Here is a 41,332-nt window from a genome sequence, read left to right as displayed (position 1 = left end):
CCAACAGGAAGTGTATGTGTATTTTGGAATGTTGACAAGTGGTTTTTTAATTTGTGCAGGGCCTACGGCCCTATTGCACAAATTTAATGCCATACCCTACATTTTTATGATGCCATAAACACCCATATATATATATTGTATCGTATTTGTTCTAGACACTCTCAAACTTACAAAATAGCTGTTATTTGCGCTTCTGTTAAAAGAGGAAGATTCTTTATCTAAAATGTATAATAAGTGTTCTAAAGGGATTTTCTGCCCTCTAATATAATCCTTTTAGTTTACCAGTTTATAATATCAAGTATGATTTTTTTAATACCTTCTGCGTCCACTTTAAAGCATATAATTTCTTGATTCCCTAAAATAAATCTAATGTTTCCATTTTTTTTCATTGTATAATCCCATCCACGTTTTTTTAGTATTTTAATTAAATCTTCAAATCTATTCATAAAACTTTTCCTCCGTTTTTCTTATCAATATTAAATGAAGCATCATTAAATATTTTCATTAAGAAACCACTACTATTGATAATAGTAGTGGTTTCTCCCTTTTCCTTATTGGAAGTTATTGAATAACCTAACGATGTTCACATTCTTAACATTTATATTTAAAATATGAAACATACTATAGTTGACCTTGATAATTCTCTTTGCATGGTCCTCATTAGCAGCCAAAATATCTGTAGTTATATATCTTTCTTGCTCATTAAATTTAAGTAGAACCGACACGAGAAAATGTTTCTTAATTGTTTTTTGGCCATGATAAATTTCTGATGAATTATCAACGAATAATACATCTTCTGTTTTTATTATTTTTGGTATATTGCCTTTTTGAGATATTTTAATAAAAGCGGGTTCATCTTTTATAAGATGATATACAGAAATATTGCCCTTTTCTTCTATTTTTCCGTCAATCAATAATATATTTTCACGAATTTGATAGAAATGTTTACTAGTATAAAAATCAACCATTATGCTAATTCCTCCTCAAATGAAAAAAGATCGTAAGTGGTTGGAATAATATATTCAACCAATTCTTCGATCCTTTTTAACCCGCTTATTAATTTTAAGCTTGTATTCTTTTTACTTCTCAATTGGAACACTACAGTATTATTAGTAACAATTATATTTATACTGTTTTTTTGATAGAAACCCCTTGTGTCAATAGTAATTATAGAGGGACTATTATCTAAAAGTGATAGCCAATCATTAGAGTTTTTCCCTTCCTCCCTTAACATATACTCAATACAGGTAATTGTAGTATTTAAAGTTCCTAATGAAAGGTCAAACATATAAGAAAAGCTCATAGTATTTTTACCATTAAAATACACTCTATATCCCTTTTCTCTTTGATTAGAATGTCCTTTAAATGGTTCAATACGAAAAACTATATCTTCAAAATACCATTCCAATCCATCTTTTTTACTTGAAAATCCTATACCCTTTAATAAGCTTTCTAACTTTGTAGGTTCTAGAGAACAAAAGCATGTGATTTTATACATATGCAATCCTCCTACAGACATTAGAATCAAATAATTTAGTCGTCGTCAAAACCTTTCCCTCCTAGTATTTTGTTTCATTTCTATTAATTTTCTTTTTTGTCATTTACTTTTTTCATAAAAAAAAGCCTTCAGGACAGTTAATAGCACAGCTGCTATTAAAACTGAACCCAAAGGCTCTACATTTACTAAGTAAAAGAAAAATCCAAAATAGAAAAATAATCTGATTTAAGTTTAACTTTTTATCCTATTATTTTCAATAGTTTCAGAAGTTATCAAAAAAGTGAAATATACTATCTTATACTTGAAGGTACTTCACAGTCATAAATTCCATATCTATAATCTTTTACAAAGTTCTATTGGCTTTATTCATTGCTTCAACTAAATTATCTTTAAAAAACAATGGTGCTGTAGGATGGTTTCCATAATTTCCAGATACAAAAGTCATAACTAACTTTCCAGCAGCATCTATTTTAAATTTCGACTCTAAAATCATTTTATTCGAATTAGATCTAAACTTGAACACTAATTCACTGTCGTCAATAAATGCTTTCACACCTTTATAAGTATTTGTTGCTATCTCATTGAGCGTGCTCTCTTTAAGGCCACCAAACGATTTCTCTTCATTAAGTACTGTATCAGAAGCAACTTTAGATAGGTCAACTATCTTAGATGAAATAAAAGGAATTTTCCCCTTCTTTGCACCATAGCCAATAATTATCGTTGCAGCTGCTGTAACAAGAGACCAACCTATCTTTGAAAATTTCATATTGTTCTTTCTCCAATTCTGATTTAAGTAGTTTTCCTTATCTAATTAGGATATTGGTAATTATATCAAAAATCTGAATTCTTTGTTTCACCTATTACAAATGAGAAGAAGTTTAAAAATATTTAGATTCGCTAACATCCGCTCCAAATTTCAGGGGATTACATTGATTAACACTACTACTTGTCAGAAGAAATTGAGTGGTGGTTTATTATAAAAAACATTTCTCTACTAAGAAAATTATTGATATAATTACCATTAATTACAAATGAGAGTGTTTTAAAAATTATAATATTTTATAGGAGCATTGACATTTGCTATAGAAAGTACTCGGAATGGCTTCTATAATGTTGATCTCCATAATTAGTACTTTTTATAATTGAATATACCAGCAAGGAGGTCAATTCATTGAATACACTAGTTAATGAATTTAAAAAAAATAAAACTAAATTTGGTACATTGCAAAAATGTGAAATACACTTACATACTCCTGCTTCCCATGATTATAAACTCACCAAAGGAAAAACGTATAAAGAATTAGAAGTTGAAGATATCTTAGAGATATGCGAAAGGGAATTATTATTTAATAAGGAACAAATACAAACTTTTTCAGAACAAATAACAAAAGGAAATTTTGAGGGTAATGGATACTATAAGTTACTTGAAGAAAAGAACATACCCTATGAAAACTTTAAAGAGTATCTAACCTACATGTTAATTGCACATAAATTATATAGTGAAAACATTCAATTAGTTGTGATTACAGATCACAACACAATCGGAGGATATGATAAACTCAAATTTGCCTTAAATGAGTATTTTAAAACAAGAATAAAATCAAGTGCAACATACCGGAAATCAATTTTCTTACTGTTAGGGTTAGAAATATCCTGTTCTGATAAAAACCATGTAGTAGGAATATTTGATGAAAGTAGCATTTCTGAAGTACAGAAGTTAGTAAATAACCATATTTACTCTACTGTAGATGGAACAATAGATACTAGCCTAACTATTATTAAAAAAATTCAAAAGATTGGTGGAATAGGTTATATAGCCCACATTAACTCTTCTGATTTCTTAGGTACTGGTTTATATAAAAAGGAACTCTTTGCTACTAGTCATCTTTTAGGATTTACAAGTTTAAATAATATAGATAACCTGTTTGAAAAAAAAATTTTACAATACTCAAACAAAAGAAAAGAAGACTTCTGTATAATATATGAAGGTGATTCTCACTATCTAGAAGATATAGGTATAAGAAATACATGGATTAAGATAAACGAATTATCTTTCAACAGTTTTAGAAAAGCATTAACTGATTATAAGTTTTCTATTTACACTGAGAAACCACAAGTAACTGATAAATTCATTAAAAATATCCATGTAAAACCCTCTGATAAGGGTTTTTTAGGGAATATAAGTATTGGTGATAACGGTTTCTATGTAGATTTTTCAAAAGATTTGAATTGTATTATTGGTGGCAGAGGTACTGGAAAGTCTACATTACTAAATTTAATAGATACTATTTTTTCACGTACATCTGCTAATCAGCAACAGCTTAAGTTTCTCGCAGAACATAGAGTTATAGAAATTGAGTTTACCTATAATAACGATGACTATATGCTAAAATTTATTTCACAGCTAGACCCCCACAAGGAGTATTATACTTCTGAATTTTTCTTAGAAAAGGCATTTAAGGAAGAAAGAAATGATATGCATAAATTAATTTTAGCAGATCACTGGATAGATTTATATAAGATTAGCGGTGAGCAAATTGGACCAGTAACTGGATATCTCAAGAATGATATCTTAAATAATGTTTTTCGCCAAAGCTATTCTATAAATAATATTGTACATAGAATAGAAAAAGGTGAGATTGGTGACTTTGTAAAAGAGGTTATTTTCGACGGTATAAGGTTTGATGAAATAGATTCTTTTCTTATGGAGCTTCGAAATACTAATAGGAATACAGAAAATATTTAAAAGAACAAATACCTTCTTTAAAGATTTCTATGAATGAACGAAAAAAGATAGTATCAGAAAAAATAAGCAGCTTTAATGAAAATAATAAAAAAATTTTGCAAATATACTATGGTCACGGTAATAAACCACAACATGATTTCTTAGAAGAGCTACTATTTAATATAAATAGAGAACGTCATATAAAAGGTTTGTTATTAACCTGGGGAGATGTTGAAAGATATCTATACCAAATCATAGAAAAAATTGATTTTTTAGATTTTCTTGAATTACTACTTTGGCAAAGATTCAGTAAGTTAGAAGCGATAGTTAGCTTATCTAGTGTTATGAAAAGTAATGCTAACAAGTCTTTATACGATGTAAATGAAGGTTACGAAGCAATTACAGGTCAAAATTTAAACTCAATTTATAGAGAAATAATTAAAGGATTATTTATAAATCAAAATAATATTGATGCATGTCTAAGAAAGTATTTTGCTGCTAAAGATGATTTTGATATTTATTTTAATATTAATTCTAAAGAATCCACTAAATCACAAGGAGTTTTATTACTTCCAATTGAAACTTTATCTCTTGGACAAAAAGTCGCTGCAATTCTCACATTTATTTTTAATTTTGGCCTACATACCAACGATAATACACCACTTCTTATCGATCAGCCGGAAGATAATTTGGATAGCCAATATATATATAAAAATTTAGTTGAAAGTTTAAAAAAAATAAAAAACAAAAGGCAAGTAATTATAGTTACTCATAACCCCAGCATAGTAACTAATGCAGGTGCAGAGCAAGTTATTGTCCTAGCTTCAAATAATGGAAAAGGGTGGGTTGAAGCTCAAGGATATCATGGCAATGCCAAGATAACTAAACATATATTGCAATATCTTGAAGGTGGTGAAGAATCTTTTCTCCACAAGATGGAGACATATAAAACAATATTAGGTTTAGGTAACTAATTTAAATCTTACGATAGAATTTATATTAAAGAGATGAGCGGAAGTTTCATTTATTAATTTGACTTCAAAGAAAAAAGCGTATTCATCTTTAATAGATTAATTAGCATTCGTTTGGAAAATAAACAAAATGACTTCACCTTTTTTCGTAGACCTAGGTATAATTCAGCAAAAATATATAGTGAAATAGTTAAAGCTTCGCAACTTTCTTTATTTATGTATGGCGACATATTTTTACTAATTGGTTAATTCATCAACAAATTTGCTGAATTAAGCTAGGTGAATTGTTTTTTGGAGAATTAACATCACTTGAAACTTCAAAAGCTTCCATTTGTTCAAAGTCAAAGGGAACAAGTAATTTACTTAACGAGTTAGTATCTGTATTTGTTGGATTTAGCCAGAATTGTTCATCTTCAGGTTTTAATATTACTGGCATTCTATCATGTATTTCAGTCATTAACTTATTTGGTTGAGTGGTAATTACAGAACAAGAATATATCATTTCTCCTTCTGGGGATTTCCAAGATTCCCATAAACCAGCCATACCAAATGGTTGATCATTTTTCAGTTTAATACGCATAGGAATTTTACGTTCATCTGTACGTTTCCATTCATAGAACGAATCAGCAAGGATTAAACAGCGTTTCTTTTTATAGGCATTTCGAAAACTTGGTTTTTCGGCAATTGTTTCTGAACGAGCGTTAATCATTTTATAACCGATTTTCATATCTTTAGACCAGGGAGGAATCAATCCCCAACGTAAATATCCAAGACGATTCTTTTCCCCATCATTAATCACAGAAAGTACGGATTGAGAGGGAGCTACATTATAATTTGGATTATAAAGGGATTCTTCAATTGCTGAGTCGATATTAAAGCGGTCAATAATTGTTCCAAAGTCAGTAAATAAAGTAAAGCGACCACACATGCTATCACCTGCTTTTTAGGTTAAGTGTAGCAAAGTAGAATACGGAAAACAAACGAGTAGTAACTTATCGTCAAGTACGATAACTACTACTACTTATTATTATATTATTAATAATACGAAATCAGCCTTAAAAAAAATAACGCGCTACCTTCAGGCTGCGCGTTTATAAATATAACTACTATCCCTACTATTTTTCTCTTTATATTTTTTTCTTGTTCCCTTTTAATAACTAAACGCAATTAAAAATTTCTACCCGACTTTTTTGAAATAACTTTAAATTTTTCTTTCAGTCTTCTATTTGATAACCTATGAGATATTTTTTGATAACGGCAGTTCTTTTATATTTGACCATAAAACTTCAATTGTTTTTTTTCCATTAGCAGCATTAAAGGTGATTTTATTTATATAAGTAAGTTTAACTAGATGCTTCTCAGTATAAAAGGTAGATGTTTTGTAAACAAGAGAGTGTTTATTATTTTTAGATTTTTTTATTAGCAAAATTATCATCCTTTATTTTTTTCTTAATTTTATTAAGAAAAGTGAGGTTGAAATGATAATTTTGACAATGAATTTTTCATTTTCTTTTTCTCCAATTGTATAGAGATAATAAATACGTTTTTTTGACATAAAAAACAAGAACCATCCTACGATATATTGTAGGATGGATTATTTAAAGTTGTTAATTTTGTATCACTATAATTATTCTTATCTTCGAATTTGATAATAAAGTTGTTTGATTTTTAATTAACTAACGCCCCCTATTGTTTAAGTGTTATTTTTCACAAACTTATTCACTAGGTACTTTATTATTTATTATTGGAATGCAACCCCGTTTGGACTTCATAAAATATTTTATGAAATTCCTTTGTTTTCTAACATATACATCATTTTTAGAAAACTGACCTAGGATATTTGTTTTTTATTCTATTGAAGATGATAAAGGGCTTCTCTGTATCTACCCTTGCTTATATTTTTGATTTGTTCCTTGTTAAAAAAAGGCATTCCTGCTAAAAACAGGAATGCCACCTAATAAAGTTATTAATTCTTTACCTTTAATAACCTTAAACTATTTAATGTTACCAAAAGGGTTGCTCCCATATCAGCAAATATGGCTATCCATAATGTTAACCAGCCAGGAATTACTAAGACTAAAGCTAATAATTTTATAGCCAAAGAGAAAGTAATGTTTTGCTTGATAATGGTTAAAGCTTTGCGGCTTAATTTAATCGTATACGGTAATTTACTTAAATCATCAGACATTAGAGCAATATCTGCTGTTTCTAGTGCTGTATCAGTTCCAGCACCTCCCATAGCCACACCTACTGTTGAAGCTGCTAGTGCTGGCGCATCGTTTACACCGTCTCCAACCATTGCAACACTTTGATGTTTGCCACGAAGTTCTTTAATATAATTTAGTTTATCCTCTGGAAGCAAATCAGCTTTAATATCCGAAACACCAACTTGTTTTCCAATGGCTAACGCAGTCCTTTCATTATCACCAGTTAGCATAACTGTTTCAATTCCGTATTTGTTTAACTTGTCTATTACTTCTCTGGAAGATTCTCTAATTTCATCAGCTACAGCAATTAATGAAAGGATCTCTTGATTTGTTCCTAGAACCATAACAGTTTTACCCTCAGTTTGCATACGGGTAATATGTTCTTCAGTGGAACTTTCAATCTTGCCATGTAATTCTTGGAATAGGTTAGGGCTTCCAACATAGTACATTTCATTACTAACTCTTGCTTTTACACCCTTACCTGTAATGGATTGAAAATCTTCTACAATCACTTCATTTATATTCAATCCTGTTTCTTCTGCTTTTCTTAAAATGGCGGAAGCAAGGGGATGCTGTGAACCTTTTTCAATAGCTGCTGTAACTTTTAATAATTGTTCTTTATTTCCGTTAAAAGTAACTAAATCCGTAACAGCTGGAACACCTTTAGTTAAAGTTCCTGTTTTATCAAATGCAATTGCTTTTAAGTGTCCTGTTTCTTCTAAATGAATTCCACCTTTTATTAGAACGCCATTTTTTGCAGCATTCCCTATAGCAGTTACGATGGAAACAGGAGTAGAAACAACTAATGCACAAGGACAACCGACAACTAGTACAGCCAAACCTTGATAAATCCATTCACTCCAATCACCACCAAACAACGGAGGAATTACTGCTATTAAAACTGCCAGAATAACAATTGCAGGTGTATAGTATTTGGCAAATTTATCAACAAACGCTTGAGAAGGTGCTCGTTCAGCTTGTGCTTCTTCAACAAGGTGAATAATTTTAGATAATGTCGTGTCTTCTACTCGTTTCGTTACTCTTACTTCAAGTAGTCCTTCTTCATTTAATGTTCCTGCAAAAACCTCATCGTCAATAGTTTTTGTCACAGGAACACTTTCACCTGTAATGGCTGCCTGATTCAGTGTAGATGTTCCTTTGACAACTGTCCCATCCATCGCTAGTTTTTGTCCAGGCTTAACAATCATGATGTCTCCAACTTGTATATCATTTACATGAATTATCATCTCTTCATTTCCACGACGAATTAACGCTTCTTTTGGAGCGATATCCATTAGTGATTCAATAGATTGACGTGCTTTATCCATTGAATAGCGCTCTAATGCTTCACTAATTGCAAATAAAATAACAACTGTTGCGCCTTCACCCCATTCACCAATAATAGCAGCACCTATTATCGCAATGGTCATCAGTGTATTCATATCAAAATTTAGCCGAACAAGATTTTTTAGCCCTTTTAAGAATAAAGAATATCCTCCAATAACAATAGATGCTGCATAGCCAATATTCGTAAGAATATGTTCTTCTCCAAATTGCTCTCCTATAAACCAACTTATAACTAGTAATATGGCGGAAATATACACTTTAATGTTTTCTTTTTGTTTCCAAAAGGGTTCTCGTTCCACTTGTTGTTCTTTTTCATCACGAATTTTTAGATTCTCAAAAGCTCCGGCTTTTTCTAATTCTTCAATGGTTGTGTTTCCTTGAACATAAACCTTAGATGCTCCAAAATTTACTTTTGCATCCTGTACTCCAGAAAGATTTTTAACATTGTTTTCAAATTTGGCTGCACAGTTCGTACAAGTGAATCCTTGAACACGATATGCTTTCATTTCTTGTTCGGATAGTTTTCCTTGCTGATCAGACATTTACTTTCACCTCATTAATATTAGTTAGAGCAATCATCATTATTTGCCGAATATGTTCATTACCTAAGGAGTAAAACGCTAATTTCCCTTCCTTCCTATAGTTAACAATACCTTGCTTATGAAGAGTTCTTAAATGATGAGAAGCATTAGCAACGCTTGCACCAATAATATTAGCCACATCACAAACGCATAATTCTTCATCTTGGCACAAGGCATAGGTAATCTTTGCTCTATTTTCATCAGCAATGGATTTTAACAATTGGGACAAACTAGAGAAATCAACCTTGTTCAAATCTCCTTGTATTCGATTGACTTTTTCTTCGTCATAACAATAAATTTCACATATATCCTTTTTAATCATTTCTTTCCCCCTATACTCGTTCATTCAAATATACATTTGAATATAGTATACCCCTTACTCATCTTTTTATTCAAGTCAATATTTGAATAAAGAACAAACAAAATGAGAAGCCAACTAATCAAAATATTTATAAATGGATAATAATCCTAACTATTCAATTTTAAAAATAGTAATCTAGTATAAATTGTCTTTTAGTTGGCTATTCTTTTTTATAAGGGGAGTTGAAAAAAATGAAAAAATCCATATTAATTTTATTATGTCTTTTACTACTAGTAACTATTACAACCAAGGAAACTAAAGCTTTTTATGCAGATAATGAGTTAAGTCAGATTACAAAAATAGCTAATAAAAACAATATAAAGGTAACTACATGGAGTATGTATATAAAAGAACCAATTGGACAATTTACTAAAATGAGAGATCTTGATCAAGCAATTTCCACTTTCATGAGAACGGAAAAAGATTATACTTGGTCTAAAAAACAAGCTGAGAAAGATCATTATAAAATTGAAGGGAATAAAAAGTCTTCCAATTTAGAAATGGAAGAGAAAATCTTAATCATTATTTATTCTCAAAAAGGTAAATATAATTTAAGTATTACTTATGATGTAAAAGGTGATTGGAATGAAAGCAAATGGCCAAGAATTTTCAATATGTATAAACAAAAAATAGAGAACTATTCTACATTTTATACGGTTCAAGGAACTACAGATATAGAACAACCTTTGTATACAGAAGCATCCGAATTATTGGTTAGTTTTTCGGGAGAAGAATTACAAAGTCTTAATGAAGATAATTTTATTTCGCTATCTGCATATACAAAACGTTTGGAAACTAAACTTCCTCTTGGTGATAATCAATATATGAACCTTCATATCGCATACAGATTGACTAATGAATCGGCGGATCAGGTAAAAGTAACGATTGGTACCCCTATTATTACGTCAGAGTATTAACACAAAAAACGAGATGTCGTTATTAGACATCTCGTTTTACAGTTTTACTTTTCATTCGTAGTAACATAATGCATTTAAAATAACGGTTAAAGCTGGCCCTGTATCACTTATGAGCTAGCCTTTTCTTCAGACTTCGGAGACAACAATCACTTACTACTTTCGCTGCATCCTTAGTAGAATCTTTACTACAACATCCGCTTCTGTATAATCCATGGCTAAAGGCCAAATGATTAAATGTTTTTTACTCTTAATATTCTCATTGCATTCAGAACAGCAAGTAAGGTAACACCTACATCTGAAAATACTGCTTCCCACATCGTAGCAATTCCAAAAGCTCCAAGTAATAAGAAGATCGCTTTTACTCCTAGTGCGAATATGATATTTTGCCAAACAATACTTCTAGTCCGCTTAGCAAGTTTTATTGCTGTTGCTATTTTAGATGGTTCATCAGTCATTATTACAATGTCTGCAGCTTCAATTGCTGCATCTGATCCTAATCCACCCATTGCCATACCAACATCTGCTCTAGCTAATACAGGTGTATCGTTTATCCCATCACCAACAAACAAAATCTTATCTTTAGAATTCTTGGCAGCATCTAATTTTTCAATCTCTTCCACTTTATTTTGAGGAAGAAGTTCTGAATGTACCTCATCGATTCCAAGGATATTTCCAACTTGCTCGCCAACTGATTTTGCATCTCCAGTTAGCATTACTGTCTTTTTAATCCCTTGTTGTTTTAATGATTGAATTGCCTCAGGAGAATCTTCTTTAATCTTATCCGAAATGACAATAGATCCGATAAAATTCTTATCATAAGCTACATAGACAATCGTACCAATTTCACTATAGTTGTGATACTTTATATTCTCTTTCATCATTAGTTTATGGTTTCCAGCTAATATTTCTTTACCGTCCATTATGACTGAAATTCCATGGCCTGGTATTTCATTATAACTTTTAATACTGTCATCCTGTATTTCTTTCCCATAAGCCTTTTTAATGGATTCTGCTATTGGATGATTAGAATATGCTTCTGCGTAAGCAGCATATTTTATTATTTCAGCTTCTGTAAACCCGTTAGCCGGATGAATAGAAACAACCTCAAATACACCTTTAGTTAAAGTACCAGTCTTATCAAATACCACATACTTCACATCATTTAAAGCCTCTAAATAGTTACTTCCTTTTACTAAGATACCCTTTTTTGAAGCTGCGCCTATTCCGCCAAAGAAACCTAAAGGTATAGAGACAACTAAAGCACAAGGACAAGAAATAACTAAAAAGATTAACGCTCTATATAACCACTCGGAAAATGTAGCACTAGGCATTAATATCGGAGGTACTACAGCTAATAAAACAGCTATTATTACAACCACCGGAGTATAGTACCTAGCGAATTTCGTAATAAAGTTCTCTGTTGGAGCTTTACGACTGCTTGCATTTTGTACTAACTCTAAGATTTTAGAAACGGTGGATTCACTAAACTCTTTTGTAACTTTTACAGTTAAAAATCCATTTTTATTAATGAATCCGCTTAGTACATCATTACCACTTTCAATATCTCTAGGGACTGACTCCCCTGTTAACGCTGACGTATCGACACTAGATGTACCCTCTAAGACCACGCCATCTAAGGGCACTCTTTCGCCAGGTTTTATTACAATAATGTCCCCAATAGAAACTTCCTCAGGGTCGACTTTTTTTATTTCTGAACCTATTTTAATATTTGCATAGTCAGGACGAATCTCCATTAAACTGCTAATTGATTTCCTAGAACGATTAACAGCGATACTTTGGAATAACTCACCAACTTGATAAAATAACATTACTGCTACACCTTCTGGATACTCTTGAATCGCAAAAGCTCCAATAGTTGCTAAAGCCATTAAAAAGTGTTCATCAAACACCTGTCCTCTAGTTATATTCTTTATAGCTCGAAGAACAATATCTCCACCCACTATTAGATAAGCAATTAAGAATGTTACCAATTCTAAAGTCCCGCTTAATGGAGCAAAGATACCCAATCCAAAAATAATGCCTCCTATAATTAACCTGCTAATCATTTTCTTTAGATCATTACTTCCATGTTCATGGGTATGCCCATGAGCATGTGAGTGCCCGTGGTCGTGATCATGATTATGATTATGATCATGGACATGTTCATGGGTATGTTCACCTGAGTGTGATTGAGCTTTTTTCTTCTGCCTTTTTTGTTTCTCTAAAAGTTTAACATGGGGTTCTAGACGAGTAATTGTTTTTTCTGCTTTCGTTAATATCTCTACCTCTTGCTCTTTATCGTATTGCAAAGATATAGTCTGGGTTGCAAAATTAACATTACATTCTTTAACCCCGTTTATAGAAGAAACACCTCTCTCAATCTTCATGGCACAATTTGCACAATCTAAACCTTCTAAGGTAAATTCCCTTTTTAATTGATGTTTTCCTTCTCCCATAGATGTACCCCTCCTATATAGATATACCCCAATTTCCGAATTGTAAATATATGAACAGATATACATATAATCATATATAAATTATATGTACACAATTGCATTTGTGTCAATATCAATTTATATTTTATCCTTAGATGAAGATGGGGAAGGAAAAATCCCCATCCTTCAAATTGAATAACACATTCCTTTATGGAATTGTTAATGTTGGGCATGATCTATCATTTGATTTAAAACACTCATAACATGTTCATCATCACATGAATAAATAATGGTCGTTCCTTCTCTTCTATATTTTACAAGGCGAAGATTTTTCAAAAAACTTAATTGATGTGAAACTGTAGATTGCAGCATTTGTAACTTTTCAGCAATTTCGTTTACTGAGTGTGGTTTATCTGAAAGTAGATGTAATATCTTAATCCTTGTTGGTTCAGAAAGAGCCTTGAAAGTTTGAGAAACGATAAAAAGAGTTTCTTCATCTAATTTATTATTATAGTAATCCGTTGTAGAACCATTATAATCTTTATCTTCACCTAAATGTTCCATAAATTCTTACTCCTTGGTAATAATTTCTTACTATTATAGCATATTTTTTCAAACACCCTTCTTTAGATGCTCTAAATGTTATTAACCAACTATAGTATAGATTAACTCCCTTTAGTAACAATTATAATTACATTAAAACTAAATTATATTCACATTAAAAAGGCGGAGTATATAATTAACAGCAAAATTAAAAATTAAAAATTAAAAAAATTGTACCAAATTTTTCAAACTATAACTCAAAAACTCTAGAGTTACATGGTAAATGAAATCTTTGAATGTATATTTTAATACCTAACAGAAAAAAATAACGTCTGTAGTGAATTTTAAAAATGGAGGTATGAATTATGAGTCACTTTACTGATCATCATCACTCAGGGGAAACTGTAAAAGAATCTGGCCAGTATATAGATGCAGGCGGAGCAAAACAGGAACTAATTCAAGGAGATACTTTTCCGAATTGCCCCAATACAGGAAAGGAAACAACTTGGACACATGCTAGTCACACTCATCAAACAGGAGATACTGTTATGGAGTCTGGACATTATATAGATGCGGATGGCGAACATGTGGTGCTACAGCAAGGAGACAAGTTTCCATCATGTCCTAAAACTGGTCAATCAGTTACTTGGACACATGAACAATAATTATATTTGTTCAATAAAGTAAAAGATAATTATTTTTTAATTAAAACACAAAAGGCATGGTATTAACCATGCCTTTTGTATTTTTATCATTATTGATCTAAAAGTTGTTAAATTTTATAAAATGGAACGGGTTAGAGTAAAGTAGTACTCTTTTTTAATAATATCCCCATATTAAAGCGAGCAGTGTTCCGAAAACAGTTACAATCGCAATAAATAGACCATAATATATACTAGTGTATATGACTTTTTTGTCTTTTGATTCACCTGCATGCATGAAAATTACTAGTTGTACCAAAGCCTGAATAAAAGCTGTTATTAACAGTATGGTAGAACCCATAGCAAATGAAAGGTCAAAAAAATAAACAGTCAATGCTATGGCGGTAAGTATTAAAGAAGAGAGAAAGCCCATAACATGTTTTTTAGGAAATAATTCACTCATATTTACATCATCCCTTTCAAGAATACAAAACTATAAAGGAATATCCAGACAACATCTATAAAGTGCCAGTAAAGAGAGAAAATAAATGCTTTATTGGCTGTCCTTTCATTTATCCCATCTCTTTTTATTTGTAGTATGATTAATGTACCCCATAAAATACCGAACGCTACGTGAGCTCCATGCGTTCCTAAAAGAGTGAATAGGATTGCAGTAAAGCCACTAGTTTGTAAAGTTGCTCCCTCATGAATGTAGACAACAAAATCGTAAATTTCCACTCCTAAAAATGCTAAACCAAGTACAAGAGTTGCCGCAAAAAATGCAAGCATAGCTTTTTGTTTCTTCAGTCTCATCGCATTTATAGCTAATCCTATTGTAAAACTACTTCCTAATAACAATATTGTCTCAATAACAACAGGTGTAATTTCAAATATTTCTGCACCAGTTGGCCCGCTTCCTGTCCGATCTACAAGTGTAAAATACGAGGCAAAAAGCGTTCCAAATAGTGCTATTTCTGCACCAAGGAATATCCAAAAACCAAGAATGTTTAAGCGATTTTGTTGGGTACTATATTCAAGAGGCAATGAATTATCAATCTTCATTATTTTGGACCTCCCAACGAGTCTTCAATTTTTTCTACTGTTTCCTTAGAGATATACCTTCCATTGTCTTTTTCAGTGGAACGCAATGCTAAACAAATAAATATAGCTACTGTTGCTAGGATTAAAAGTATCCAAAGTGCGAATACAAATGCAAAGCCCCAAATAAAAAATAGGAATCCAAAAATAAATGGCATGCCACTATTATTTGGCATGTGAATCTTTTCAATATTACCTCTAAATAGTTTGTATCCCTTTTTCTTGGAATCCCAGAAGGCCTCGGTTGAATCAACTGTCGGAGTGATTGCAAAATTATACTCTGGTACAGGTGATTTAGTTGCCCACTCTAACGAGCGAGCGTCCCATGGATCTGACGAAATATTTCTTGGTGAATTTTTGTAACTGTATAAAATATTGTAAACTATTAAAACAAATCCTACTAAAAGACCTAGAGCTCCTATAAAGGAAATCATATTCCAGATACCGAAACCAGTTGACTCAGAGTAAGTGTACATTCTTCTAGCTTGTCCATCTAAACCTGATATGAACATTGGGAAAAAGGCTACACAAACACTTATCGAAATAAACCAGAACGCCCATTTTCCAATTCTCTCGTTTAGCATGTATCCAAACATCTTTGGCCACCAATAAGTAAGACCAGCAAGCATTGCGAATACAACCCCAGGAATTATAACTAAGTGAAAGTGAGCTACTAAAAACATGGTATTGTGGTATTGATAGTCAGCACTGGCCATTCCAAGCATTACTCCTGTTACCCCACCAATTGTGAAAATAGGAATAAATCCTAAAGAATAAAGCATAGGAACTGTAAATTCAATTTTCCCTTTTCTAAGCGTAAACAGCCAGTTAAATATTTTGATACCGGTTGGTACAGCAATAGCCATAGTTGTGATAGAGAAAATACTATTAACCAAAGCGCCTTGTCCCATAGTGAAGAAGTGATGAACCCAAACTAAAAAGGACAGAACAGATATAGCCACTATGGAAATTACCATTGACTTATAACCATATAGATTTCTTCTTGCGAATGTTGGTATTATTTCACTGTATATTCCGAACGCTGGTAATATGAGGATATATACTTCAGGATGTCCCCAAACCCAGAATAGGTTTGCCCAAAGCATATCCATCCCACCATCAGTGGTTGTGAAGAAGTTAGTACCAAAAAGTCTATCCATTGTCCCCATAATTAACGCTATTGTTAAAATGGGAAAGGCAAAAACAATAATTAAGTTTGTAATCAATGCTGACCAAGTAAACATCGGCATTTTCATAAGAGTCATTCCTGGAGCTCTCATTTTTAGTATAGTAGTAACAAAGTTAATACCTGTTATCAATGTACCAATCCCAGAAATTTGTAAAGCAATCATGTAATAATTGGTACCTACTGACTTACTAAAATCTGTACCCGCTAGTGGAAAATAAGAAGACCATCCTGCATCTGGAGACCCCCCTACAACGAAAGATATGTTAAATAACATAGCTCCAAAGAAATATAACCAGAAACTAACGGCATTGAGCCTAGGAAAGGCTACATCTCTTGCGCCAATTTGTAATGGTACAACAAAGTTCATAAGTGCCATTATAAAAGCCATCGCCATAAATATAATCATAACTACACCGTGTGTAGTAAATACTTCATTATATTCCTGAGCATTCAATAAATTATTATCAGGAACAGCTGTTTGTGCCCGCATCATAATGGCATCTGCTCCACCACGGAAGAGCATTAGTAATGCGGAGATTAAATACATAATCCCTATTCTTTTATGGTCTACAGTTGTAAGCCACTCTCTCCATAGATATCCCCATTTCTTTGTATACGTAATAAATACTAGGATGCCTATCATGGTAAGGACTATAGCAACCATTGAAGCATAGATTGTTGGCCCAGGATTGGGAACAGCAAACCTATCAAAAAAATCCATGTAATAGTACTCCTTTCAAGAAAAAATAATTTTATTTGAAGAATATATAATTAATGGTCCATTCCTTCCATATCCATATCCTCCATGTCCATATCTTTTGTATTTTCTGTGTCTTCGTTTTTCTCTTCGCTAGTAGATTTTTTCATATCATGAGGTGGTGGTGAAAAGCCTAAATGAGTACCATTGAAAGTCAACTGACCTAAGTGTCCAGGATTTAAAAGCTCCTCAAATTTATCTTCTGTTAGCGTGTCAGCAGTATCCTTTACTTCTGATATCCACTTTTCATATTCTTCCTTTGACATTGCTTGAACATTAAAGGTTTGTTGAGCAAATCCTTCACCAGTAAAATTTGCGTTACGTCCCATATATTCTCCAGGAACATCGGCTGCTAAATTTAATGTGTTTAGCATATCTGCCATTGCGTACTTTTGCCCACCTAGCTGCGGTATCCAAAAGCTTGATATCGGGCCATAAGAATATAACTTAAACTGAATCGGGCGATCTGTAGGAATGAACAAATAATTAACGGTTTCTATATTTTCTTCTGGATAACTAAAATGCCACTTCCAGTTGGAAGATGAAGCGTAAATTACTAACGGCTCTTCCTTGTATCCTTTAGGTACATTTTCTACCTCATAGGTTGACTTAATGGTTATAAAAGATAGGAATGCCACTATCAGAATGGGAATAGCAGTCCATATAATTTCTAATTTAATACTTCCCTCGATATGAGGTGGTTCATAGTCCTTGGATTGTTTAGAAGCTTTATATTTCCAAAGCATATAAAAATATAAAGACAAAACTACTATAACTACGATTGCCATTGTCCAAATGGAAATTTTAATGACATCTGCAGTTATTCGACCTTGCGGTCCCTTTGGATCTAAAACCATTAAGGGCTCACATGCCGTTAAAACAACAAGACTAAGTAAGGTTGCAAAATATAAGATTTTTTTTAATTTCATATTTATTTTCCTTTCCTTGTAAAATTAAAGTTGATTTCTCCTTTCTGAATAATGCATACATGAACATTTAAGCATATTTAAATAAAAACATATGCGCAATTATTCATTTTAGTGTTAACTATACCTTTTAAGTTAGATTACACTACTCTCATAATGTTAACACAATAAAAATCATAGGAATGTGACAAAATATTGAAGGAAATTTATTCCATAACAGTTTGGTTATTACTATAATTTTTTGTTTCTATACTCTATAATTATATATGTTCATGTAAGCATGTTTAGATAAAGCTTATAATTACTTGAAACATTTTTTAATATTAATATTTCTTAAATTAGGTGGTGTAAAAATGAGGGTCTCCTCTATAAAAGAAACAAGAGTAGAGATAAGTTTTTTATTTTTCTATCTCTTATCAGTTTTCTTTCTTTGGATAAAAACGTATCTGGTCCAGTTCACTCAGTTTGACTTAGGAATTTCCAACTTAATGCAGCAATTTTTATTACTATTAAATCCACTCGGTTCAGCATTATTCTTTTTAGGTATTTCAATGTTATTTAAAGCTAAAAAGAAGTACTTAATCTTAATTTCCATGTATCTATTTTTATCTTTGTTACTCTTTGTAAATGTTCTCTATTACCGATTTTTCAACGATTTTATTACTTTGCCCACATTAACCCAAACTCAAAATTTTGGAGATGTAAGTGGTAGTATATTATCATTATTAAAACCTTATGATGTTCTGTTTTTTCTAGATTTATTAATTCTTATTCTTTTCCTAGTCTTTCGGTTAGTTAAAATAGATATGAAAGAACCTAGAAGAAGAACTAAACTAGGTATTTTTACAGTTACTATGATTTTTTCTATTTTAAACCTCGTTTTAGCTGAAGTTGACAGACCACAATTGTTAACAAGGGGATTCGATCGAAATTACATTGTAAAATATCTGGGGTTATATAACTACACTATTTATGATGGCATACAGAGTTCAAAAGCATCTGCCCAAAGGGTCATGGCATCAAGTGATGAAATGACGGAAGTAATAAATTATACTAAATCAAATTATGCAAAACCTAATCCAGAATATTATGGTATTGGCAAAGGCATGAATGTAATTTACTTTCATTTAGAATCGATTCAAAACTTTGTTATTAACTACAAATTAAATGGAGAAGAAGTTACTCCATTTTTAAACTCATTAACGAAGGAAAAAAATACTTTATATTTTAAAAATTTTTTCCATCAAACTGCACAAGGAAAAACATCTGATGCAGAATTCATGGTAGAAAATTCTCTATATGGCTTACCTAGTGGTTCAGCCTTTACCATGAAAAGTGGGAACACCTACCAAGCAGCACCGGGTATTCTAGGGCAGAAAGGCTATACTTCAGCAGTATTCCACGGAAATGCAGGCAGTTTTTGGAACAGGAATGAGATGTATAAATCATTAGGTTATAACAACTTTTTTGATGAAAGCTATTATAGTGGCATTAACGAGGAACAGATGACTGATTATGGAATTATGGACAAGCCCTTTTTTAATAAATCCATTCCATTGCTTAATTCTTTGAAACAACCTTTCTACGCAAAATTTATATCTGTTTCTAATCACTATCCTTATTCCATAAATCAAGAAGAAACTACTATCCAAGCAAATAATACAGGTGATAAGTCAGTAGATGATTATTTTCAAACTGCCCGCTATGCAGATGAAGCACTTGAAAATTTCTTTGATTACCTAAAGGATTCTGGTCTATACCATAATTCCATTATAATTATGTACGGGGATCATTACGGTATCTCCCAAAACCATAACTCAGCAATGGAAAAGGTTATAGGGAAAAAAATAACTCCATTTGAATCAGCTGGCTTGCAGCGTGTACCACTATTTATCCGTGTACCTGGACAAGAAGGTGGAATTAAAGAAGAGTACGGGGGTCAGATAGATTTATTGCCTACTCTTCTACACCTTCTTGGTATGGATACAAAAGAGTATATTCAATTTGGTTCAGACTTACTGTCAGAAGAACATAATCAACTTGTACCTTTTAGAAACGGTGAATTTGTTAGCCCAACCATTTCCTCAGTTGATGACAATTTTTATAACTCGGAGACAGGAGAGTTATTAGAAGCTGATAAAATTGAAGAAGCCATTGAAACTCAAAAAAAGGTTGCTAACATCCTATCCCTTTCAGACCAAGTGGTTAATGGTGATTTATTAAGATTTTATACACCTAAGAACTTTACCCCTATCGATCCTTCTCAATACATTTATAAAAAATTTGAGAACGATGAGTAATTAATAAAGAAACCTGATAGTCCACTGGGATTATCAGGTTTCTTTATATTTTTTATTTATTTTAATAGCAACCTTTTTAACAAGATTGCTCTAAAAGTCGATTAATGGTAACAATTAATTTCTCATCGTCATGCCTATAAAAGTTCTCTGTACCTTTTTTGCACTCGATATAATTTATATTTTTCAAGTAGTTTATCTGGTTAGAAACCATTGAGTTAGACATTTTAAGTCGATCGGAAATTTGGTTAACCGTTAAGTCCTTTTTGTAAATTAAAGATAAGATTTTTATTCTTGTTGGATTGGTTAACACCTTGCATAGTTGAGAAACTCCTTTTATATTCTCATCCGATAACAAAGAGAGAACTTCTTTCCTCATCACTTCCCCCACCTTCTTTTCCTATACATAAATATATTCTTACATGAACAGATATGCATATATAAAGGATATCTGAAAAACATTTTCTTTGTCAATTAATTTATTTTTTATTGAGGACTCTACCCACTTTATCTTATACAAGTAAAGTCCATCCTCTTCCCTTAAACAACTTTTCTATTTTATTTTTGCAACTATATATTCTGCATCGTATCCAACTCCTTGAAGTAAAGCAGAACCACGTCTATGCTGCCACGGTAAACCTATAAAATATAGACCTTTAATATTGGTAACGCCTCGTTGATGAATTAGTTTTCCATCCTTATTGTATAAATCATCTATGTTCAGCCAAGGTAATGAATTTGTAAAACCAGTAGCCCAAATAATATTGTTAACTTCTAGTGATGATAAATCTTTAAATATTACTTTATCGCGATTTATAACCATTACTCTTTCTTTTAATTTCACCTTATTTCGTTTAATGGCATCTCTCAGTTCGAATCCAAATATAGGATCACCCTTTTTTTGGATGAACCCTCCCAATAAAGAATTCTTACTTGCACTTAAAATTCCCAATTTATCAAACCACCAGAAAATGCTTTTTTGTTTAAAAATTAATGGCAAGAATACTAATTTATTACTATGTGCCAAGTATGTTTCTTTTTCTTCGGATAGTTCAACTGCTATTTGAGCACCGCTATTTCCACCGCCTACAACTAAGACATTCCCATCCTTTAACTGCTGTGGATTTTTATACTGAGAAGAATGCACTTGATAAATCTCATTAGATAAATCACTGGAGAATGACGGTATCATAGGTGTTTGAAAGGGACCTGTGGCAATAACTAGATTACGTGTCGTGTACGTATCTCTATTTGTACATACTACAAATTCCTCTTCTTGTTTTGTTATACTTGTTACTACTGTTTGAAATTTAATAGGTAGTTCAAACTTTTTAACATATTGTTTCAAATAAGAAGCTACCTCATCTTTTGTAGGGAACCCATGCTTATCTCCTTCCATTGCAAAACCAGGTAGAGAACTATATATTCTAGGAGTAAATAAAATCAAGGAATCATATCTGGACTTCCAACTCTCCCCTATTTCTTTTCCTTTATCTAAAATAAGAAAATTCATACCCGTTTCTTTTAAATAATAACCCATGGAAATACCAGCCTGGCCCGCTCCAATAACTAGTGTGTCCAACATTGTATTTATCCCCCTTAATATATAACAAGAGGCTGGGACATAACTAGCCTCTAAAAAAGAGAAAAGTGAATTTGAGGTACTCAAATTCACTTTTCTCTTTTTTTTCGTGTTAATTCTTCTATTATCTTAGTTAATGGCAGTGAATTTTCTTAAATTCACTGCCATTAATGCGAGGCCCATTTCGTTTTCCACCTTCGATTTTCCTCGTACAGAAAATCGAGTGAAACGCAAATTAGCCTTCAAGAATCCAAAAACTGGTTCCACATCGGTTTTGCGTTTTCGATAGATGGCACTCGTTTTCTCTTCTGAAAGCTTCGCTCTCACATATTCTTTTTGCTGTTCCCATTTTTTGTTCACCATTAGTTTTCGATTGTTTCCTTCTTTTGCCTTGGTACATGATGAACGGAATGGGCATCCTGAACAGTCTTCGCACTCGTAGATTTTGAAACTCCTTTGGAAACCTGTAGCGTCGGTTCGGACAGAATGATATTGAAATTCTAAACGTTTCTGATTAGGGCACGTATATGTATCGGTTTCTTGATCATATACCCAGTTATCAGGATTAAATGTATTTTGTTTGTACTTTTTCTTTTGTTCCTTCAAAAACATGTTATATGTTATCAGTGCTTCTCGGTTTCTGTTTGAGAGAATATCACTAAAGTTTTGTTCACTACCATAACCTGCATCTGCAACAATATGTTTCGGTAACTCGAAATAATGTTGCTCTATCTCATCTAAAAATGGAATTAACGTACGTGTATCTGTTGGGTTTGGAAATAAACTATAAGCAAGCGCATATTGACCTTCCGTTGCGATTTGTACATTGTAACCAGCTTTCAATTGCCCGTTTTTCATATAATCATCTTTCATTCGCATAAATGTCGCATCTAGATCTGTTTTAGAATAGCTATTACGTGGTCCAAAGATTGTAAAATCCTGTTGGTACTTCCGTTTTCTCAAGACAAAATCAATCAACTGTTTACGCACTTGTTTCGGGTATTTTCGTTCACTTCGTAAGGCTTTTCGTTCAGTAACGTCTGAAGATTCTTCAATTTGTTTATCATATTCGGTCACTACTTCGTCTACTTTTTGAACCATTTGAGTGAGCTCTCCAAATGATAGCTGTTCATCACTTTCCCGTTCAATTTGGGGTATGATTTCGTTCTCAAGCAACTCATTGTACAACTGGTTTGACTTATCAATTAAACTCTGATGAAATTTCTCAATCGCTTTCTTCCAGACAAACGTAAATTTATTCGCATTCGCTTCAATCTTTGTACCATCGATAAATATCGCTTCTTGATCGATCAGTTTTTCTTCGATCAATTGGCAGCGAAATTGGATGAAACATTGACGAATTAAATCTTTTACTTCTGGTTGAACGCGAAATCGGTTAATTGTACGATAGCTTGGTTCATACCCTTGAGCTAACCACATCATACGGATACTGTCTTTTAATAGGGCCTCCATTTTACGCCCTGAAAAGACAGATTGAGTGTAGGCACATAGAATAATTTTAAGCATCATGCGTGGATGATAGGCAGGACAACCTTCATTTCGAAGAAATGGTTCAAACGCTTCTTGAGGGATACTTTCCACTAAATGATGGACATGGAAGGCAATATCATTATTTTGTAATTTTACTTCTAAATCTAAAGGTAAAACGATTTGATTCATGGTATAATCTTTAAACATAAGGATCCTTCTTTCTGATTAGATTTTGTTGTGGTGACTTTATTTTATCAGAAGTGATCCTTATTTTTCTTCAAAAAAGTAAATCAAAGCCTGTGAAATTTTACTATGAGTAAAATTTCACAGGCTTTTTCATTTCAGAGGAGGGTTATGTCCCAGCCTCTTCTTTTCTAATTAATGATGATGATGATCATGGGCTGGTTCACCTTTTGCTTCACAAAGGATTGAATTTTCATGGTTATGTGCTAAAGTTTCCATTTGGATGGTTACATGAGTAATCCCCTTGTGTTCAAGTGCATGTTCTATTTTCCGAAGAATATTTTCACCTTCGGCGATAGTTAATTGCTTATCAACGACAGCATGGCAAGACATTGCATTCAAACCACTTGTGATGGACCATATGTGTAGGTCGTGAATAGAGTGTATTCCTGGTGTTTTACTAACTGTGGTAATAATGTCCTCTACGTCTACATTTGAAGGAGTTCCTTCCATAAGAACGTGAATAGCATCTTTGGTTACATAGTAACCACTTCTTAAAATAAGAGCAGCTACTAATACACTTGCCAATGGATCTGCCCAACCCCATCCAAAAAACATGATAAGCAATGCAGCTATTATGGCACCAACTGAACCAAGCATATCACTAATAACATGTAAAAAGGCACCACGCATATTTAAATTGTTTTCTGTATCTCCATTTCGCATCATAATCCAAGCTACCAATATGTTAACAAGTAAACCAATAATACTAATATAAAGCATACCTGTTGTTGCTACCTCTGGTGGATTGGCAAAACGGTTAATTGCCTCATAAAAGATATAAAGAGAAATAAGTATTAGAGTAACTCCATTTATAACAGCTGCTATTATTTCAAAACGTTTATACCCAAAGGTTTTACTATGACTAGCTGCTCGCTCCCCTAATTTAAATGCTATGAGTGCAATCAACAATGAAATGGAATCACTTAACATATGTCCTGCATCGGATAGAAGCGCAAGACTATTTGTAACAACTCCTCCTATTGCTTCAATTACCATGTAACTCGTAATAATAATAAAAGAAATGAAAAGCACCTTTTTGTTTGATCCACCTGTATGATTATGACTATGACTATGATCATGCCCCATTATAATAATACCTCCTTAATAAAACATCTGATTATATACTACCCCAATAAAATAAATGAATGTATTTTAGCGCACACTCTTGAAACTAAAAGATGTTATATATTCTTCTTATTACAATATATGAACATATATTCATATAATTATTATATACTCGTCTTTATTAAAAGTCAAAAAAATTCTATAATATGTAAAATCTAAATTAAAAAAGGGAAATAATCCATAAGATAAAAAAGATCAATTCATTAATTGAATTGATCGAAGGAAATAGGAACTTTTCTTCCAATTAAGTTTTTATTCCATGCTAAGCATTAATGAAATATACAAACTAATAACGGACAGGAGACACATACAGAACGATAAAATCACATGCCTTTTATTTATAAAGGAAAGTACTAATAAAACCAAAAAAAGTAAAGCAAATATTAACAGTATGATACTGTTTAAATGAATGCTTATTTGCACCTGTATATCAGGTACAACATCTCCTCTAAAAAAGAGTGAAGTCATTTTGGAAATAGTTTCATTTGTAATAGCTGTTTCTTTTGGCGGTGATTGTTGACCTAATGCCGCTGTTGCAGAAAAAATCAACAATATAACAATACTTTCTACCTTTACCCATGACCTCGGCTTAAATTTTATATCTTTTTTTAATTTGTTTCTAATAAGAACTCCATTGATCATTGCATAGACAAGTAAAGGAATAATCAAAAGATGTTTCAATAATAATGCTTGCCCATAAGGTATCATCCATGAATTAAAGTAGCTTTCATAGTCAACAACAAGGTCCATTAATAAAAAACCAGATATTATTGTCAAACCTAAACAAAAGATAGCAGTTGGTGTAAACCAACTTAAAAATGGAAGCCAATTAGATTCGCCTTTGGAAAACCAACTAACTACAAGAATTACACCAACCCAAACACTGACTGCTGTAAAATGGACAGTATCACTAAAAAATCCTTTAATCGGACTTATTGAACTAGCATGACTTGACCAACCCATGGAACATATTAAGATAAAGGTAAGCAATATCCCTATAAAGTTGTGCGACTTCTTTTCATTATCAGAATGTAACAAAAAGAAGAAGAATATAATAGAGACAATAAAACAAAAGAACCAGGATTTCCCTGTTTCAAAAGTTAATAAAACCAAAGGTAAAGCCTCTAAGAACCCACGTAATGAACTTAAGTACAAGATGAGTTGCAAAACGGGTATAAATGAAAATATTACTATCCCCCCGAGGGAGAATAGTAATATTTTTTTAGGTACATGCACCACTGGTCGGTGCTTATTAGGTACAAGATCGAGAATAAAGCTCCCCATTAGCATGGCATAACAAACATATAACAAAGCTTGAGTAAGAGTACCTATAATCACCATTTTTTATTTCTTCCTTTTTATAATGAAGGCCGCAGCTATGATAAGAAGGATAATTCCTACTAAGATTATTATTGCAGGAATTAAAACAGTGGAAGGGTCTGAATTTCTCTTTTCATAAGCAGCATGTTCCTCAGGAGTCATGGAGGAATGATCCACTTCTTCCTGTGATTCGTCTTGTGTGGATTCCTCCGTTACAGATTCATCTGTTGCTTTTTCCTCCGTTACACCAGTATTTTCTTCTTCTGTAACAGGCGAATCAACTATAAATGAATATTCCCCTTCTATAACATGCCCGTCTACTCCAATAATTTGCCATGTTACATCATAGTTATCATTCTCCAAAGGTGAAGACAACCTTCCAGTCATTTGGTCATCAGATAACTCAATATTTTGAACGGAAATTTCCTTTCCGGCTGAATTCACAAGAGTAAATGTACTTCCCTGTTCAATTTTCGTCTCAAATGTGAGTGTTAATTGATTAAATTCTTCCTTTACTGTCTCCCCATTTTCTGGTGAAGAACTTTTTAAACCTGTATGTGCAAAAGCATTATTTGCATTTAGAAAAAACAATCCTACTAAAAGTAAAGAAATGACTTTCTTCATCGTAACCCCCTATGAATTTATATTATATTTGTAGAAAAAACATTAACACTATTTTAGTAGTGCTATCATTATTATACATAAATTAAAATTTATTAAATGTGTCTATTTATTGAAGTTTTATTTTTACATATGAATTATATACGGACATACGTTTTACGAGCCTGAAAAATTCGAATCATTCTTATTATGATACACTAGTAGATCACCACTTGATGCCTCACCCTTCGGGTCCTTAAATACAATAAAGAAATAATGAAAGTTATATGTAAATAAGGATGCAGGTAAAAAAGGGAACTTCTGACTGGACAGAAGTTCCCTTTTTTACCTGCATCTTCTATATAAACACATAACATACTTTAACTTTTGATTTAATTCTTTATATTGAAAAGTAAGTAATTTAAGTACTGACAAAAACCAATATTTAAAGTGCGTTTTGTTAAAGTTCTTTCCTTATTAACCATATAACCACAATTGCAAAGATAAGAAATAGCCCCATTAATGTTACTAAGATGTTTTTGTCATCTGTATTTTCACTTATACCATCATTATTATTTTGGACTTGGCTTTTTTCCTCTTCATTAGTGATTTGCTGAGTTGTATTTTTTTCTCCCTCTTTTTGTTCTATTTGTACAAGAAAGTTAATTTCACCTCTTATTGGATGACCATCTTTCCCGACAATATACCATTCAATCTTATACGAGCCATTGTCTAAAGGTTCTGTTAAGGTTCCAATCATTTTTTTGCTTTTAACTTCAATATCAATAAACGAAATTTCGGTTCCATCCTTCAAAAGTTTCATTGTGCTTATTTCGTTTATAGTTGTATTAAAATAAAGGTTAATTTGATTGAATTCCTCGGTTAATATTTCTCCTTCTTTTGGATTAGATGATACAATGCCTGAATGAGCACTAACAATTGAAGGTGATATCATTAATATACATAAAACGAAAAACAGAAATTTTTTCACGATATATATTCTCCTTTCTGCATTCTTAATATGTTCATATGTATTATCTAAGGAAATGTGACAAATACATTAACTAATGAAACCCAATCATTATATTTTTTATTTTGTGGAAGTATACCCAGATCCAAAAAGTAAAGTAGCTGCTATTCGTAGGTTTGTGAAGAAATTCACTTAAACTATCCTGCCCCTATAGCGACAAAAGAAGCATCTTATTTATTATAGGAATGTAGCACGATCTTTCTAAAGAATTTTTCATTAGGTTTTATTGATAAATGTTAAAAACACCACTAGAGCAAAAATAATAAACTTAGGGAAACACTATTTAGGACTTGCTACTCAAGATTTATTCTAAGAATGGTTTAATTAATTCCTGAATTTCGTCGTCATCCAATCTCTCGGACATTTCTTCGAAGAACTCTCCAACCGGTAATAATTCCACTGAAAAATCCTTATATAGCTCTTTAGAAACATGCTTTAAAACTTTATAGTACTCTGCAGCTAGTTGATATAAATCATTCTCTTTGGTATCCCTTTCTGGTAGTAACCTATTAAATATATATAACCTTTCAATAGTCATCTCATAGTTATTTAGCAGGGCAGTTATTGGGTCTGGAATTGAAAGTGTTTTTATTTCAGTCATGTATATCCTCCTTCGCATATATCTACATAATTTCTAAAAAGCGAAATTTTCATTATAAATCTGATTTACTAGCCATATGGATTACATCATCTTCTGTTAAATTTAGTAAGTTCATTCAAATATTCACCAAAAAATATGTAAATCCTTCTTTAACTCTCCTGCCCCGTTAGTTCTAGAAGAACTGGCAAGATTACGATGAATACTATTCGTTTTTAAATAACTTTATTGTTTATTAAACAACTATATAGTTGTTTAAAGGGACATTATTATTCGTGAACACCAATATAAATAAAAAAACCAGTATTAACAATAGTTTGTTAATACTGGTATTATGACAAGCCATACTATAATTGACCACATTAATTAAAATTTGCGATGATATCTAGATGAGTTAAATGCGTTATCAATTATATTTATTTTAACGGTATCCTTTTTAATTACTCCATTCTTATACTTTACTTCAAATTCAAATTTAGCTTCTCCTACTTTCAACATAGTTGGATAGTACTGATGTTTTTCTTCATAAAGCGAACCATTATACAATATATTAGTTACTTTATTTAAATCAACAGGAGAGGTAGTATTTTTGTTATCCATTTGAACCGCGGATAAAGTACTCTTTACATAAATAGTTTCATAAGGTGAAGTATCTGCTTCAAGTAAAAACTTTTCACCACTAAAAAATTTATCTAGTGTATTTCCAAGTTTCTCATGCTTTTTCTTCCAATCGGCTGTATGATTTACATGTCCTTTTATGATTAGTGGTTTAGCATAAAAGGATATATCTACAGTCGTTTTATCATGGCCATCATCCACTTCGGTAGTAAAATCATAATTCCCTACGTCTGGAACAAAAACATAACAAACCTCTTCACCAGAGTTAATATTTGATTTTGTTAAAACGGTTTGTTTATTCCCATAATCCTTTTCTAAAAATAATTTAACTGTCATTGGTTGTTTATCTAAATCAATTACTTTTATACAAACATTTACGGTATCACCTTCATATACATCCTTTGGTGTATATGTAAGAGTAACTTGTGGTGGTCTATTGGTAATCTTTAGAGTTTTCTCTTTTGTACCTGTAGCTCCATCATCATCTGTAACAGTTAATTTTATTTTATAATCTCCCACCTTAGTGAAAATATTTTTAGGATTTTTTTCAGTCGAGAATTTGGTCCAAGTCGTTTTATTTGGTTCCTGATATTCCCATATATTTGTTAATGGATCACCGTCTGTATCAAATGACTTGTTAGTGAAAGAGACAGTGGTATCATTATAAATGGTTGTTGGGTTCCAAGTAAAATCCGCAACAGGAGCTCGATTTTTAACAGTAACATTTTTAGTCACGTTGTGACTAGCTTCTCCGTCTGAAACCGTTAATCGGACTTTCCAAACCCCTTTCTTATTTAAAGTGTAAGAAGGGTCCTTAGAAGTAGAAATAGTACTCCAGGTAGATTCATTTGGCTTCTGAGCTTCCCACTTATACGTTAAAGAATCTTTATCAGCATCGGTAGACTTATTAGTAAAAGAAACGGACGTATCATTATAGATGGTACTAGGATTCCAAGTGAAATCTGCTACAGGTATCCTGTTTTGAACAGTAATGTTTTTAATCACATTATGACTAGCTTCTCCGTCTGAAACTGTTAATCGGACTTTCCAAACCCCTTTCTTATTTAAAGTGTAAGAAGGGTCCTTAGAAGTAGAAATAGTACTCCAGGTAGATTCATTTGGCTTCTGAGCTTCCCATTTAAACGTTAGAGAATCTTTATCAGCATCCGTAGATTTATTAGTAAAAGAAACGGACGTATCATTATAGATAGTACTAGGACTCCAAGTGAAATCTGCTACAGGTATCCTGTTTTGAACGGTAATGTTTTTAGTCACATTATGACTAGCTTCTCCGTCTGAAACCGTTAATCGGACTTTCCAAACCCCTTTCTTATTTAAAGTGTAAGAAGGGTCCTTAGAAGAAGAGATGGTACTCCAAGTAGACTCATTTGGCTTCTGAGCTTCCCATTTAAACGTTAGAGAATCTTTATCAGCATCCGTAGATTTATTAGTAAAAGAAACGGACGTATCATTATAGATGGTACTAGGATTCCATATAAAGTCAGCAACCGGAGTTCTATTCTGCACAGTAACATTTTTAGTTACGTTGTGACTAGCTTCCCCATCTGAGACAGTTAAACGAACTTTCCAAACGCCCTTTTTATTTAGAGTATAAGAAGGTTCTTTTGAAGTGGAAATGCTACTCCAAGTAGTCTCATTAGGTTTCTGAGTTTCCCACTTATACCTTAGAGAGTCACCGTCAGCATCTGAAGATTTATTACTGAAGGAAACAGAAGTATCATTGTAAATGGTACTAGGACTCCAGGTGAAATCAGCATTCGGCGCTCTGTTTTTTACAATAATATTTTTAGTCACATTATTGCTTGCTTCCCCATCGGAAACAGTTAGACGAACTTTCCAAATCCCCTTTTTATTTAGGGTATAAGAGGGATTTTTAGAAGTCGAAATCGTACTCCAATTAGTGTCATCAGGCTTTTGAGTTTCCCACTTATACGTTAGAGAGTCACCGTCAGCATCTGAAGATTTATTACTGAAGGAAACAGAAGTATCATTGTAAATGGTACTAGGACTCCAAGAAAAATCGGCAGCTGGTGCTCTATTCTGTACAGTAATATTTTTAGTTACATTATGGCTGGCCTCTCCATCTGAGACAGTTAAACGAACTTTCCAAACGCCCTTTTTATTCAAAGTATAAGGAGGGTCTTTAGAAGTAGAAAATGTACTCCAGGTAGTCTCATTAGGCTTTTGAGTTTCCCACTTATACGTTAATGAGTCACCGTCGACATCTGAAGATTTATTACTGAAAGAAACAGAAGTATCATTGTAAATGGTACTAGGATTCCAAGTGAAATCAGCTATTGGAGGTCTATTAATAACATATAAGGCATGACCGACAACACTTTCATCTTCTCCATCAGAAACAGTGAGTTTAAAGGTGTAGTCTCCCTTTCCTATAGTGAAACTTGACGGCGTTTTTGCAGTAGACACAGTCACATAATTACTATCTGCGCTGCCATATGGTTTTCTTACCCAGCGATATGTTAAAGAATCTCCGTCAGGATCTGAAGAACTATTAACCATCTTGATTGGTGTATCATTATAAATAGTATTGGAAGGATCCCATTCCCATTTTGCAACAGGAGGCCTGTTATTTACATATAAAGCATGTCCAGCTTCTGCCTCTTCTTTTCCATCAGAAACTACTAATTTAAAGGTATACTTTCCTTTTGCAATCTTAAAGCTAGATGGCGTTTTAGCAGTTGATATTTGAACATAATTACTATCAGCTGATCCATATGGTTTCCTGTACCATTTGTAAGTTAAAGGGTCGCCATCGGGATCAGACGAATTGTTTATCATTTTGACAGTTGTATCATTATAGACGTTATTGGAAGGATCCCATTCCCATTTTGCAATAGGAGGTCTATTTGGTTGAAATGATAATTTAGCTTGATCTCCTTTAAAAGTAAAATATGCGGTATTTGCCCATTTGGTTTTATTACTATCATGTGGACTTCTAACTCCATACCAAACAGCTGTTTGTGATTCTTCAAAATCGACTTTTGTATAAGTTTTCCCTTGAGTGAAGTATCTGTTATTACCTAATTCATCAATGACAGAGGGTGCACTTTCTCTGGGCGTTTTCCTTCGTAATACACCTTCTGCATTCATTTCTAAGGTATTAGTATTGGTACCACTTGAAAGCGATAACTTTCCTCCCTCATATGCTTTATTACTAAATTCGAAAGGAAGAATAAGTGGCGTATACACAATTTGATTTTGCACTTTTTTAACGATAAATAAATCCCAATTAGCTTTTTCTTTTTTATTGAAAAGCTCTTCTAAGGGTAAATAAGCATTAAAACTTACATCTTGATATTTCATATTGCAATCATCGTTCCATCTATTTGTTGCACTAGATGGACATTGGTTCCATATGCCAGCCCCTTGATTATTATATTCTAGATCCTCAGTTGCATCTAAACTTCCTTGAACTGTTTTATAAATTTTTACTGTGCCGATACCACTATCACCAGATGATTTTCTAGCAACTATATACGTATCTTGGTTAGAAGAGGTATGTTCACGATGTCCAAATAATACTGACCAACCCGAAAATCTAATATATTTTTGACTACCTTTCCCAAAATTTTTTGTTGTAACTTGATAACCATTTGTAACAAACTTGTCTGAATATACATCGTAAACTATTTTTCTTCCACTAGTCATAGTGAAATCTTTTGATCCCATTAGGTTATTCCAATTATTCTTAACCGTTGATGAAACATTATATATATCTTCATCACCAGTACTTGCGTGAGCATGATGCTCTTGAATAAAAAGTAAAAATAAAAAAAATAAAATAGGAATCAGAAAAAAAATCTTTGCATTTCTCATTTAAATCCCGCTTTCTATTCTTTGTAAAAAAATTAACATTTCACCTCCTAATAATAAAAAACGACCCAAAACTAAAGCAGTTTATTAAACTACTTCGTCTTGGGTCGTTCCCATTTAATATAAAAGTTTATATTAAATATTTTAAAGCAAATTAAATGGGGAATCAATAAATAACAATTTTAAATTTTTAATTTTTTCTTTCTAATAATGAAGATTACTGCAGCTCCGATAATTAGTACTCCTACTACCGAAATAATTATTGGGAGTTTACTAGATTTAGACTCATCTTCATCTAGAATTGAAGAACGAGTTGCTTCTTCTTTAATATTATCATTGTTTTCATTTGTAATATTGGTATCCATGTTATCTTCCTTGTTTTCAGTAGAAGGGTCGTTTTTATCAGAACTTTCTTTTTTCTGCTCAGTTTCCATTGTGCTTTCTTTTGTTTTATTATCATTTTTATCAGTAGATGTATTACTTCCTTCCTTTATCTTTGTTACAGAGGCAACAACTTTATTTTCCTCGTTATTGCTTCTATCGGAAGAACTACTTTGACTTGATTTTGATGAACTATTGGAAGAAGAACTGCTGTTTGTTTTTTTACTTTCTGAATTATTGCTTGTTCCACTTGATTTTGATAGATTAGTTGAGTTGCTTTTACTAGAACTCGATTTTGAAGTATTAGTTGAGTTATTTTTACTAGTATTGGTATTGCTTGAATTTTTACTACCTGTAGAAGTAGAAGGTTTTGTTGCTTTATTATCAGAATTCGGTTGTGTAACCGGTTTGGACTCTGGTTTAGGCTTTGGTGCAGGTTTAGGGTCTGGTTTAGGCTCAGGCTTTGGTGTAGGTTTAGGTTCGGGCTTTGGCTCAGGCTTCGGTGTAGGTTTAGGAGTTGGCTTAGTAGCAACCCTGTTAATATAAACCGTTAATTCTGCATGAGTGTGTTTATCTGAAAAAACGGGTACTATAAACTTTTGACCACTTTTTGTTACAGATTGATGAACCCCACCAAAAATATTAAAAGTATCTGCAGCCTTTGCATAATATCCATACACTATATCTCTGCATAATCCACTTGCATTTGCTGGGTTAGCTTGTGTAGCCTTATCTGAATTAATTGTCATGCTACAGGATGCTAAAGGTAACTCATCTGCAAGCAAATGCACTGGTTTTAATACTCCTAAAATTAGTATTAATGTTAATAACGTTATTACTCTTTTCATATAAATTTCCCCTCTCAATTTTTTTACTTTATTTTTTGTCCTTTATAAACGAAAAAAAGCGATCCAATGGGACGTTTTAATGGATCAGAGTATAATCACCCTAATCAACTTCTAAAACATAGTCCCAAAGAACCGCATCTTTTTTCATTAATCGAATAGCCATTGATGGCACAAAAAATAAAAAATAGTATTGATATGCCTTAATTATACCCGGTTCTTAAGATAATTTCATTATAAAAGTAAAAAAAATTGGTTGTTTTAACCATGTTCACTGTTTATATCGGATAATTTTGGAATATTAAAAGAAAAAACCATACAATTAGCATGGTTCTTTTATCCTGTTATTTATTTTTATACTCATAAACCGCTGCTTGTCGTATCATTGCAAGATCTCCTTTGAACCAGCGGGGGCTTTCAGTAGTTACAATGGCAATTACACAAGGACCTTCTACGTTTTCGAATACCTGGTAGTTATCGTTATAATATACAAACGGATAGGTCCTGGATATACTATCATCAATAAATTCTAGATGAACTAAGTACAATTCTTTCTGAAAAAAAGAGTTTGCGGTAGGTGTATAAACATAGCCCTGAGAACTTTTAAGTTTTAAATTATTATTTAAACTATTTTTAAGATTTTCTAATGATTTTTCTTTATCAAAGATTATCTTTCCTTCAGATAATGCAGCTGGATTAATCGCAAGACCAGCATCATGAACTGCTAATTCTAAAGAGTTCTTTAATTGTCTAGAAGCGGTTTTGTCTGTATCTAAATTAAGCTGTAATTGCATAATTAATGCAAAAAGTAGTGCAAATAATAAAGTTCTTAATGTTGTACTCATTATATACTCCTAATATTCGCTTAAGATTTTGGTGCTTTTTGAAATAGTTCTAGGACCTTGGTTGAATATATTAAGAATAAATATAAAAGTTCGTGGCACTTCAATAGTAGCTTCTATATATTCGTTTCGAGGGGTTAATTTAGATGTTCCTGTGATGATAATTTTAGATTCGTCAAAGTTATAACCCTCTACTAGAGTTTTTTTCATTTCCTTAATAATTTCTGGTGTTAATCTGCCTTCAATAGATGCTTTTTTTGCTCCTTCAGTTAAAGTAACTTCAATTGCTTCACGATGCATACTATCAATTGATGCTAATATTGGTGTGAATATAAGGTTTACTGTGATAAACAATACCATCCATTCGGCTAACGTTCTTGCCATTTAGAACACCCCTTTGAAAAAATCAAAGGAGCGGTAAACTCCTTTGACTGTAAATGTTGATCTTTTAATTATTACTAGATACACCAGCACCAGTAGGAAGGTTGCTTTGTGCTCCGTTAATTTTTGCGGAATAAGTAGTAGTATTTGAACCTACTAGATTGTATCCGATGAAGAATAAGAATGCGCTAATTGTTACTACTGTAAGTCCGATTTTCAAGAATTGAGCTAAAGTTGTGTTCATTTTTAAAATTCCCCTTTTACAATTTGATTTTTATTTGATGTTCATTTTGTAGCATATCTTGATACTGATTGTTTTTTGCTTTATAAGCATTAAATGAGGTTCCTAAAATTAAATAAGTCATAATGGATACAATTGCTGCCATCATCATAAATGTTAATAGTGATTTATTCATAATAATATCCCCTCGTTATCCACCGCTTTTTGCAGTATATAGAGCCATAGAATCAGAGAAACCAGATAATTCCTGATACAAAGCTACAAAAATAAATGTACTTATCACAATGGCTGTAATGGCGACTTTCATGAAAGTACTTAGCGACGTATTTATTGTTGGTCACCTCCTTAAAAGAATAATAGATTCCACCTTTACATTTGTGATTTATCTAATATAGCTATTACCATCATTACTACTACAAGTACAAAGTTTAATATATGAATAAAATGTGTAGCTTTGATAGGAATTTTTAATAGATCTGTTGTTATTTTTCTTTTTCTTCTGTAATTTTCAACTTGTTTTTTTGCAAATGTTCCATGCATTCCATTTAACTGTTCAAGTGCGGTCTCTCTTTTCATACTGTCTAGATTTTGTAAAACTCCGATTAGCGCCTCGCTGGGTTTAGAATCTAAGTGTTTAGAAAATTGTTCTAATGCTTTACTTGGTCCATCACTAGTCCATGAACTTAGTAATTCCGTTAACGGTTTTTGTAGCAAATAGAAAAATGGCTTTATATTTTGCAAAATACTATAAGTATTAAGACGATGGACAGTCATCATTTCTATTTCGTTAATGATTAAATCATAGAGCATAAAAATCTCTGAATGTAATTTCGATGTTTGATAGTCAATGGTTCTTTTCATGATATAAACAAATAACGAAATAGGATTACTAGGAAGAGCGAAAACAAATAGAAGTAATATAACAGCAGCCTTTGGTGCAAGATAATCCATATTCCCTAATAAAACCGGAAAAACTATGTAATAAAGAACTAAAAATGCTGTTACTGAATATAGAATTAAATAGTATTTAATACCATTTAGTCCTAATGGATACTTTGCTTGTTTAAACCATTCCTCGGCTTTAGAATTTTTAGCAAGTCCTAAAATAGAGTTCTTATTTTTTTGTAAATTGCTTTTGAACCGTAAACGGTGTTGCATTCGTTCAGATGTTGAGTTCATTCCCAAATACACTAAATATCCTGAAGTAAAAGACAGAACAATCACAACTAAGTATTTAAATACATCTATGTATTTAAATAATAGAACTTCTGATTCCATAAAAATTTTACTCCTTTCCTTGTTATAGGTCGTTTTTAGGATGTTTTAAATAAATTGAAATTATAAGTGAAAAAACAGTCCCTACTACGGAAAGGCAAAAGGTAAATAATGTCCATTTTTCTCCAAATTGAAGCTTAAACCAATCCTGTGCTCCACTTGTAAAATAACCTAATAATAGTGAGCCAATAAACAATGGAACCGTTAGGAATCCATCATAAATAGATTCAACAGTTAGAGATTGTTCTTCTTCTAACATTTCTTCTGTATCCTCTATTTGTTTTGTTAGAACTAAGAGGGAATGTAATACGTTTTCTTTATACTTATAGCCTTTTAAAATAATACTTCCTAATCTTTTTGACCAATTGGTTCCAGTTGTATAAGTGAAAACTTGAATGCTATCTCTCAATTCTTGTTCATTTCGAGATAACTGAAGATCAGTAATTAAGCGAACTGTTACTTTTCTTAAACTTTTATTCTGTATTTCGTTTTGCATGGCACTTAAAGCGTAATAAATATCATATTTATTAACACTATAGGCTTGGGTTAGTTTCTGAACCATACTTAGAAATTCTGTACTCATGACATATCTCAATTTGTTTAATTTTATCCTTAACATTAAATATGGTACGGTCATCAGAAGTAACCCGAATAGTAGGGCGATAACAAAATCTTTTATTAAATAATAGATAAAAGCGAAACTAGTCAAACCAAGTAATGAGGTGAATAGGAGAAATACTCCAGTATCATTGTCACTACGATGATTACTTGTAGTTCTTATTAATAAGCTTATGTGTTTAAAAAAAGGGTGCTTATAAGTATGCGATTCAGGTGAAGCATTACCACTTTTGATTCTTCTTATTCGATACTTATAATTAACTTCTTGATACTTTATTTTGACTGAATCCATCATAATCTGATAGGAAATATAAAGCCCAGAAACGATTACGATGGAATAGAGAACGTAATTGATACCAGATTGCCAAAGCCATTGAAAATTATTCATTTAAAGCACCATCTAATAAATCATTAAGAATATTATCCTTTTGTCTCTCGTATTCGCTCATTGGAAAAAGTTTTTCTTTCTTCTTTAGATGATTTAATAGAATTTTAGTATCCTCTACACTTTCTTCAGCCATTAGATATAAAAGTTCCTTACTTATGTTAGAAGAATAATAGTATTGTCTGCTTATTGGGTGGTAGCGAACGAGATCTTGTTCTTTTGGTTTTTTTTCGATTTCATCCCATATAATTTCTGTTACACCGATAACCCTTTTCTTTCTTCTATCTCTTTCCGCGCTCAGGGAAATGACCAAGTCAATATTTCTCGCTACCCTCTCTTGTTCGTTATCAAATTTCCGATTGGGAAATTCATCTAATAAATGTCGGGTAATCTGAGCAACGATATTTTTAACGGCTGTTAAATGGTAAGTAGAAAATGCACCGCGTTCTCCTCTTTCACAAGCTTGTAAGTACCCCTCAGTTTCTAGAGAACGAATTTCCCCAACAGTAATATAGTCATGTTCCATACGAAGAAGTCTTGGTACGGCATGATGTAGGTCTCCTTCTGTGGCCTGAACTTCATAAATTAAACGATCTTTTAAATCCTCGGTTAGATTTAATTCAAAATGTTTTTCTAATACTGCAATTGTGTATTCAGGTGGTCTTTCGCGTATCATAGACTTCATAAAAGTTGTTTTTGCAGATCGAACTCTTCCAGCAAAAATGGTGTTAGCCATGCTTCTTGATAAGGCTCGATAAAAAGGAACATCATCTTGTGGGATTGTTCCTAATCTTGCTTGTTCTTCTAAACTGTTATTTTTAATTACGAATCGTCTAAATACTATAATGTCTAGTTTAGTTCTAGGATTCATCATCATGGTGATTCGCGAACCATCTTCTCGTTCTATTTCCAGTTCTGGTTGCTGCTCATTAATCAGTGCTTCTTTTGTTCTTATTTGAAAAGCTTTTTTTATACGATTTACGACTGCTGTACTTTCAAATTCTTCTGGTTGTTTTTGAAAATAACCATTTTTATCGATCCATAATTCTGTCCCTCTGATAACAGCTGATTCACTATTAGGTTCCTTATCCCATTTATGTAGAATACTTACGCCCCATACTTCATGGAAAATAGCTTCTGGTAAAGAATCATAAAAAGAGGGATATTCATCGGACGTAATATTCTCTTTTTGTAAGACTTCGTTTATTTTTGTTATAAAGTAAGATATAGCTTGTTTGTCACCAATAACTGCTTGGTGCTGTCTGTTTAACCAAACATCATCACTATTTGAATCTTCGTTTATTAAAGAGGAAGATTGATCATTTTCTACAGATTCAGCTATTATGATACTTTGTAGCTCTTCTTTAACTTGGTTACAAATTAAACGAAATGTCTTTTTTCTTTCATAGGTAGTTACAAAATCTTTTTTTAACCCTTTTTCCTCAATAGTTTTAGATAACCATTGGGAAGGCTCAAACTCACTTTCTAATCCTAATGATTGTTCTGTATCATTTTTAGCTGCATTTGAAGTCATTTTTTCGCCTCCATTTTACCGGTTAAATATAGATAAAAATCCTTTTTTATCTTTGTGCGTCTTCATATCTTCTTTTTCTGTTAATTTAGCTTCAGCAATTATGACATTGGCTAAAACATCTATTGGCTTGTTATAGCTACTATCTGAAAAATCGTATAGTAATTTTTTCTCAAAAGTAGCAATGGATCCTAGCTCCTTCATATCTGGTATTGTGACAACTCGATTCATATTTAGTTCTTCCTCAAGTTTTTTTTCGCTTATTAATGCATTCGCAGGTTGGAATTTATTGATAACAAGCATAAAATCATCATTTTTCCCACCAGAAGGTTCAATTATTTGTTGGTATAGATAAGGATAATATCCTCTATAGCCTTTCTCTTCTTGATTAGTAACAAGAAATTTCATATTACTACTTAAGTAAGCTTGTGCTGCAAGTGCAGAATCAAAGTGAGTGCCCGAATCGATTAAAATTACATCAAATAACTGTTGAGCTGTTTGAATCAAATGTTCAATTTCATAAGGTTTATAAAATCTTTGCATTTTAATATCGCGGTTGCCGGCCAAATGATAAAAGGAATCATGATAATAAATAGCTTCGGATAACCTGTTTATCGTTAAATTTTTGACATTGAGATCTACTTTCAAATCATTTAAATATTGACCCTGATACAAGTAAAAATAATCGGCTGGATCCCAACTATTTAAACTCAAAACTAAAACCTTTTCTTTTACTTTGAGTGATAATGCTCTTCCTAAATTTAAAGTAGTAGAGGAAACACCAGCACCATTATGTGTGCCAAATATGCCAATGATTCTCTTTGATAAATAATCATCTTTATTCGTTAGGTTATTGATACAGTATTCAACTACTTGAAGTTCTGTAGAATATTCATGAATAAGGGTTACTTTATATGCTGCACATAGTCTTGTAATTGTCTTAGTAAATTGTTCGCTCTTGATTTGACTAGGCTTAAAATACATGGGAATAGAGGGATATTTCTCTCTAACTACTCCTATGTTATTGATGTCAAATGAATCTCCATCTAATAAAACAGCATCCATTTTTTCCTTATTTGAATAATCAATATTGCCCATATGAGCATGGAGGTTGTCCATTTTGTCAATTAGTTCTTTGTAGATAGAGTTTTGACTAAAAATTAATATTTCCATTACATGTCCTTCTCCCTATTGATAAGTTATATATAATTTTGCTCCTTTACCGAGCACTTCGTTCATTAACTTTTTAAAGTCCTCTTCATTTAAAATAATCTCCAAATCACTTATGCTTGAAGTAGCATTAAGTCGTTTATCCTCTTTGTTGTTTTCTGATGATGAGATTACCTCTTTATTACTCGAATCTTTTACATAAACAACCTTTATTGATTTTAAGAACGGTTCACTTTCCATTGAATTAGATATTTTTTCGATCTGTTCTTTTGTATCCTCAGAGCTAGTAGTAGATGGACCATTTTTATTTAAATTTGTAGTTCCATCGTTATAAATCAAATAAATATTAACGGTATCTTTTCTTCTTAAAGAACCAGGCATTGCATAAATCATTTCTTTCGTTATAGGGCGAATAGCTTCGCCTTCCTCTTCATTTGGTAAAAGTTCGTCGTAATCTATCATTGTTTTACTAAGAAGTGAATTCCCTTGGATAATTTGATTAGCATCTAATCCAATAATTTCATCCACTTCTGCAGGTAGGATGACGTCATTCATTAAAGTTTGTTTAGGTCTACGTTCTATCAGTATCTTATCTTCTGTAATAGGTTCATTTTTTAATATTTCAGAAGAGGGCTTAATCACTACAACCTCTGTTGAATCAATTCGTACTCGTAAAAATTGATCATAGAATAAGGTTAAACCGAT

37 protein-coding genes (1 of these 37 only partly in view) are annotated in these 41,332 nt (G+C 32.2%); 5 read left to right on the top strand and 32 right to left on the bottom strand.

Going from position 1 to position 41,332, the window contains the following annotated elements; translation table 11 throughout:
• Positions 1 to 278: 278 nt before the first annotated feature.
• The 4 genes from F9279_RS25145 to F9279_RS09305 all read right to left on the bottom strand — a co-directional run bounded on the left by F9279_RS25145 (position 279) and on the right by F9279_RS09305 (position 2,264).
• Positions 279 to 446: a hypothetical protein gene (locus tag F9279_RS25145; RefSeq protein WP_193224520.1), complete on the bottom strand. Its 168-nt coding sequence runs from the start codon at positions 444 to 446 to the stop codon at positions 279 to 281.
• Between the two features lie 105 nt (positions 447 to 551).
• Positions 552 to 968: a hypothetical protein gene (locus tag F9279_RS09315; protein WP_047943160.1), complete on the bottom strand. Its 417-nt coding sequence runs from the start codon at positions 966 to 968 to the stop codon at positions 552 to 554.
• Positions 968 to 1,498 (bottom strand): hypothetical protein, encoded by a 531-nt coding sequence (locus F9279_RS09310; protein ID WP_152112372.1) that lies wholly within the window; start codon positions 1,496 to 1,498, stop codon positions 968 to 970. Before F9279_RS09310 ends, F9279_RS09315 begins: the two co-directional genes overlap by 1 nt.
• A gap of 343 nt (positions 1,499 to 1,841) precedes the next feature.
• A complete protein-coding gene (locus F9279_RS09305) occupies positions 1,842 to 2,264 on the bottom strand; it encodes a hypothetical protein (protein ID WP_016205248.1) in 423 nt (140 codons plus the stop codon).
• Positions 2,265 to 2,669: 405 nt separating this feature from the next.
• On the opposite strand from F9279_RS09305, the gene F9279_RS09300 reads away from it, so the two are divergent.
• Both F9279_RS09300 and F9279_RS09295 read left to right on the top strand, forming a co-directional pair.
• Complete coding sequence (locus tag F9279_RS09300; protein ID WP_152112371.1) at positions 2,670 to 4,244, top strand: Spaf_1101 family AAA-like ATPase; 1,575 nt, start codon at positions 2,670 to 2,672, stop codon at positions 4,242 to 4,244.
• 29 nt (positions 4,245 to 4,273) lie between these two features.
• Complete coding sequence (locus F9279_RS09295; RefSeq protein ID WP_152112370.1) at positions 4,274 to 5,197, top strand: AAA family ATPase; 924 nt, start codon at positions 4,274 to 4,276, stop codon at positions 5,195 to 5,197.
• Positions 5,198 to 5,447: 250 nt separating this feature from the next.
• On the opposite strand, the gene F9279_RS09290 is transcribed toward F9279_RS09295, so the two are convergent.
• The 3 genes from F9279_RS09290 to F9279_RS09280 all read right to left on the bottom strand — a co-directional run bounded on the left by F9279_RS09290 (position 5,448) and on the right by F9279_RS09280 (position 9,651).
• On the bottom strand, positions 5,448 to 6,122 hold the full coding sequence (locus tag F9279_RS09290; protein ID WP_016205108.1) for an SOS response-associated peptidase: 675 nt from the start codon (positions 6,120 to 6,122) through the stop codon (positions 5,448 to 5,450).
• A gap of 1,038 nt (positions 6,123 to 7,160) precedes the next feature.
• Entirely contained in the window at positions 7,161 to 9,290 is a 2,130-nt protein-coding gene (locus F9279_RS09285) for a heavy metal translocating P-type ATPase (RefSeq protein WP_152112369.1), read from the bottom strand.
• Positions 9,283 to 9,651, bottom strand: a complete 369-nt coding sequence (locus tag F9279_RS09280; RefSeq protein WP_016205110.1) for an ArsR/SmtB family transcription factor — start codon at positions 9,649 to 9,651, stop codon at positions 9,283 to 9,285. Before F9279_RS09280 ends, F9279_RS09285 begins: the two co-directional genes overlap by 8 nt.
• Positions 9,652 to 9,881: 230 nt before the next feature.
• On the opposite strand from F9279_RS09280, the gene F9279_RS09275 reads away from it, so the two are divergent.
• The gene (locus tag F9279_RS09275; protein ID WP_016205111.1) at positions 9,882 to 10,607 is read left to right on the top strand and encodes a YwmB family TATA-box binding protein; all 726 of its coding nucleotides are present in this window, start codon (positions 9,882 to 9,884) and stop codon (positions 10,605 to 10,607) included.
• A 230-nt stretch (positions 10,608 to 10,837) separates the two neighbouring features.
• Here F9279_RS09275 and F9279_RS09270 read toward each other — a convergent pair whose 3' ends face one another.
• Positions 10,838 to 13,063: a heavy metal translocating P-type ATPase gene (locus F9279_RS09270; RefSeq protein ID WP_016205112.1), complete on the bottom strand. Its 2,226-nt coding sequence runs from the start codon at positions 13,061 to 13,063 to the stop codon at positions 10,838 to 10,840.
• Positions 13,064 to 13,261: 198 nt separating this feature from the next.
• Positions 13,262 to 13,606 (bottom strand): ArsR/SmtB family transcription factor, encoded by a 345-nt coding sequence (locus tag F9279_RS09265; RefSeq protein WP_016205113.1) that lies wholly within the window; start codon positions 13,604 to 13,606, stop codon positions 13,262 to 13,264.
• A 344-nt stretch (positions 13,607 to 13,950) separates the two neighbouring features.
• Here F9279_RS09265 and F9279_RS09260 point away from each other — a divergent pair, with 344 nt between their 5' ends.
• Positions 13,951 to 14,250, top strand: a complete 300-nt coding sequence (locus F9279_RS09260) for a hypothetical protein (protein ID WP_016205114.1) — start codon at positions 13,951 to 13,953, stop codon at positions 14,248 to 14,250.
• A gap of 154 nt (positions 14,251 to 14,404) precedes the next feature.
• Here the strand turns inward: F9279_RS09260 and qoxD are convergent, their stop codons facing one another.
• From qoxD to qoxA, 4 genes are read right to left on the bottom strand one after another with little or no spacing between them, the layout of a single operon-like run.
• Positions 14,405 to 14,689 (bottom strand): cytochrome aa3 quinol oxidase subunit IV, encoded by a 285-nt coding sequence (gene qoxD / locus F9279_RS09255; RefSeq protein ID WP_016205115.1) that lies wholly within the window; start codon positions 14,687 to 14,689, stop codon positions 14,405 to 14,407.
• 2 nt (positions 14,690 to 14,691) lie between these two features.
• Positions 14,692 to 15,288 (bottom strand): cytochrome aa3 quinol oxidase subunit III, encoded by a 597-nt coding sequence (gene qoxC / locus F9279_RS09250; protein WP_016205116.1) that lies wholly within the window; start codon positions 15,286 to 15,288, stop codon positions 14,692 to 14,694.
• Positions 15,288 to 17,234: a cytochrome aa3 quinol oxidase subunit I gene (qoxB, locus tag F9279_RS09245; RefSeq protein WP_016205117.1), complete on the bottom strand. Its 1,947-nt coding sequence runs from the start codon at positions 17,232 to 17,234 to the stop codon at positions 15,288 to 15,290. The genes qoxC and qoxB overlap by 1 nt, the downstream gene beginning before the upstream one ends.
• Positions 17,235 to 17,284: 50 nt before the next feature.
• Complete coding sequence (qoxA, locus tag F9279_RS09240; RefSeq protein WP_152112368.1) at positions 17,285 to 18,199, bottom strand: cytochrome aa3 quinol oxidase subunit II; 915 nt, start codon at positions 18,197 to 18,199, stop codon at positions 17,285 to 17,287.
• Between the two features lie 350 nt (positions 18,200 to 18,549).
• Between qoxA and F9279_RS09235 the strand changes: the two genes are divergently transcribed.
• Positions 18,550 to 20,496 (top strand): LTA synthase family protein, encoded by a 1,947-nt coding sequence (locus F9279_RS09235; protein WP_016205119.1) that lies wholly within the window; start codon positions 18,550 to 18,552, stop codon positions 20,494 to 20,496.
• A gap of 76 nt (positions 20,497 to 20,572) precedes the next feature.
• Here the strand turns inward: F9279_RS09235 and F9279_RS09230 are convergent, their stop codons facing one another.
• The 19 genes from F9279_RS09230 to F9279_RS09145 form a co-directional block, all read right to left on the bottom strand.
• Positions 20,573 to 20,872, bottom strand: a complete 300-nt coding sequence (locus tag F9279_RS09230; RefSeq protein WP_016205120.1) for an ArsR/SmtB family transcription factor — start codon at positions 20,870 to 20,872, stop codon at positions 20,573 to 20,575.
• Positions 20,873 to 21,046: 174 nt separating this feature from the next.
• Complete coding sequence (locus F9279_RS09225; protein WP_016205121.1) at positions 21,047 to 22,078, bottom strand: flavin-containing monooxygenase; 1,032 nt, start codon at positions 22,076 to 22,078, stop codon at positions 21,047 to 21,049.
• 126 nt (positions 22,079 to 22,204) lie between these two features.
• A complete protein-coding gene (locus tag F9279_RS09220) occupies positions 22,205 to 23,773 on the bottom strand; it encodes an IS1182 family transposase (protein WP_016205122.1) in 1,569 nt (522 codons plus the stop codon).
• Positions 23,774 to 23,944: 171 nt separating this feature from the next.
• Entirely contained in the window at positions 23,945 to 24,898 is a 954-nt protein-coding gene (locus F9279_RS09215) for a cation diffusion facilitator family transporter (protein ID WP_016205123.1), read from the bottom strand.
• 291 nt (positions 24,899 to 25,189) lie between these two features.
• Positions 25,190 to 26,278, bottom strand: a complete 1,089-nt coding sequence (locus F9279_RS09210; protein ID WP_152112367.1) for a copper resistance D family protein — start codon at positions 26,276 to 26,278, stop codon at positions 25,190 to 25,192.
• A 3-nt stretch (positions 26,279 to 26,281) separates the two neighbouring features.
• Entirely contained in the window at positions 26,282 to 26,881 is a 600-nt protein-coding gene (locus F9279_RS09205; protein WP_016205126.1) for a copper resistance protein CopC, read from the bottom strand.
• Positions 26,882 to 27,317: 436 nt separating this feature from the next.
• Entirely contained in the window at positions 27,318 to 27,848 is a 531-nt protein-coding gene (locus F9279_RS09200) for a copper resistance protein CopC (RefSeq protein WP_016205127.1), read from the bottom strand.
• Between the two features lie 343 nt (positions 27,849 to 28,191).
• Positions 28,192 to 28,488, bottom strand: a complete 297-nt coding sequence (locus F9279_RS09195; RefSeq protein WP_016205128.1) for a hypothetical protein — start codon at positions 28,486 to 28,488, stop codon at positions 28,192 to 28,194.
• Positions 28,489 to 28,851: 363 nt separating this feature from the next.
• Positions 28,852 to 32,961 carry a PKD domain-containing protein gene (locus F9279_RS09190; protein ID WP_152112366.1) on the bottom strand — a complete coding sequence of 1,370 codons (4,110 nt, stop codon included), beginning with the start codon at positions 32,959 to 32,961 and terminating at the stop codon, positions 28,852 to 28,854.
• A 179-nt stretch (positions 32,962 to 33,140) separates the two neighbouring features.
• Positions 33,141 to 34,187, bottom strand: coding sequence for a hypothetical protein (locus F9279_RS25140; RefSeq protein WP_016205130.1), 1,047 nt, complete (start codon positions 34,185 to 34,187; stop codon positions 33,141 to 33,143).
• 341 nt (positions 34,188 to 34,528) lie between these two features.
• Positions 34,529 to 35,029, bottom strand: coding sequence for a hypothetical protein (locus tag F9279_RS09175; protein WP_016205131.1), 501 nt, complete (start codon positions 35,027 to 35,029; stop codon positions 34,529 to 34,531).
• 9 nt (positions 35,030 to 35,038) lie between these two features.
• Positions 35,039 to 35,410: a hypothetical protein gene (locus F9279_RS09170; RefSeq protein WP_016205132.1), complete on the bottom strand. Its 372-nt coding sequence runs from the start codon at positions 35,408 to 35,410 to the stop codon at positions 35,039 to 35,041.
• 64 nt (positions 35,411 to 35,474) lie between these two features.
• Complete coding sequence (locus F9279_RS25135) at positions 35,475 to 35,651, bottom strand: hypothetical protein (protein WP_162837589.1); 177 nt, start codon at positions 35,649 to 35,651, stop codon at positions 35,475 to 35,477.
• 16 nt (positions 35,652 to 35,667) lie between these two features.
• Positions 35,668 to 35,823 (bottom strand): hypothetical protein, encoded by a 156-nt coding sequence (locus tag F9279_RS25130; RefSeq protein ID WP_193224519.1) that lies wholly within the window; start codon positions 35,821 to 35,823, stop codon positions 35,668 to 35,670.
• Between the two features lie 194 nt (positions 35,824 to 36,017).
• The gene (locus F9279_RS09165) at positions 36,018 to 36,926 is read right to left on the bottom strand and encodes a hypothetical protein (protein WP_016205133.1); all 909 of its coding nucleotides are present in this window, start codon (positions 36,924 to 36,926) and stop codon (positions 36,018 to 36,020) included.
• 22 nt (positions 36,927 to 36,948) lie between these two features.
• Complete coding sequence (locus F9279_RS09160; RefSeq protein WP_152112365.1) at positions 36,949 to 37,929, bottom strand: hypothetical protein; 981 nt, start codon at positions 37,927 to 37,929, stop codon at positions 36,949 to 36,951.
• Complete coding sequence (locus F9279_RS09155) at positions 37,922 to 39,460, bottom strand: ATPase, T2SS/T4P/T4SS family (RefSeq protein ID WP_016205135.1); 1,539 nt, start codon at positions 39,458 to 39,460, stop codon at positions 37,922 to 37,924. The genes F9279_RS09160 and F9279_RS09155 overlap by 8 nt, the downstream gene beginning before the upstream one ends.
• A 15-nt stretch (positions 39,461 to 39,475) precedes the next feature.
• Positions 39,476 to 40,630, bottom strand: coding sequence for a ParA family protein (locus tag F9279_RS09150; protein WP_016205136.1), 1,155 nt, complete (start codon positions 40,628 to 40,630; stop codon positions 39,476 to 39,478).
• A 15-nt stretch (positions 40,631 to 40,645) separates the two neighbouring features.
• On the bottom strand, positions 40,646 to 41,332 hold the 3' portion of the coding sequence (locus F9279_RS09145; RefSeq protein WP_016205137.1) for a hypothetical protein. Its footprint extends 63 nt past the window's final position; only the last 687 of its 750 coding nucleotides appear in the window; its start codon lies beyond the right edge, outside the window; its stop codon occupies positions 40,646 to 40,648.

This window comes from Bacillus sp. B1-b2 (assembly GCF_009183415.1).
Taxonomy (GTDB): domain Bacteria; phylum Bacillota; class Bacilli; order Bacillales; family Cytobacillaceae; genus Niallia.
The sequence above is the reverse complement of the archived record's forward strand: the minus strand, read 5'-3'. Positions and strand labels throughout refer to the sequence as shown.

Bases quoted from the DNA above. Each gene is read 5' to 3' on its own strand.
- F9279_RS25130 (WP_193224519.1), bottom strand. From the start codon at position 35,823: ATGAATAAATCACTATTAACATTTATGATGATGGCAGCAATTGTATCC.
- F9279_RS09155 (WP_016205135.1), bottom strand. From the start codon at position 39,460: ATGACTTCAAATGCAGCTAAAAATGATACAGAACAATCATTAGGATTA.
- F9279_RS09175 (WP_016205131.1), bottom strand. From the start codon at position 35,029: ATGAGTACAACATTAAGAACTTTATTATTTGCACTACTTTTTGCATTA.
- F9279_RS09295 (WP_152112370.1), top strand. From the start codon at position 4,274: ATGAATGAACGAAAAAAGATAGTATCAGAAAAAATAAGCAGCTTTAAT.
- F9279_RS09290 (WP_016205108.1), bottom strand. From the start codon at position 6,122: ATGTGTGGTCGCTTTACTTTATTTACTGACTTTGGAACAATTATTGAC.
- F9279_RS09270 (WP_016205112.1), bottom strand. From the start codon at position 13,063: ATGGGAGAAGGAAAACATCAATTAAAAAGGGAATTTACCTTAGAAGGT.
- F9279_RS09315 (WP_047943160.1), bottom strand. From the start codon at position 968: ATGGTTGATTTTTATACTAGTAAACATTTCTATCAAATTCGTGAAAAT.
- F9279_RS09160 (WP_152112365.1), bottom strand. From the start codon at position 37,929: ATGAATAATTTTCAATGGCTTTGGCAATCTGGTATCAATTACGTTCTC.
- F9279_RS09165 (WP_016205133.1), bottom strand. From the start codon at position 36,926: ATGGAATCAGAAGTTCTATTATTTAAATACATAGATGTATTTAAATAC.
- F9279_RS09280 (WP_016205110.1), bottom strand. From the start codon at position 9,651: ATGATTAAAAAGGATATATGTGAAATTTATTGTTATGACGAAGAAAAA.
- qoxD (WP_016205115.1), bottom strand. From the start codon at position 14,689: ATGAGTGAATTATTTCCTAAAAAACATGTTATGGGCTTTCTCTCTTCT.
- F9279_RS09195 (WP_016205128.1), bottom strand. From the start codon at position 28,488: ATGACTGAAATAAAAACACTTTCAATTCCAGACCCAATAACTGCCCTG.
- F9279_RS25135 (WP_162837589.1), bottom strand. From the start codon at position 35,651: ATGAACACAACTTTAGCTCAATTCTTGAAAATCGGACTTACAGTAGTA.
- F9279_RS09265 (WP_016205113.1), bottom strand. From the start codon at position 13,606: ATGGAACATTTAGGTGAAGATAAAGATTATAATGGTTCTACAACGGAT.
- qoxB (WP_016205117.1), bottom strand. From the start codon at position 17,234: ATGGATTTTTTTGATAGGTTTGCTGTTCCCAATCCTGGGCCAACAATC.
- F9279_RS09285 (WP_152112369.1), bottom strand. From the start codon at position 9,290: ATGTCTGATCAGCAAGGAAAACTATCCGAACAAGAAATGAAAGCATAT.
- F9279_RS09310 (WP_152112372.1), bottom strand. From the start codon at position 1,498: ATGTATAAAATCACATGCTTTTGTTCTCTAGAACCTACAAAGTTAGAA.
- F9279_RS09235 (WP_016205119.1), top strand. From the start codon at position 18,550: ATGAGGGTCTCCTCTATAAAAGAAACAAGAGTAGAGATAAGTTTTTTA.
- F9279_RS09215 (WP_016205123.1), bottom strand. From the start codon at position 24,898: ATGGGGCATGATCATAGTCATAGTCATAATCATACAGGTGGATCAAAC.
- F9279_RS09170 (WP_016205132.1), bottom strand. From the start codon at position 35,410: ATGGCAAGAACGTTAGCCGAATGGATGGTATTGTTTATCACAGTAAAC.
- F9279_RS25145 (WP_193224520.1), bottom strand. From the start codon at position 446: ATGAATAGATTTGAAGATTTAATTAAAATACTAAAAAAACGTGGATGG.
- F9279_RS09190 (WP_152112366.1), bottom strand. From the start codon at position 32,961: ATGAGAAATGCAAAGATTTTTTTTCTGATTCCTATTTTATTTTTTTTA.
- F9279_RS09260 (WP_016205114.1), top strand. From the start codon at position 13,951: ATGAGTCACTTTACTGATCATCATCACTCAGGGGAAACTGTAAAAGAA.
- F9279_RS09205 (WP_016205126.1), bottom strand. From the start codon at position 26,881: ATGAAGAAAGTCATTTCTTTACTTTTAGTAGGATTGTTTTTTCTAAAT.
- F9279_RS09230 (WP_016205120.1), bottom strand. From the start codon at position 20,872: ATGAGGAAAGAAGTTCTCTCTTTGTTATCGGATGAGAATATAAAAGGA.
- F9279_RS09305 (WP_016205248.1), bottom strand. From the start codon at position 2,264: ATGAAATTTTCAAAGATAGGTTGGTCTCTTGTTACAGCAGCTGCAACG.
- qoxA (WP_152112368.1), bottom strand. From the start codon at position 18,199: ATGAAATTAAAAAAAATCTTATATTTTGCAACCTTACTTAGTCTTGTT.
- F9279_RS09150 (WP_016205136.1), bottom strand. From the start codon at position 40,630: ATGGAAATATTAATTTTTAGTCAAAACTCTATCTACAAAGAACTAATT.
- F9279_RS09220 (WP_016205122.1), bottom strand. From the start codon at position 23,773: ATGTTTAAAGATTATACCATGAATCAAATCGTTTTACCTTTAGATTTA.
- F9279_RS25140 (WP_016205130.1), bottom strand. From the start codon at position 34,187: ATGAAAAGAGTAATAACGTTATTAACATTAATACTAATTTTAGGAGTA.
- F9279_RS09275 (WP_016205111.1), top strand. From the start codon at position 9,882: ATGAAAAAATCCATATTAATTTTATTATGTCTTTTACTACTAGTAACT.
- qoxC (WP_016205116.1), bottom strand. From the start codon at position 15,288: ATGAAGATTGATAATTCATTGCCTCTTGAATATAGTACCCAACAAAAT.
- F9279_RS09225 (WP_016205121.1), bottom strand. From the start codon at position 22,078: ATGTTGGACACACTAGTTATTGGAGCGGGCCAGGCTGGTATTTCCATG.
- F9279_RS09210 (WP_152112367.1), bottom strand. From the start codon at position 26,278: ATGGTGATTATAGGTACTCTTACTCAAGCTTTGTTATATGTTTGTTAT.